The sequence below is a fragment of the Streptomyces caatingaensis genome (assembly GCF_001187435.1).
GTDB classification, from domain to species: Bacteria; Actinomycetota; Actinomycetes; order Streptomycetales; family Streptomycetaceae; genus Streptomyces; species Streptomyces caatingaensis.
Genome location: NZ_LFXA01000008.1, coordinates 56,312 through 112,390, shown reverse-complemented (window position 1 = coordinate 112,390; position 56,079 = coordinate 56,312). Strand labels below are relative to the sequence as shown.

General features: G+C 72.6%; 50 protein-coding genes and 1 tRNA gene (1 of these 51 running past the window's edge). 34 read left to right on the top strand and 17 right to left on the bottom strand.

What is annotated here, in order from left to right:
* The 8 genes from AC230_RS13200 to AC230_RS13165 all read left to right on the top strand — a co-directional run.
* Positions 1 to 40, top strand: partial view of a sodium-translocating pyrophosphatase gene (locus AC230_RS13200; protein ID WP_049716375.1) — the 3' portion only. It extends 2,354 nt beyond the left edge of the window; 40 of the gene's 2,394 nt are visible here — the last part of the coding sequence; the start codon falls outside the window, past its left edge; it ends in the stop codon at positions 38 to 40.
* A gap of 236 nt (positions 41 to 276) precedes the next feature.
* Positions 277 to 840: a hypothetical protein gene (locus AC230_RS13195; protein WP_049716374.1), complete on the top strand. Its 564-nt coding sequence runs from the start codon at positions 277 to 279 to the stop codon at positions 838 to 840.
* A gap of 67 nt (positions 841 to 907) precedes the next feature.
* Complete coding sequence (locus AC230_RS13190; protein ID WP_049716373.1) at positions 908 to 2,434, top strand: DUF7059 domain-containing protein; 1,527 nt, start codon at positions 908 to 910, stop codon at positions 2,432 to 2,434.
* A 319-nt stretch (positions 2,435 to 2,753) separates the two neighbouring features.
* Positions 2,754 to 5,582: a type I DNA topoisomerase gene (gene topA, locus AC230_RS13185; protein ID WP_049716372.1), complete on the top strand. Its 2,829-nt coding sequence runs from the start codon at positions 2,754 to 2,756 to the stop codon at positions 5,580 to 5,582.
* 197 nt (positions 5,583 to 5,779) lie between these two features.
* Positions 5,780 to 9,358: a dTMP kinase gene (tmk, locus tag AC230_RS13180; RefSeq protein ID WP_049716371.1), complete on the top strand. Its 3,579-nt coding sequence runs from the start codon at positions 5,780 to 5,782 to the stop codon at positions 9,356 to 9,358.
* 116 nt (positions 9,359 to 9,474) lie between these two features.
* Positions 9,475 to 10,695 carry a DNA polymerase III subunit delta' gene (locus AC230_RS13175; RefSeq protein WP_049716370.1) on the top strand — a complete coding sequence of 407 codons (1,221 nt, stop codon included), beginning with the start codon at positions 9,475 to 9,477 and terminating at the stop codon, positions 10,693 to 10,695.
* A gap of 338 nt (positions 10,696 to 11,033) precedes the next feature.
* Positions 11,034 to 12,647, top strand: a complete 1,614-nt coding sequence (locus AC230_RS13170) for an alpha/beta hydrolase (RefSeq protein WP_049716369.1) — start codon at positions 11,034 to 11,036, stop codon at positions 12,645 to 12,647.
* A gap of 105 nt (positions 12,648 to 12,752) precedes the next feature.
* A tRNA-Thr gene (locus AC230_RS13165) sits at positions 12,753 to 12,826 on the top strand.
* A gap of 414 nt (positions 12,827 to 13,240) precedes the next feature.
* Here the strand turns inward: AC230_RS13165 and AC230_RS13160 are convergent.
* The 6 genes from AC230_RS13160 to AC230_RS13135 all read right to left on the bottom strand — a co-directional run bounded on the left by AC230_RS13160 (position 13,241) and on the right by AC230_RS13135 (position 18,190).
* Positions 13,241 to 13,675, bottom strand: coding sequence for a hypothetical protein (locus AC230_RS13160; RefSeq protein ID WP_049716368.1), 435 nt, complete (start codon positions 13,673 to 13,675; stop codon positions 13,241 to 13,243).
* A gap of 204 nt (positions 13,676 to 13,879) precedes the next feature.
* Positions 13,880 to 14,668 carry an ABC transporter permease gene (locus tag AC230_RS13155; protein ID WP_049716367.1) on the bottom strand — a complete coding sequence of 263 codons (789 nt, stop codon included), beginning with the start codon at positions 14,666 to 14,668 and terminating at the stop codon, positions 13,880 to 13,882.
* Complete coding sequence (locus AC230_RS13150) at positions 14,665 to 15,663, bottom strand: ATP-binding cassette domain-containing protein (protein WP_241833210.1); 999 nt, start codon at positions 15,661 to 15,663, stop codon at positions 14,665 to 14,667. Before AC230_RS13150 ends, AC230_RS13155 begins: the two co-directional genes overlap by 4 nt.
* A 67-nt stretch (positions 15,664 to 15,730) precedes the next feature.
* Positions 15,731 to 16,579 (bottom strand): DUF4097 family beta strand repeat-containing protein, encoded by an 849-nt coding sequence (locus tag AC230_RS13145; protein WP_049716365.1) that lies wholly within the window; start codon positions 16,577 to 16,579, stop codon positions 15,731 to 15,733.
* Between the two features lie 98 nt (positions 16,580 to 16,677).
* Positions 16,678 to 17,244: a toxin-antitoxin system HicB family antitoxin gene (locus AC230_RS13140; RefSeq protein WP_049716364.1), complete on the bottom strand. Its 567-nt coding sequence runs from the start codon at positions 17,242 to 17,244 to the stop codon at positions 16,678 to 16,680.
* A 586-nt stretch (positions 17,245 to 17,830) separates the two neighbouring features.
* Positions 17,831 to 18,190 (bottom strand): peptidase inhibitor family I36 protein, encoded by a 360-nt coding sequence (locus AC230_RS13135; protein ID WP_241833209.1) that lies wholly within the window; start codon positions 18,188 to 18,190, stop codon positions 17,831 to 17,833.
* Positions 18,191 to 18,363: 173 nt separating this feature from the next.
* Between AC230_RS13135 and AC230_RS13130 the strand changes: the two genes are divergently transcribed.
* Positions 18,364 to 19,164: an alpha/beta fold hydrolase gene (locus AC230_RS13130; RefSeq protein WP_049716362.1), complete on the top strand. Its 801-nt coding sequence runs from the start codon at positions 18,364 to 18,366 to the stop codon at positions 19,162 to 19,164.
* Positions 19,165 to 19,498: 334 nt separating this feature from the next.
* On the opposite strand, the gene AC230_RS13120 is transcribed toward AC230_RS13130, so the two are convergent.
* The 3 genes from AC230_RS13120 to AC230_RS13115 all read right to left on the bottom strand — a co-directional run bounded on the left by AC230_RS13120 (position 19,499) and on the right by AC230_RS13115 (position 20,942).
* Positions 19,499 to 19,861 (bottom strand): hypothetical protein, encoded by a 363-nt coding sequence (locus AC230_RS13120; RefSeq protein ID WP_157868566.1) that lies wholly within the window; start codon positions 19,859 to 19,861, stop codon positions 19,499 to 19,501.
* A 98-nt stretch (positions 19,862 to 19,959) separates the two neighbouring features.
* Complete coding sequence (locus tag AC230_RS31045) at positions 19,960 to 20,139, bottom strand: DUF397 domain-containing protein (RefSeq protein ID WP_078871211.1); 180 nt, start codon at positions 20,137 to 20,139, stop codon at positions 19,960 to 19,962.
* Positions 20,136 to 20,942: a helix-turn-helix domain-containing protein gene (locus AC230_RS13115; protein ID WP_049716359.1), complete on the bottom strand. Its 807-nt coding sequence runs from the start codon at positions 20,940 to 20,942 to the stop codon at positions 20,136 to 20,138. Before AC230_RS13115 ends, AC230_RS31045 begins: the two co-directional genes overlap by 4 nt.
* A 104-nt stretch (positions 20,943 to 21,046) precedes the next feature.
* Between AC230_RS13115 and AC230_RS32540 the strand changes: the two genes are divergently transcribed.
* From AC230_RS32540 to AC230_RS13080, 8 genes are all read left to right on the top strand, one after another.
* A complete protein-coding gene (locus AC230_RS32540; protein WP_157868565.1) occupies positions 21,047 to 21,217 on the top strand; it encodes a hypothetical protein in 171 nt (56 codons plus the stop codon).
* Complete coding sequence (locus tag AC230_RS34675) at positions 21,214 to 21,393, top strand: DUF6255 family natural product biosynthesis protein (protein WP_049716358.1); 180 nt, start codon at positions 21,214 to 21,216, stop codon at positions 21,391 to 21,393. The genes AC230_RS32540 and AC230_RS34675 overlap by 4 nt, the downstream gene beginning before the upstream one ends.
* Positions 21,394 to 21,462: 69 nt before the next feature.
* Entirely contained in the window at positions 21,463 to 21,735 is a 273-nt protein-coding gene (locus AC230_RS13105) for a DUF1876 domain-containing protein (RefSeq protein WP_049716357.1), read from the top strand.
* Positions 21,736 to 21,847: 112 nt separating this feature from the next.
* Positions 21,848 to 22,495 carry a TetR/AcrR family transcriptional regulator gene (locus tag AC230_RS13100; RefSeq protein ID WP_049716356.1) on the top strand — a complete coding sequence of 216 codons (648 nt, stop codon included), beginning with the start codon at positions 21,848 to 21,850 and terminating at the stop codon, positions 22,493 to 22,495.
* 50 nt (positions 22,496 to 22,545) lie between these two features.
* The gene (locus AC230_RS13095; RefSeq protein ID WP_338399796.1) at positions 22,546 to 23,709 is read left to right on the top strand and encodes an acyltransferase family protein; all 1,164 of its coding nucleotides are present in this window, start codon (positions 22,546 to 22,548) and stop codon (positions 23,707 to 23,709) included.
* A gap of 1,117 nt (positions 23,710 to 24,826) precedes the next feature.
* Positions 24,827 to 25,102: a DUF1876 domain-containing protein gene (locus AC230_RS13090; RefSeq protein WP_049716355.1), complete on the top strand. Its 276-nt coding sequence runs from the start codon at positions 24,827 to 24,829 to the stop codon at positions 25,100 to 25,102.
* Positions 25,103 to 25,537: 435 nt separating this feature from the next.
* Complete coding sequence (locus AC230_RS13085) at positions 25,538 to 26,746, top strand: cytochrome P450 (protein WP_049716354.1); 1,209 nt, start codon at positions 25,538 to 25,540, stop codon at positions 26,744 to 26,746.
* Positions 26,747 to 26,770: 24 nt separating this feature from the next.
* A complete protein-coding gene (locus tag AC230_RS13080) occupies positions 26,771 to 27,892 on the top strand; it encodes a type III polyketide synthase (RefSeq protein ID WP_049716353.1) in 1,122 nt (373 codons plus the stop codon).
* A 64-nt stretch (positions 27,893 to 27,956) separates the two neighbouring features.
* Here AC230_RS13080 and AC230_RS13075 read toward each other — a convergent pair whose 3' ends face one another.
* Positions 27,957 to 28,442, bottom strand: a complete 486-nt coding sequence (locus tag AC230_RS13075; protein ID WP_049716389.1) for a carboxymuconolactone decarboxylase family protein — start codon at positions 28,440 to 28,442, stop codon at positions 27,957 to 27,959.
* Positions 28,443 to 28,599: 157 nt separating this feature from the next.
* On the opposite strand from AC230_RS13075, the gene AC230_RS13070 reads away from it, so the two are divergent.
* The gene (locus tag AC230_RS13070) at positions 28,600 to 29,565 is read left to right on the top strand and encodes an RNA polymerase sigma-70 factor (protein WP_078871214.1); all 966 of its coding nucleotides are present in this window, start codon (positions 28,600 to 28,602) and stop codon (positions 29,563 to 29,565) included.
* A 51-nt stretch (positions 29,566 to 29,616) separates the two neighbouring features.
* On the opposite strand, the gene AC230_RS13065 is transcribed toward AC230_RS13070, so the two are convergent.
* Both AC230_RS13065 and AC230_RS13060 read right to left on the bottom strand, forming a co-directional pair.
* Complete coding sequence (locus AC230_RS13065; protein WP_049716352.1) at positions 29,617 to 30,072, bottom strand: tellurite resistance TerB family protein; 456 nt, start codon at positions 30,070 to 30,072, stop codon at positions 29,617 to 29,619.
* Positions 30,073 to 30,235: 163 nt separating this feature from the next.
* Positions 30,236 to 31,273: a rod shape-determining protein gene (locus AC230_RS13060; RefSeq protein WP_049716351.1), complete on the bottom strand. Its 1,038-nt coding sequence runs from the start codon at positions 31,271 to 31,273 to the stop codon at positions 30,236 to 30,238.
* Positions 31,274 to 32,588: 1,315 nt separating this feature from the next.
* Between AC230_RS13060 and AC230_RS13055 the strand changes: the two genes are divergently transcribed.
* From AC230_RS13055 to AC230_RS13045, 3 genes are all read left to right on the top strand, one after another.
* Positions 32,589 to 34,145 (top strand): FAD-dependent monooxygenase, encoded by a 1,557-nt coding sequence (locus AC230_RS13055; RefSeq protein ID WP_078871210.1) that lies wholly within the window; start codon positions 32,589 to 32,591, stop codon positions 34,143 to 34,145.
* 11 nt (positions 34,146 to 34,156) lie between these two features.
* Positions 34,157 to 35,035: an NAD(P)-dependent oxidoreductase gene (locus AC230_RS13050; RefSeq protein ID WP_049716349.1), complete on the top strand. Its 879-nt coding sequence runs from the start codon at positions 34,157 to 34,159 to the stop codon at positions 35,033 to 35,035.
* Positions 35,036 to 35,159: 124 nt separating this feature from the next.
* Positions 35,160 to 35,399 carry a DUF397 domain-containing protein gene (locus AC230_RS13045; RefSeq protein ID WP_078871209.1) on the top strand — a complete coding sequence of 80 codons (240 nt, stop codon included), beginning with the start codon at positions 35,160 to 35,162 and terminating at the stop codon, positions 35,397 to 35,399.
* A 47-nt stretch (positions 35,400 to 35,446) separates the two neighbouring features.
* Here AC230_RS13045 and AC230_RS13040 read toward each other — a convergent pair whose 3' ends face one another.
* Positions 35,447 to 35,935 (bottom strand): ATP-binding protein, encoded by a 489-nt coding sequence (locus AC230_RS13040; RefSeq protein WP_049716347.1) that lies wholly within the window; start codon positions 35,933 to 35,935, stop codon positions 35,447 to 35,449.
* Positions 35,936 to 36,250: 315 nt separating this feature from the next.
* On the opposite strand from AC230_RS13040, the gene AC230_RS13035 reads away from it, so the two are divergent.
* The 4 genes from AC230_RS13035 (at position 36,251) to AC230_RS13020 (ending at position 39,929) form a co-directional block, all read left to right on the top strand.
* Positions 36,251 to 37,114 carry a helix-turn-helix domain-containing protein gene (locus AC230_RS13035; protein WP_049716346.1) on the top strand — a complete coding sequence of 288 codons (864 nt, stop codon included), beginning with the start codon at positions 36,251 to 36,253 and terminating at the stop codon, positions 37,112 to 37,114.
* An 82-nt stretch (positions 37,115 to 37,196) separates the two neighbouring features.
* A complete protein-coding gene (locus tag AC230_RS13030; protein WP_049716345.1) occupies positions 37,197 to 38,663 on the top strand; it encodes an aldehyde dehydrogenase family protein in 1,467 nt (488 codons plus the stop codon).
* 107 nt (positions 38,664 to 38,770) lie between these two features.
* Positions 38,771 to 39,298: a DinB family protein gene (locus AC230_RS13025; RefSeq protein ID WP_049716344.1), complete on the top strand. Its 528-nt coding sequence runs from the start codon at positions 38,771 to 38,773 to the stop codon at positions 39,296 to 39,298.
* Positions 39,299 to 39,332: 34 nt separating this feature from the next.
* Complete coding sequence (locus AC230_RS13020; RefSeq protein WP_049716343.1) at positions 39,333 to 39,929, top strand: PadR family transcriptional regulator; 597 nt, start codon at positions 39,333 to 39,335, stop codon at positions 39,927 to 39,929.
* Between the two features lie 13 nt (positions 39,930 to 39,942).
* Here the strand turns inward: AC230_RS13020 and gad are convergent, their stop codons facing one another.
* Both gad and AC230_RS13010 read right to left on the bottom strand, forming a co-directional pair.
* Entirely contained in the window at positions 39,943 to 41,268 is a 1,326-nt protein-coding gene (gene gad / locus AC230_RS13015; RefSeq protein ID WP_078871213.1) for a glutamate decarboxylase, read from the bottom strand.
* A gap of 184 nt (positions 41,269 to 41,452) precedes the next feature.
* Positions 41,453 to 41,821 (bottom strand): YbjQ family protein, encoded by a 369-nt coding sequence (locus tag AC230_RS13010; RefSeq protein ID WP_049716342.1) that lies wholly within the window; start codon positions 41,819 to 41,821, stop codon positions 41,453 to 41,455.
* A gap of 246 nt (positions 41,822 to 42,067) precedes the next feature.
* On the opposite strand from AC230_RS13010, the gene AC230_RS13005 reads away from it, so the two are divergent.
* Positions 42,068 to 42,892 carry a DedA family protein gene (locus AC230_RS13005; protein ID WP_049716341.1) on the top strand — a complete coding sequence of 275 codons (825 nt, stop codon included), beginning with the start codon at positions 42,068 to 42,070 and terminating at the stop codon, positions 42,890 to 42,892.
* A gap of 120 nt (positions 42,893 to 43,012) precedes the next feature.
* Complete coding sequence (locus tag AC230_RS13000; protein WP_049716340.1) at positions 43,013 to 44,680, top strand: threonine/serine exporter family protein; 1,668 nt, start codon at positions 43,013 to 43,015, stop codon at positions 44,678 to 44,680.
* Positions 44,681 to 44,716: 36 nt separating this feature from the next.
* Here the strand turns inward: AC230_RS13000 and AC230_RS12995 are convergent, their stop codons facing one another.
* Positions 44,717 to 45,214, bottom strand: coding sequence for an inorganic diphosphatase (locus AC230_RS12995; protein ID WP_049716339.1), 498 nt, complete (start codon positions 45,212 to 45,214; stop codon positions 44,717 to 44,719).
* Between the two features lie 86 nt (positions 45,215 to 45,300).
* On the opposite strand from AC230_RS12995, the gene dacB reads away from it, so the two are divergent.
* From dacB to folE, 6 genes are all read left to right on the top strand, one after another.
* Positions 45,301 to 46,740 (top strand): D-alanyl-D-alanine carboxypeptidase/D-alanyl-D-alanine endopeptidase, encoded by a 1,440-nt coding sequence (gene dacB, locus AC230_RS12990; protein ID WP_053161152.1) that lies wholly within the window; start codon positions 45,301 to 45,303, stop codon positions 46,738 to 46,740.
* 99 nt (positions 46,741 to 46,839) lie between these two features.
* Positions 46,840 to 47,970 (top strand): zinc-dependent metalloprotease, encoded by a 1,131-nt coding sequence (locus AC230_RS12985; protein WP_049716337.1) that lies wholly within the window; start codon positions 46,840 to 46,842, stop codon positions 47,968 to 47,970.
* A gap of 197 nt (positions 47,971 to 48,167) precedes the next feature.
* Positions 48,168 to 49,196, top strand: a complete 1,029-nt coding sequence (gene tilS, locus AC230_RS12980; protein ID WP_049716336.1) for a tRNA lysidine(34) synthetase TilS — start codon at positions 48,168 to 48,170, stop codon at positions 49,194 to 49,196.
* Between the two features lie 118 nt (positions 49,197 to 49,314).
* Positions 49,315 to 49,854 carry a hypoxanthine phosphoribosyltransferase gene (hpt, locus tag AC230_RS12975; RefSeq protein WP_004940393.1) on the top strand — a complete coding sequence of 180 codons (540 nt, stop codon included), beginning with the start codon at positions 49,315 to 49,317 and terminating at the stop codon, positions 49,852 to 49,854.
* Between the two features lie 281 nt (positions 49,855 to 50,135).
* Positions 50,136 to 52,136 (top strand): ATP-dependent zinc metalloprotease FtsH, encoded by a 2,001-nt coding sequence (gene ftsH / locus AC230_RS12970; protein ID WP_049716335.1) that lies wholly within the window; start codon positions 50,136 to 50,138, stop codon positions 52,134 to 52,136.
* A gap of 130 nt (positions 52,137 to 52,266) precedes the next feature.
* The gene (gene folE, locus AC230_RS12965) at positions 52,267 to 52,875 is read left to right on the top strand and encodes a GTP cyclohydrolase I FolE (protein WP_049716334.1); all 609 of its coding nucleotides are present in this window, start codon (positions 52,267 to 52,269) and stop codon (positions 52,873 to 52,875) included.
* Positions 52,876 to 52,888: 13 nt separating this feature from the next.
* Here folE and AC230_RS12960 read toward each other — a convergent pair whose 3' ends face one another.
* Positions 52,889 to 54,001: an alpha/beta hydrolase gene (locus AC230_RS12960; protein WP_049716333.1), complete on the bottom strand. Its 1,113-nt coding sequence runs from the start codon at positions 53,999 to 54,001 to the stop codon at positions 52,889 to 52,891.
* Positions 54,002 to 54,172: 171 nt separating this feature from the next.
* Between AC230_RS12960 and AC230_RS12955 the strand changes: the two genes are divergently transcribed.
* Complete coding sequence (locus AC230_RS12955; RefSeq protein ID WP_198535509.1) at positions 54,173 to 56,023, top strand: phosphatidylglycerol lysyltransferase domain-containing protein; 1,851 nt, start codon at positions 54,173 to 54,175, stop codon at positions 56,021 to 56,023.
* Positions 56,024 to 56,079: the final 56 nt, after the last annotated feature.

Below are 56,079 nucleotides of genomic sequence, written 5' to 3'. Positions count from 1 at the left end.
GCGGTCGCCGGAGTCGGCCGATCCGGCGGTGGTGTCCTGAAGGTGCGCTCCGGGAACGGGTGGACGGCGGATCGCGCGCCGTCCGCCCGTTCTGTCGTCCCCGTGCCGTCGGCGGCCTTTGCCGGGGAGCCGCCGCGGGGTTCCCGGCGCGGTGAACACCACATCGAGATTGGGTCACATGGCGACATAAAGGGGCATATGGGATGCTCGGCTCGCGGGCCGTACCGGCGGGACGTGTAAGTTCCGGGGCCGAGAGCCATGGAAGGGGCCGATCCGGTGAACAAGAAGCTTGTGACCGCACTGTCCGGCGGTGCGGCGCTCGTCCTCGCCCTGACGGGCTGCGGCGGCGGTGGCGAGGACAACGGCAAGAAGCGCGACACGTGGGCCAAGAACCTCTGCGATCAGCTCCAGCCCCAGGTGAAGAAGACCAAGGACGCCTTCGCCAGCACCGTCGCCGTGCAGGGCGAGGAGGACTCCAAGAAGGTCCAGCGGACCGACTCGACGGCCTTCGAGACCATCTCCGCCGGATACAAGTCGCTCGCGTCGACCGTGCAGAATGCGGGTGTCCCGCCCGTCGAGGACGGCAAGACGATCCAGGACAACGCCGTCAAGGCGCTCAACGAGCTGTCCACGGCCTTCGCCGACCTCAAGAAGCAGGTGGACAACCTCAACACCTCGGACAAGGCCAAGTTCTCCGACGGGCTCAGGGACTTGGCCAAGCGGCTCGACGGACTCAAGGGCAAGGGCGACGACGCCATCAACAAGCTCCAGTCCGGGGAGCTGGGCAAGGCGATGATGAAGCAGGAGAGCTGCAAGAAGGGCGTCGAGTCCCCGAAGTGACCACTCGCGGCCGTCGTCCGCGACGGCCGCCGCGCCGATTGTCAGTGGCGCCCCCGACAATGGTCGTGTGAGTACGCTCCCTTCCGCCGACGCCCCGTCGCGCACCGCCCGGCTGCGCGACGCCCTGCTCGCCGCCGCCTTCACGGCCGACGGTCTGCTCGACCTGCTCGGCGCCCCCGCCTACGCCGCGCTCGCCCGCGGCGAGACGGTCCCGGCGCTGCGCGCGACCCGCGGGGACGGCCCGCTGGAGACGCTGGTCCGGCTCTTCCTCCTCCAGCGCCCCGTCCCCCGCGTCCGGGCGGCCGCCGCGCTGCCCCTCGACGACTGCCTCGCCGACGGCTGGCTCACCGCCGGCGGCGACGAGGTGCGCGCCACGGTGGACATACGCCCCTACGGCGGCCCGGACGGCGAGGACTGGTGGATCGTCTCCGACCTCGGCTGCGCGGTCGGCGGAGCCGGGGGCATCGCCGGCGGCGGCGCGGGCCCGGCCGGGACGGACCGCTCCGGGCTCGTCCTCGGCGTCGGCGGCGCCTCCACCACGCTCGCCGGCCTCACCGTCCGCACGCCCGTGGGCAGCGCCCTCGACCTCGGCACCGGCTCCGGCATCCAGGCGCTGCACGCCGCCCGGCACGCCCGCCGCGTCACCGCGACCGATGTGAACCCGCGCGCCCTGCGCCTGGCCCGGCTCACGCTCGCGCTGTCCGGCGCGCCCGAGGCCGATCTGCGCCAGGGGTCGCTGTTCGAGCCCGTCGCCGACGAGACGTTCGACCTGATCGTCTCGAATCCGCCGTTCGTCATCTCCCCGGGCGCCCGGCTCACCTACCGCGACGGCGGCATGGGCGGGGACGACCTGTGCCGCACGCTGGTGGGGCAGGCCGCCGCCCGGCTCAACGACGGCGGCTACTGCCAGCTCCTGGCCAACTGGCAGCACGTCGAGGGGGAGGACTGGCGCGAGCGGCTGACCTCCTGGGTGCCGGCCGGCTGCGACGCCTGGATCGTCCAGCGCGAGGTGCAGGACGTGGCCCAGTACGCCGAGCTGTGGCTGCGCGACGCGGGCGACCACCGCGCGGGTCCCGAAGAGTACGCGGCCCGCTACGACGCCTGGCTGGCCGAGTTCGAGGCCCGGCGCACGAAGGGCATCGGATTTGGCTGGATCACGCTGGTCAAATCGGGCGCCGGCCGGCCGTCCGTGATCGCCGAGGAGTGGCCGCACCCGGTGGAGCAGCCGCTCGGCCCCGCCGTCCGCGAGCACTTCGAGCGGCAGGAGTTCCTGCGGACGCACGACGACGCGGCGCTGCTCGAGGCCCGCTTCCGGCTCGCCCCCGAGGTCGTCCAGGAGCAGGTCGGACTGCCCGGCGCGGAGGACCCGGAGCACGTGGTCCTGCGGCAGAACCGGGGCATGCGGCGGGCCACCAAGGTGGACACGGTGGGCGCCGGATTCGCCGGCGTCTGTGACGGGACTCTCCCCGCGGGCCGCATCCTCGACGCCATCGCCCAGCTCGTCGGGGAGGATCCGGTGCTGCTGCGCGACCGCACCCCCGAGGCGATCCGGCTCCTGGTCGAGCAGGGCTTCCTGATCCCGGAGGCCGATTGACCGGAACGCGAGGGTCGACCTGAACACGCGGGCCGGGGCCGGTGCGGCGGCCTCCGGTTGTTGTCCGGCACACGGGACGGTGATGTTGATCGCCTCGTGAGGCGTGTCCCGTATCGTCCGGATACCGTCGCCCCAGGGGAGCGGGCGGCGTGTTCCTCCCAGCGGTGTGACGGTCCGGGCGGCAGACAGGACGCTTGTCGGGTTACCGTTCGAGTGGCGTTGCGGGCTTTCCCCGTTTGACACGGGGGCGGGATGTACCGTCACACTCCGCAGCGTCACCGCAACTCCCATGCCGATTGCGACCGGAAGAAGAGCGAAGTTGTCCCCGACCAGCGAGACCGCACAGGGCGGCCGCCGACTCGTCATCGTCGAGTCGCCTGCCAAGGCGAAGACGATCAAGGGCTACCTCGGCCCCGGATACGTCGTCGAGGCGAGCGTCGGGCACATCCGTGACCTGCCGAACGGGGCCGCCGAGGTCCCGGCGAAGTACAAGGGCGAGCCCTGGGCCCGCCTCGGTGTGAACGTGGACGCCGACTTCCAGCCCGTCTACGTCGTCAACGCCGACAAGAAGGAGCAGGTCAAGAAGCTCAAGGGGCTGCTGGCCGAGTCCGACGAGCTCTTCCTGGCCACCGATGAGGACCGCGAGGGCGAGGCCATCGCCTGGCACCTCCAGGAGGTCCTCAAGCCCAAGGTCCCCGTCCGCCGGATGGTCTTCCACGAGATCACCAAGGACGCGATCCAGGCCGCCGTCGCCAACCCGCGCGAGCTCAACAAGAAGCTGGTCGACGCCCAGGAGACCCGGCGCATCCTCGACCGTCTCTACGGCTACGAGGTCTCCCCGGTCCTGTGGAAGAAGGTCATGCCCCGCCTGTCCGCCGGACGGGTGCAGTCCGTGGCGACGCGGCTGGTCGTCGAGCGCGAGCGCGAGCGCATGGCCTTCCGCTCCGCCGAGTACTGGGACCTCACCGGCACCTTCGGCACCGGCCGCGGCGGGGACACGTCCGACCCCGCGTCCTTCACCGCCCGGCTGACCTCGGTCGACGGCCGCCGCGTGGCCCAGGGCCGCGACTTCGGGTCCAACGGGCGGCTCAAGGACGCCGCCCAGGTGCTGCACCTGGACGAGGCGAGCGCCCGCGCCCTGGCCGCCGCCCTGGAGCAGACCTCCTTCGCCGTCCGCTCGGTCGAGTCGAAGCCGTACCGCCGCTCCCCGTACGCCCCGTTCCGCACCACCACCCTCCAGCAGGAGGCGTCGCGGAAGCTGGGCTTCGGTGCGAAGGCGACCATGCAGGTGGCCCAGAAGCTGTACGAGAACGGCTTCATCACCTATATGCGTACGGACTCCACGACGCTCTCCGACACCGCGGTGAGCGCGGCCCGGGCGCAGGTCACCCAGCTCTACGGTGCCGACTACCTGCCGGAGAAGCCGCGCACCTACGCGGGCAAGGTCAAGAACGCCCAGGAGGCGCACGAGGCCATCCGTCCTTCGGGTGATCGTTTCCGCACCCCGGCGGAGACCGGGCTGACGGGCGACCAGTTCCGCCTCTACGAGCTGATCTGGAAGCGGACCGTCGCCTCCCAGATGAAGGACGCCGTCGGCAACTCGGTCACCGTCCGCATCGCGGGCAGAGCGGGCGACGGCCGTGAGGCCGAGTTCAGCGCGTCCGGCAAGACGATCACCTTCCACGGCTTCATGAAGGCCTACGTCGAGGGCGCGGACGACCCCAACGCCGAGCTCGACGACCGCGAGCGCCGGCTGCCGCAGGTCGCCGAGGGCGACGCGCTGACGGCCGAGGAGATCACCGCCGACGGCCACGCCACCAAGCCCCCGGCCCGCTACACCGAGGCGTCGCTGGTCAAGGAGCTGGAGGAGCGCGAGATCGGCCGTCCGTCGACCTACGCGTCGATCATCGGCACCATCCTCGACCGCGGCTACGTCTTCAAGAAGGGCACCGCGCTCGTCCCCTCCTTCCTGAGCTTCGCCGTGGTCAACCTGCTGGAGAAGCACTTCGGCCGGCTCGTCGACTACGACTTCACCGCCGCCATGGAGGAGGACCTCGACCGCATCGCCCGCGGCGAGGCCCAGGCCGTGCCGTGGCTGCGCCGCTTCTACTTCGGCGAGGGCCCCGAGGGCTCCGGCAAGGCGGCCGAGGCCGGCAACGGCGACGGCGACCACCTCGGCGGTCTCAAGGAGCTGGTGACCGACCTGGGCGCGATCGACGCCCGGGAGATCTCCTCGTTCCCGGTCGGCGAGGGCATCGTGCTGCGCGTCGGCCGCTACGGCCCGTACGTCGAGCGCGGCGAGAAGGACTCCGAGGGCCACCAGCGCGCGGACGTCCCCGCCGACCTCGCCCCCGACGAGCTCACCGTCGCGTACGCCGAGGAGCTCTTCGCCAAGCCGAGCGGCGAGTACGCGCTGGGCACCGACCCGGCCACCGGCCACGAGATCGTCGCCAAGGACGGCCGCTACGGCCCGTACGTCACCGAGGTGCTGCCCGAGGGCACCCCGAAGACCGGCAAGAACGCGGTCAAGCCGCGGACGGCGTCGCTCTTCAAGTCCATGTCGCTCGACACGGTCACCCTCGAGGACGCGCTGAAGCTGATGTCGCTGCCGCGCGTCGTCGGCACCGACCCCGAGGGCGTCGAGATCACCGCGCAGAACGGCCGCTACGGGCCGTACCTCAAGAAGGGCACCGACTCGCGCTCCCTGGAGAGCGAGGACCAGATCTTCGACATCACGCTGGAGGAGGCCCTCGCGATCTACGCGCAGCCCAAGCAGCGCGGCCGGGCCGCGGCCAAGCCGCCGCTGAAGGAGCTGGGCACCGACCCGGTCAGCGAGCGCCCGGTCGTCGTCAAGGACGGCCGCTTCGGTCCGTACGTCACCGACGGCGAGACCAACGCGACGCTGCGCCGCGACGACGACGTCGAGACGATCACGCCGGAGCGCGGTTACGAGCTGCTGGCGGAGAAGCGCGCCAAGGGCCCGGCCAAGAAGACCGCGAAGAAGGCGGCCAAGAAGGCCCCGGCGAAGAAGACCGCCGCGAAGAAGACGGCCGCCAAGAAGACCACGGCGGCCAAGACCACCACCGCGAAGAAGACGGCGGCGAAGAAGACCACCGCCAAGAAGGCCGCGGCCGCCAAGGCGGAGTGAGCCGCGCGCTCGTGAAGCCGCGCGTTCGTGAAAGCGAGCCGCACGCCCCGTCGGTGTGAGCCGCATGCTCGGCGAGCGGGCGGCGGGCCGGGATTCCGGTGCCGCCGCCCGGCCGTTTCCCGGCCGTCCGCCCGGGTCCTTCGAGCGCCTGTTCGTCGTGGAGGCCCGTATTCAGGCGCTCCGGATAGGCTGGCAGGATGACGCGAGCCGAGCATCCAACACCGGTCACCTCCCCCTCCGGGGCACTGGCCGCGGACTCCCGTGAGCGCGCCGTCCGTGCCCTGCTCCGCATCCCGTCGCTGAAGCGGCTCTGGAGCGCCCAGGCCGCGGGAGGGGTCGGCGACGCCCTCGGCGTGCTGGTCCTCGTGCTCCTGGCCTTCCAGGCGGCCGTGGCCGCGGGCTCCTTCGGCGGCGGCTACCGCGGTGCCGCCCTGGCCGTCGCCGCCGTCATCGGCGCGCGGCTGCTCGCCACGGCGCTGCTCGGCGCCGCCCTGCTGGGCCCGCTCTCCTCGGTGCTCGCCCCCGCCGGCCCGCTGGACCGCCGCTGGACCATGGTCGGCGCCGACGCCGTCCGCGCTGTCCTGCTGGCCGTCGCGCCGGTGTGGATCGACTTCACCGAGCGCAACTCCCTGGTCCTGCTGCTGGTCACCGCCTTCCTCCTCGGCGCCGCCGAGCGCGTGTGGGGCGTGGCCAAGGACGGCGTCGCGCCCTCGCTGCTGCCCGGCGCGCCCCCCGAGCCGGACCCCGTCCGGCCCGGCCCCGACCACCGGGACGCGCTGCGCCGGCTCTCGCTGCGCACCTCCTTCGTCGCGCTGCCCGTGGCGGCGGCCGCGCTGATCGCCATCACGCTCGTCAGCAATCTGCTGGGCTCCGGGATCGACTGGTTCCACCTGCACCAGGCCGCCCTCGGCTCGTACCTCGCGGCCGCGCTGTTCAACGCGTCCGGCGTGATCGTCCACTTCCTGCCGCTGCCCGGCGCGCAGGCCCCCGTCCCGCGCTCCCCGCTGGAGGGACTGCGCCGGCCCAAGGGCGCGCAGGGGCCCGACAAGGGCCGTACCGGCGGCATCCCCGTCTTCGTCCTGGCCTGCGCCGCGGTCGCCGGGGCCATCGCCGCGGCGGTGGGCGTCGCGGTGCTCCAGGCGTACGACCTGGGCGGCGGTCCGGTGGCCTTCGGCCTGCTGGTGCTCGCGCTCACCGGCGGCCCCGTCGCCGGCATCCGCGCCGCGGCGAGGATCCTGCCCGGCTTCTCCCGCCGCCGGCTGCTCGCCCTCGGGCTGGGGGTCACCGGGCTGGCGCTGCTGGTGGCCGGGCTCGTGCCGGATCCCACGACCGGGCTGCTGCTCGTCCTGCTGGCGGGCGTCTCGGCGGGCGTCGTCGCCAACACCGGCCACACGCTTCTCGACCAGGAGACGGAGGAGGGCGCGCGGGAGCGTACGACGGCGCATCTGCACGCGGTCGTGCGCGTCACGGTGGCGCTGGGCGCGGTCGTCGCGCCCGTCCTGGCCGCCCTCATCGGCCCGCACCGGGCCGAGAGCGGCAGTTTCGTCTTCGCGCACGGTGGCGCGGCGTTCACGCTGATGCTCATCGGCGCGCTGCTGCTGCCGGTGGGCGCGCTGGTGCTCGGCCGCACCGACGACCGGCACGGCGTGCCCTTCCACCGCGACCTGCTGGACGCCGTCCGCGACGGCGACCCCGCCCAGGCGCCGGCGCGCAGCGGCTTCTTCATCGCCTTCGAGGGCGGGGACGGCGCCGGCAAGTCGACCCAGGTCCAGGCCATCGCCGAGTGGATCCGCGCCAAGGGCCACGAGGTCGTCGTCACCCGCGAGCCCGGCGCGACGCCGATCGGCAAGCGGCTCCGCGCGATCCTGCTGGACGTCGCGTCGGCCGGTCTGTCGGACCGGGCGGAGGCCCTGCTGTACGCGGCCGACCGGGCCGAACACGTCAACGCCGTCGTGCGGCCCGCCCTGGAGCGCGGCGCCGTCGTCATCTCCGACCGTTACATCGACTCGTCCGTCGCCTACCAGGGTGCCGGCCGGGACCTGTCGCCGACCGAGATCGCCCGCATCAACCGCTGGGCGACCGAGGGGCTCGTCCCCCACCTGACCGTGCTGCTGGACGTCTCGCCGGAGACCGCGCGCGAGCGCTTCACCGAGGCGCCGGACCGGCTGGAGTCCGAGCCGGCCGAGTTCCACCAGCGTGTGCGCAGCGGCTTCCTGGCGCTGGCGGCCGCCGATCCCGCGCGCTACCTCGTGGTCGACGCCGGCCAGGAGCCGGACGAGGTCACGACCGTCGTCCGCCACCGGCTCGACCAGGACCTCCCGCTGTCCGCGGCCGAGGAGAAGGCCCTCGCGGAGGCCCGCCGGGCCGCCGAGGAGGAGGCCCGGCGCCGGGCCGAGGAGGAGGCGGCGCGCAAGGCCGAGGAGGAGCGGCTGGAGCGGGAGCGCCGGGAGCAGCTCGCCCGGCTGCGGGCCGAGGAGGAGGAGCGCAAGCGCCGCGAGGCCGAGGAGGCGGCGCGCCGGGAGGCCGAGCGCCAGGCCGAGGAGGCGCGGGTCCGGGCCGAGGAGACCCGTCGGCTCGCGGAGGAGGAGCGCAGGCGCCGCGAGGCGGAGGAGCGGGTCCGCGCCGAGGAGCAGGAGCGGCTGCGCGAGCAGGCCGCCGAGGAGGCGCGGCTGCGCGCGGAGGCCGAGGAGCGGCGCCGCGAGAAGCAGCGCGCGGCGGAGGAGGCCCTCCTGGCGGCGGAGGCGGCGCGGACCGCTGCGGAGGCGGCGCGGGAGGCCGGTGAGGCGGGTGAGACCGGGGTTGCCGCGGAGGCAGCCGCTCCGGATCTTTCCGAGCGTGGGCCTCTTTCCGAGCGTAGGTCTCTTTCCGGGAGTGGTTCTCTTTCCGAGCGCGGGTCCGCCGGGTCGGACCGTTCCGGGCCCGGGGCCGGGCCCGGAACGCAGCCGTCCAGGGGGACGCCGGACGAGGTGCCCACCGTCGAGCAGGCGTCCGTGCGCGGCGAGGCCGAGCGGACGGAGCGGCTCCAGGCCCCGTCCGTGCACCGGCCCGATCCCCGCGAGACCGTGCGGATGCGGGACGCGGACGAGACGCTGACCGTCGAGTCGCCGATGGTGCACCGCGCCGACCCCCACGAGGCGGATGCCGCCCGTGGCCGGGACGACTCCGGCGACACGACGGCGGTGCTGCCGCTGGGGTCGGCGGACGAGACCGAGGTGCTGCCGCCCGTCACCGACGGCGGGCGCGGCGAGGACGCGACGGCCGTGCTGCCGCCGGTTCCGCCGGTTCCGCCGGTGTCGCCGGGCAAGCCCGCCAAGCCGACCAAGCCCGCCAAGTCGACCAAGCCGGCCCGGCCCGCCGCGCCGTCCGCCGGTTCGGCGCCGCAGCGGGTCACCTGGGGGGTGGGCGAAGGCGGCGCGGGCTCCGGAGGTACCGGGGGCGCCGCGGGTGCGAAGCCCGCTCCGGCGCGCCGTGAGGACCCGGTGGACCGGGTCCCGGACTGGCTCTTCCGGCCGGAGGACCAGGACCAGGAGCAGGAGAAGCAGAGGCCGGCGCCCTCCCCGAAGGCACCCGCGGACGAGGCGGACAACGTCCGTACGCGTGAGATGCCACGTCCCGGCGACGGCTCCGAGGGGACGGCCGCTCCCGGCCCCCGCAAGCCGTGGCGCCGGCCCGAGTGGGCCGAGGACGCGACGCTCGCCGACGAGCTCCTGGGCCCGCGCGACGACGACGGCGGTGACACCGGCGGCGGCAAGGGGCCGCGGCGGCGCGGCAAGTGAGAGACGGCGGGGCCCTCGTCCGGGGCCCCGCCGCCCGTTCCGGACCCCGTTGTCAGTGGGGTGCCTCACAATGGGTGACCGGGGCGGACCCGGGACGATCGGCGTGGAGGACAGTCATGGCGGTGTGGGACGACCTGGTCGGGCAGGACCGGGTCACGGAGCAGCTCGCCGCTGCCGCCCGTGACGCGGACGCGCTGGTCACGGCGGCCGAGTCGGCGGACGGCCCGGTGGAGACGCCCGCCGGCTCGCGGATGACCCACGCCTGGCTGTTCACCGGCCCGCCCGGCGCGGGCCGGGCCGCGGCCGCGCGCGCCTTCGCCGCCGCGCTCCAGTGCGTCAGCCCCGACCGGGCGTACGGCGCGGGCCCCGGCTGCGGCTTCTGCGACGGCTGCCACACGGCCCTGGTCGGTACGCACGCCGACGTCGAGGTCGTCCGCACCGACCTGCTGTCCATCGGCGTCAAGGAGACCCGCGACCTCGTCCGCCGCGCCCAGATGTCGCCCGCGGGCGGCCGCTGGCAGGTGATCGTCCTGGAGGACGCGGACCGCCTCACCGAGGGCGCGGGCAACGTCCTCCTCAAGGCCGTCGAGGAGCCCGCGCCGCGGACGGTCTGGCTGCTCTGCGCGCCGTCCATCGAGGACGTGCTGCCGACGATCCGTTCCCGCTGCCGGTCCCTCACCCTGAGCACGCCGTCCGTCGCCGCCGTCGCCGACGTCCTCGTCCGCCGCGACGGCGTCGAGCCCGAGCTCGCCGCCCGGGTGGCGGCCGCCACGCAGGGCCACATAGGCAGGGCCCGCCGCCTCGCCACGGACGAGCGCGCCCGCGCCCGCCGCGCCGCCGTCCTCAAACTGCCGCTCCGCGTGGCGGACATGGGCGGCTGCCTCAAGGCCGCCCAGGAGCTGATCGACGCCGCCGCCGAGGACGCGAAGCAGGTCGCCGAGGAGATCGACGCGAAGGAGACGGAGGAGCTGCGCGCCGCCCTCGGCGCGGCGGCCGGCACCGGCGGGCGGCTCCCGCGCGGCACGGCCGGCGCGATGAAGGAGCTCCAGGACAGGCAGAAGCGCCGCTCGACGCGCACCCAGCGCGACAGCCTCGACCTGGCCCTCACCGAGCTGGCCGGCTTCTACCGCGACGTCCTCGCGATACAGCTCGGCTCCCGCGTCGGCCTGGCCAACGTCGACGCCCGGGACGCCCTGGAGCGGATCGCCTCCGGCTCGCGGCCGGAGTCGACCCTGCGCCGCATCGAGGCGATCGGCGCCTGCCGCCAGGCCCTCGACCGGAACGTTGCGCCCCTGCTCGCGGTCGAGGCGATGACGGTGGCCCTGCGGGCGGGCTGACGGATGCCGCTGCCGCCGCGGGACACGTCCGGTGCCCTGGAGGCACAGGACCGCCCGTGTAGGCACAGGACCGCCCCCATAGGCACAGCACCGCCGCGGACACCACACCCCGGGTGAATCCTCACCCTTACGAGCCGACCTGTAGGCCCGGCCCGGCGAAATCGGGTGTGCGTACAGATACGCTCCGTAGACCCGGGTCCGCTCCGCGGACCGTCCCCAGCGGTATCGGCGCGCGTCGGCGCGCCCCCTTGCCGCTTCCCGCTAGCCCTCCGCCTCCGCACGCCAGCCCGTCCGCCACCGCCCCACCCCACCTGTCTGCCACACAGAGGGACCAGCCGATGGACACCAGTCGCCTGCTCCGCACCTCCGGCACCCTGGCCGCCACGGCGGCCCTCCTCCTCTCCGCGCTCACCGCCGGCCCGGCCGCGCCGACCGCGTCGGCGTCGGCGAGACCGCAGGACGGGGACGAACCGGGCACCACCACCGTCGCCACCGGCCCCGAAGAGACCGGAGCCGGCCCCGCCGGCCCGGCCGCCGCCGGGCTCCTGCGCCCCTACTACGCGCAGAAGCTCCGCTGGCACTCCTGCACCGGCAAGGGCGCGGGCTTCGAATGCGCGTCGATGAAGGTCCCCCTCGACTACGCGTCCCCCCGCGCCGGCGACATCACCCTCGCCGTCGCGCGCAAGCGGGCCACCGGTTCCTCCGGGCACCTCGGATCGCTGCTGGTCAACCCCGGCGGCCCGGGCGGCTCGGCGATCGACTACCTGCAGAGCCACGCGGCCACGAAGTACCCCGCCGAGGTCCGGGCCCGCTACGACCTGGTCGCGGCCGACCCGCGCGGTGTGGGCCGCAGCACCCCGGTCACCTGCCTCTCCGACGGCGAGATGGACCGCTACACCCAGGCCGACCCGAACCCGCGGACGGCGGCCCAGACGCGCGGCTACGTCGCGAACCTCAAGAAGTTCTCCCAGGGCTGCGCCACCCGCGCCGGCCGGATGCTGCGGCACGTCTCGACCGTCGAGGCGGCCCGCGACATGGACGTCCTCCGCGGGCTCCTCGGCGACGGCAAGCTGCACTACGTCGGCGCGTCCTACGGCACGTTCCTCGGCGCGACCTACGCCGAGCTCTTCCCGTCCCGGGTCGGCCGGCTCGTCCTCGACGGCGCGCTCGACCCCTCGCTGAGTGCGGAGCGCATCAACCGCGAGCAGGCGGCGGGCTTCCAGACCGCCTTCACCTCGTTCGCCCGCGACTGCGCGCGGCAGGTCGAGTGTCCGCTGGGCACAACGGGCCCCGACGAGGCCGGCAAGCGGCTGCGGGCCTTCCTCGCCCGCCTCGCGGGCCACCCGCTCACCACCCATGACTCCCGCCGGCTCACCGAGGGCCTGGCGACGACCGGCGTGATCGCCGCCATGTACGACGAGGGCGCCTGGCCCGCCCTCCGCAGGGCCCTCTCGGACGCGGCCGACGGCGACGGCACGGTGCTGCTCGCCCTCTCCGACGCCTACTACGAGCGCGACGAGCACGGCGCCTACTCCAACCTCATGGCCGCCAACTCCGCGGTGAACTGCCTCGACGCCCCCGCCGCCTTCCACGGCCCGGAGGACGTCCGCCGGGCCCTGCCGGCCTTCCGCAAGGCGTCCCCCGTCCTGGGCGAGGCCCTCGCCTGGGCCTCCCTGGGCTGCGCCTACTGGCCCGTCCGCCCCACCGGTCACCCGCACCGCATCACGGCCCACGGCGCCGCCCCGATCCTCGTCGTCGGCACCACCCGCGACCCCGCCACCCCCTACCCCTGGGCCCGCTCCCTGGCCTCCCAGCTCTCCTCCGGCCGCCTCCTCACCTACGACGGCGACGGCCACACCGCCTACACCCGCGGCAGCGAGTGCGTGGACGAGGCGGTCGACTCCTACCTCCTCACCCGCACCCCACCCCCCGCCACCCGCCGCTGCTCCTGACCTCGGCACCTTCCTCGCACCCCCGTGCGAGGCCGTGGTGCGGAGCACCCTCCGAAACTGTGTAGACTGGGCGCGCTGTCGATGACAACCTTGCCTCGGCAGCGCGCCACCTTAGCTCAGTTGGCCAGAGCAACGCACTCGTAATGCGTAGGTCGCGGGTTCGAATCCCGCAGGTGGCTCCGGTGAAGCCCAGGCCATGGAACTCATGGCCTGGGCTCTTCGCGTGTCCGCATACGGGCCGGAGCGCAGCCGTCAGCGGTCGGAGGCGGGGAGGGGGAAGTCGGCCGGTGGCGAAGGGACGCCGAGCGTAGCCGGTCGACCGGTGGCGTGTTTTTTCTTTTCCGGGCCTCTTGACTCTGGGCGAATAGGGCGCAAACTGGCAATTACACCAGACAACCGGTGAGAGCCACACCCATCGGTGGAGACGTCCATCGATCCGAGTGACACCCATCTCGGCAAACTGGCTAGGCCCCCGGAAGGCACGTACCGGGAACGGAGCAGTCGGCGACGACCGAAGGCTCGCGGGACGGTACGGAGCGCCGGGGGCTGTCGTATGTCCGGGGGAGGGGCCGCCGCGGCGGGCGCGGCCCCCGTCAGCGCACCTTCACGGTGACCTGCCAGGGGACGACCACGTCCGAGCAGTTCTGGCCGGGCTTGCGCGGGGTGCAGCGCAGGTGTGAGTCGAGGGTGGTCGTTCCCGTGTCGCGGGCGTGGAACACGGCCGTGGCTTCGCCGTTCGAGGACGAGCCGACGGCGTCCCGGCGGAGGACGGCGGTGTTGGCAGCGGTGGGGGAGGTCCAGCCCCAGGTGGAGGTCGGCGTTTGCTCGCCGGTGAGGTGGACGGTGATCTCGTCGCCCTTGTGGACGGTGAAGGACTGTCTGTTGTGCTTGTTGGAGAGGTTCAGGCGCTTCGCGGCGAGGGTGGGGGCGGGGGTTGCTGTCGCCGTCGTCGTCGCGGACGTGGTCAGGGCCAGGGTGGCCGTGGCCACGGCCGTGGCGAGCAGGCGGGCTGTGTGCTTCGGCTTCATCGCTTCACCTCGTGTGCGCTCGTGTGCTTGGGAGCCGCCGGTTGTGTCACTGCCCTGGGGCGGGCGTGGCAATGCGGGGCTCGCCGGTATGGGTGACGTGGAGTGGGGTTGGGTGAGGTGGGGGGAGGGGGAGGAGCTGGGCAACGCCGAACGGGCGGCGTCCGCCGGCTTTTTGCCGAGGGGACGCCGCCCGGGGCGGGGCGGTCACTTCGGGTCGCGGTTGAACAGGGACGTGGACCAGAAGTAGCCGAGGACGCTCAGGCCCACGCACCAGGCGATCGTGATCCATCCGTTGTTGCCGATCTCGGTGCCGAGGAGGAGGCCGCGGAGGGTCTCGATGGCGGGGGTGAAGGGCTGGTACTCGGCGATGGGCCGGAACCAGCCCGGCATCGCGCCGACGGGGACGAAGGCGCTGGAGATGAGCGGCAGGAGGATCAGCGGCAACGCGTTGTTGCTGGCGGCCTCGGCGTTCGGGCTGACCATGCCCATCCCGACCGCGATCCACGTGAACGCCAGGGCGACCAGCGTCAGCAGGCCGAACGCCGCGATCCAGTCGAGCACGGTGGCGTCCGTGGACCGGAACCCGATGGCGACCGCGACGGCGCCGACCAGGACCACACTGATGATCGCCTGGAGGACGCTGCCGACGACGTGCCCGAAGAGCACCGAGCCGCGGTGGATCGCCATGGTGCGGAAGCGGGCGGTGATGCCCTCGGTCATGTCGTTGGAGACGGACACCGCGGTGCCGACCAGGGTGCCGCCGATGGTCATCAGCAGAATGCCGGGGACGACGTACGCGATGTAGTGGGAGCGGTTCGCGCCGCCGCCCATGCCCGCGCTCATCACGTCGCCGAAGACGTAGACGAAGAGCAGCAGCAACATGACGGGCGTCAGCAGGAGGTTCAGCGTCATCGACGGGTAGCGGCGCGCGTGGAGGAGGTTGCGGCGCAGCATCGTGGACGAGTCGCGGACGGCGAGGGAGAGGGAGCTCATCGGACAGCCTCCTTGGGCTGGTTCGGCCGGTCGGGGCCGGTCAGGGCGAAGAACACGTCGTCGAGGTCGGGCGTGTGGACGGTGAGTTCGTCCGCCTCGATGCCGGCGGAGTCCAGCCAGTCGAGGATGGAGCGCAGTTCGCGCTGGCTGCCGTCGCTGGGGAGTTGCAGGGCGAGCGCCTCGTCGTCCCTGGTGACCTCGCGGAGCGCGGTCGCGGCGCTCAGGTACGCGGACGGGTCGGAGAAGCGGAGGCGGACGTGTCCGCCGGGGATCTGCCGCTTCAGCTCGTCGGGAGTGCCCTCGGCGGCTATCCTGCCGCCGTTCAACACCGCGACGCGGTCGGCGAGTTCGTCGGCCTCCTCCAGGTACTGGGTGGTGAGGAGGACGGTGGTGCCGTCGGCGACGAGTTCGCGGACGATCTGCCACATGTTGTGGCGGCTGCGCGGGTCGAGGCCGGTGGTCGGCTCGTCGAGGAAGATGATCCGCGGGTTGCCGACGAGGGTCATGGCGATGTCGAGGCGGCGCTTCATGCCGCCGGAGTAGCTCTGGGCCGGCTTCTTGGCGGCCTCGGTGAGGTCGAACCGTTCCAGCAGTTCGGCGGTGACACGGCGCCCCTCACGTTTGGGCAGGTGGTGCAGGTCCGCCATGAGGAGCATGTTCTCCTCGCCGGTGATCAGGCCGTCCACCGCGGAGAACTGTCCGGTGACGCCGATCGCGGCGCGGACCCCGTCCGGGGACGTGGCGATGTCGTGGCCGGCGACCTGGGCCTGTCCGCCGTCCGCGGTGACGAGCGTCGACAGGATCTTCACGGTGGTGGTCTTGCCGGCGCCGTTCGGGCCGAGCAGGGCGAAGACGGTGCCCGCCGGGATGCGCAGGTCGATCCCGTCGAGGACGGTCTTGTCGCCGTACGCCTTGCGCAGGCCGACCGCGGAGACGGCGGCGGGCGGCTCGTGGACGCCCGAGTGGGTAGTCGTGGGCATGACAGAAGTCGGCATGGGGTTCTCCCCTTCGAGGGCTGGAACGGCATGGTGGGACGGGGTTTTCAGCGGGGCCGGTGGTGTGTCACTGCCGGGGCTTGGCGCGGAGGACGTCGATGTTGCCGTGCCGGGTGCGGGCGCGGACCGTGACCGTGTCCTCGGTCTCCTCCGGCGACTCCGACGCGGTGAGCGTGTTGCGCACCTGGCCGGACTCGGAGCTGACGTCGAGCCAGGCGGCGGTGCCCCGGCGGACGCCGACCTCGATGGTGCCGTACGCCGTCTCCAACTGCACGTTTCCGCGCGCCACTTCGCTCACGCGCAGGGTGCCGTGGGCGGTGGTCGCGGTGACCGAGTCCTCGGCGCGGGCGATGGTGATGTCGCCGTTGGCGCCGCTCACGCGGAGTTCGCCCATCGCGGTGTCGACGGTCGTGGAGCCGTGCGAGTTCTTCAGGACGGCCGGGCCGTCCAGGTGGCCCGCGCGCAGGCTGCCGGAGCTGGTCGTGATCTCGGCCGGGCCCTCGACCCGGTCCACGCTGATCGAGCCGTGCGACGCGGTCAGCTTCAGCCGGCCGGTCGTGTCGAAGCGGACGTCGCCGGTCGAGGTCTTCACCTGGACCTCGCCGAGCCGGCCCTCGCCGAGGACCTGCGTCCAGGCGCCGGTCATGTCGACCCGCGAGCCGGTGGGCAGCTCGACCGTCACGTCGACCACGCCGGTGCGGCCGAAGAGCGAGGACTTCGGGGTCCTGACGGTGAGGGCGCCGCTCGCGTACGCCACCTCCGTCTGGTCGGCCGCCTTGACGTCCAGGTCCTTCTTCGGGTCGCGGGGGCGGATGTCGACGACGGTGTCGGGGCGGTCGGTCGCGATGAAGCGGATGGAGCCGGCTTCGACGCGGGTCGTGACGGAGACGGGGGCGGGGGTGTCGAAAGAAGGCATGGCTGATCCGTCCTCTTGGTGCGGTGTGCCGGGTGGGTGGCGTTGGGGTGTTGGGGTTGGGGTGTTGGGGTGTCGTTTTTTTGGGGGGGCGCTGGGGCTCAGCGCACCCAGCCCGTGATGGTCTGGCCTACGGAGTGGGCCTTCTGGGGCGTGTGCGTCGTACGGGGGTGGGGGGTGCTGTCGACCGCGGCCGCCACGACGCGCACCAGCCAGGCGTTGACCGACAGGCCCTCGCGGGCCGCGGCCTCCTCCGCACGGGCTTTGAGGCGGGCCGGGAGGCGGAGGTTCACGCGGGCGGTGGCGCCGTCCTCGCCTTCGGCGGGGGCCGTGGCCGTGGCCGGGGGCGGGGGCAGGGCCGCGGTCGGGGCCATCGGCGGCTCGACGGGGAGCGTGGCCGCCGTTTCCGTCCGGCCGCTGTCGGCGGGCGGTGGCGTCACGACGAAGTCCGGGTCGAGACCGCGGAGCCGTACGTCGACCGAGCCCGGGGCGAGCTCGCGGGTGATCTCGTCCATCGCGGCGGAGAGCACGTTGAGCATCGTCAGGCGGGTCGCCGACTCGAGGGGAGCGGTGAGGCGCTCGGCGAGCTCGCGGGATTCCTTGCCGCCGGCCTCGGCGGCGACGGCGAGTTCTCGGCGGAGGGTGTCGACGTAGGGGGTCAGGTCCATGACGCCATCATGGCACCACGATGGCGCCATGCGCAAGGGGGTGGCGCTACTTGGCGTCGCTTGTGGCGTCAGGTGACGCCATGGGTGGCGTCGTCGGCTTTCCGGGTGGCCCCCGGTGGCTCGGCGGGGGTCGCGCTTCTGTGTCACGCTTCTGCGCCGCGCCCCTGCGCTGAGCCCCCTGCGCCGCTCTCCTGCGCCGACCCCTTGGCGCCGCGCCCCGGCGTCGAGCCCCCCGGTACCGCGCCCGCGCGCCCATCCTCAAACGCCGGACGGGCTCGATCGCGGCTCCGCCGCTCGTCCTCAAGCGCCGGACGGACTGGGGATCCGGTAGCGCCGGACGGACTGGGGATCCGGTAGCGCCGGACGGACTGGGGATCCGGTAGCGCCGGACGGGCTGGGGGTCCGGAAGTGCCGGACGGGATGGGAGCCGGCCTCCGGTGCGGCGGAGGGGGGTGGCCGCGGGCCGGACCCGCTCGGCTGGTGCGGGGCGGCCCGGTGCCGTTGTGCGGTGAGCGCTGCCGCGCCCCGGGGCGGTCGTGTGCGGCCCAACTCCGCTCACGGGCCTATGGGGCGCGGCCCGGCGCTCTCAGCAGTGACCGCCGTTCACCCCGTCGATCCTCCCGCCGAAGTCGCCTTTGTAGGAACGCCGCCAGTCCCCGTTGTGCACCGCGCGCGTCTCTTTCGGCTGCCAGTTGATGAAGCACGCCTCCGTGGAGGCGACGAACGAGCCGACGTTGTCGTGGAGTTGGGGCGGCAGGTCGCGGTAGCCGCTGGTGGCCGTCCACTCCCAGCTGGAGCCGTGGAAGTCCGTACCCGTGTAGAAGCAGACGGAGCCGCCGGGGCAGGGGGGCGGGCCGCCGGCCGGGGCGGCGGCCGCGTTCGCGGCCGGCATGAGGAGCGCCGCCAGGGACAGGGCCGCGGCGACGGACCAGGAACGCAATTTCACGCGGATTCCTCCGTGTTGCTGATGACGTGGTGCTCACCAGGACCTTTCCCCCGCCCCGGCACCCCCATGCGCTCACCGTGACCGAACGGTTGCGCACGGTGCACACGCGCGCCCTGGCCGGTTCGCGTACTCCCGTCCGCCACCGCCCGCCAACTACCCTGAACCGTCGCGCGATGCGAGGAGTCGACGTGGTTCTCCCCTTCGTCCTGCCCCACGCCCTGCACGGCACCGGGCCCCACAAGGTCATCGCCGTCCACGGCTGGCTCGCCGACCGCTCCGCCTTCGACGCCGTCGAGCCGGACGTCGACCGGGACGCGTTCCAGTACGCCGTCCCCGACCTGCGCGGCTACGGCGAAGCCCGCAACGTCGCCGGGGAGTTCACGACCGCCGAGGGCGCCGCCGACGTCCTCGCGGTGGCCGACAAGCTCGGCTGGGACCGCTTCTCCCTCGTCGGGCACTCCATGGGCGGCAGCGTCGTCCAGCGCGTCCTGGCCCTCGCGCCGCACCGCGTCCGCCGGATCGTCGGCATCACGCCCGTCCCCGCCTCCGGCCTCCCCCTCCCGCCCGAACAGTGGGAGCTCTTCACCGCCTCCGCCCACCTCCCCGCCCACCGGCGGGCCATCATCGACACCACCTCCGGCGGCCGGCGGCCCGACCGCTGGCTCGACCGCATGGTCCAGCGCTCGCTCGACCGCAGCGACCCCGCCGCCTTCCGCGCCTGGCTCCACTCCTGGTCCCACGACGACTTCCACGCCGAGATCGAGGGCTCCACCGTGTCCGCCCTCGCGGTCGTCGGGGCCCTGGACCCCGCGATCACCGCCGCCGTCACACGTGCCACCTGGCTCCGCTGGTTCCCCAACGGGCAGATACACGAGCTCGTTTCGGCCGGCCACTACCCGATGGACGAGACACCGTTGGAATTGATCCGCGTCGTGGAGGACTTCCTCCGCGCAGACGCGCAGCCTAGTGAGTGAGGGGTCGATGGGACGGGTGAAGCGGATCGTTCAGGCGTTGTTCGGGCGCAGGCCGAAGGCGCGGCCGGGGTCCGCCGGTTCCCGTTCCCCGTCCCCGGCGGCCGGCGGCGGCGCCGGTGGCGGGTACGTCGACCCCGGTGGGGACGGGGGTGGCGGGGGTGGTGACGCGACCAGTGGTCACCACGGTGGCGGTCACCACGGCGGTGGCGGTCACCATGGCGGTGGTCACCACGGGGGCGGCTACCACGGCGGTGGTCACCACGACGGTGGCGGCGGTCATCACGGCGGCGGCCACGACGGCGGCGGCTTCGACGGCGGAGGCGGCTGGTAGGCGTCAGGAGCGGCCCGTCCGCAGCCTGCGGCGGAACTCCTCACGCCCCTCCTGCAACCGGGCGCGCAGCTCCCGCACCAACTCCGCCTGCTCCACGGTCACTTCCCTCTCCTCGACCCTCACACGGCACGGCCCGCACAGGCCGCCCGGCATCTCCTCGGGGAAGTCCGCCGTGCCGCACGCCGTGCACTCCACCACGGCCACCGGACGCGGTGCGGGCCGCGCCGGCCGCGCCACCCGCTCCGGCGGGAGTGAGGAGTGCGTACGGGTCACCCACTGCGTGCCGTCCTCGTTCACCCGCTCCCTGGTGCGGCGCAGGTGGCCCGCGACGGGGCCCGTTGCCGCGACTCGATCGGAATCGGTCATGTGCGCGTTGCGCAGGCGAGTTGGGAGGGTGGGTGGGCCAAGCCGGCCACCCATTCCTTGGAAAGGCCGTTCGGATCCCGGCCCCCGAATCCCGGGTCTCAGGTGTCGGATAACGAGGTCACGAAGTCTGCCCACGTCGTCGTCCCGAAGGAGAGCCGGAGGCTCACCCCGAGCTTCGAGTCCCGGACGTGGACGACGTGCGGGCGTGGCCGCAGCTCCAGACAGTTGTTGCCTGACCCGGTGCTATAACTCGATCTGATCCACGGGGAGTTGTTCATAGTTCCTCTGCCAGCTTCCTGATGAATCGCGCAGACCCCTCCGCGCCGAGTGCTTCCATGCGGAGCCGCCCGAGGCACTGGGTGAAGCTGCTGACCGTCGCGGCGTCACTGTGCAACACCTGGGTGTTCAGGCCCTCCACGTATCCAAGTTGCTGGTGCTCCGCCGTTTCCGCCACCAGGATGGGCCCGACGAGGGCGATGGACTGCCCGGTATCGGCAGGGAGGACCTGAAGGGAGACGTTGGGGAACTCGGCGACGCGCAGAAGGTGTTCCAACTGCCCTTTCATCACGGCCGTTCCGCCGATTCCGCTCCTCAGCGCCGCTTCGTAAATGACGTAGTGGAAGAGCGAGTACGGTCGTGCGGTCAGCTTCTCCTGTCGCTTGAGCCGCTTCGCGACGCGTTCCTCGATCACGTCGCCCTCCACGGGTGGCCAGTGGCTCGTGACCAGGGCCCTGATGTACTCCTCGGTCTGGAGCAGGCCGGGGACGAAAAGCGGCTCGTAGGAGGCGATCGAAACCGCTTCCTCCTCCACGGTGAAGAACTCCTCCACGTTCGAGGCAGGTGGTTCGGGGGCGAGATAGCCCACTGCGGCCAGGAGCAGACCGTCCGCGCCGCACAACTGGTCGGCGACCTCCAGGAGACGCCGCGTAGGACGCCGACGGCCCTGCTCCATCGCCTTCACCGTCTCGACGGTGTAGTTCGCCTCCTCCGCCAGCCTCTCGCGGCTCACCCCCGCCCTGAAGCGCCAGAGCTTCACCTGGTTCCCGCAGTACCGCCAGTTCGGCGGCGCTTGCCTGGCCATCGGCCGCACCCCTCCCGGTGGGCGGGGGGACACGGGGGCGACCCGGCCCCCTCGTCCCCCGGACGTGGCTTCCGACGCTACGCGGCGCCGACCACGCTGGGACCGTGAGTAACACAATCTCCCCGCGACCGGGTGACTCCTCCTGCCTGCTCTGCGCCGCCCTCCTCGTGGAGCGGGCGGCGGCCTGGCGGCTGCGCGACTTCCGTGCCACGCAGCGGGCGATCAACGCCCTCGCCGAGCACCGGCGTCGCGATCATCCGGAGCCCGCCCGATGAAGGGCGGGTGCCCGCACCCGGACGACGCCTGGACGACGTCCAACGGCGTCGCCACGTGCGGTCGTTGCGGTACGCGCCGTGTGGTCGACTACCGGGCGCTCGGGCAGGCCGTCGGGCCGCCGGACGGGCGGGCGCCCCGGCCCGTACGCCGGCCCCGCCGCCGCGAGGTGCGGTAGCGCGTGCGGGGGCCGCGTGGCGGTGTGACCATGGAGAGTAAGTGGCCGGAGCAGGAGGAGGGCTCTCCGATGACCGCCATGAAGAGCTGGAACGTCCAGATCAGCATCAAGGAGAACGCCGACACGGTCAGTGCCGAGGCGCGGCTGAGCGGAGCCGCCTCCGGGGCGATGGTCGGCGAAGGGGTCGCGCGGCGGAACCCGTCGGACGAGAACGTCCCGGCGATCGGGGACGAACTCGCCGCCGCGCGCGCCATGTCGTCGCTGACCAATCAGCTGTTGCACCAGGCGGCGGCGGACATCGAGCAGCACACGCACAAGCCGGTGGAGCGGCTTGTGGTCTGAGCGGGGAAGTGGCGGGGCCCGGGCCGAGTGCACGGGCCCCGCGTGTGTGTGCAGTTCACCTCGGTTCACCTCGGTCTTTACAGAGCCTGGCCGCCCGACTAAGGTTTTGGCCATGCGGTCAGAAAATCAGCCGGGCGGTCGATCGGCGGCGAAGGCGGCGACGTCGGACGCGGATCGCTCGTTCATCGAGCTGGCGCGACGGGCGCAGATCATCGACGCCGCCGTCGGGACGCTCGCGGAGGAGGGGTACGCGAAGGCGTCCCTGGCGCGGATCGCGCAGCGGGCGGGGATCAGCAAGGGGGTGATCTCGTACCACTTCGCGGGGAAGGAGGAGCTGCTGGAACGGCTCGTGGAGCACGTCTACGGGCAGATGGGGGCGTTCATGGAGCCCCGGATGGCGGCGGCGCCGGAGCCCGGGGCGCGGCTGCGGGCGTACGTCGAGTCGTTGGCGGCGTATATGCGCGAGCACCGGCCGCAGTTGGCGGCGCTCGGCCAGGTCTTCCACAACATGCGCAACTCGGAGGGGAAGTTGCGCTATGGCGTGGCGACGAGCGAGGAGCTCTACGCGTTCCTGGAGGGGATCTTCAGGGAGGGGCAGGAGAGCGGGGAGTTCCGCCCGTTCGACGTGCGGGTGATGGCGGTCAGCGTGCAGGCGGGGGTGGATGCGATGTTCGAGTACTGGGACGTGCATCCCGAGCACGATCTGGAGGGCCACGCGCGGGAGTTGGCCGAGTTGTTCGCGCAGGCCGTGCGGGCGTAGTCGCGTCCGGCGCAGGGGGATTCCGAGGGGGGATGGCTATGTCGCAGGACGTGGTGCGGGGAGCGCCGGTGGGGGACGTCGCCGGAGTCGGGTCGCGGGGGGCCCGGCTGCGGTACGTCGACAACATACGGATCGTGCTGACGGTGATGGTGGTGTTGCACCACGCCGCCGTGACCTACAGCCACGTACCCGTGTGGTTCTACACGGAGCGGGCGCGGGATGCGTCGGGTGCGGTGCTGGACGGATTGATCGTCCTGGACCAGGCGTTCTTCATGGGGTTCTTCTTCCTGATCGCCGGGTATTTCACGCCGCCTTCGTACGAGCGGAAGGGACCGCGCGCCTTCGTGCGGGACCGCTGGAAGCGGCTGGGGATTCCGCTGCTGGCGTTCCTGCTGGTGCTGCGGCCGCTGGTCAATTCCGGGTCGATGGGGGAGGTCCGGGAGCGGCTGGCGGAGCAGGGTGTCGGGATGCCGTACTGGCTCTTCTACGTGGTGACGTGGGATCCGGGGCCGATGTGGTTCGTCGAGGTGCTGTTGGTCTTCTCGCTGGTGTACGTGGTGGTGCGCGGGTGGCGTTCCTCCGCCGTGGGCGGGGGGAGGCGCGGGGCGCGGCCGTTGCGGGGGCGGGCGGTCGTCGCCTTCGGGGCGGGGCTGGCCGTCGTCACGTACGGGTGGCGGGTGGGGGTGCCGGACGGGACGTACGTGCCGGTGCTGGGGTTGCCGTCGCCCAACTTCCTGCCGCAGTACGCGAGTTTCTTCGTGGTGGGGGTGCTGGCTCGGCGGCGGGGGTGGGCGTCGTCCCTCTCCCGGCGGGCCGGGTGGACGGGGGCGGTGGTCGCCGGCGTGGCGGCGGCCCTGTACGCGCCGGTGGCGCTTCTGTCGCCCTCGCGGGCGCTGGAAGGGCGGGGGACGTGGCAGTCGTTGGTGACGGCGGGGTGGGAGTCGGCGTTTGCGGTGGGTGTGGTCGTGGGGGTGGTGGTGCTGTTCCGGGAGCGCTTTGACTCGCAGGGGCGGGTGGGGGAGTTTCTGGGGCGTCATGCGTTTGCGGTGTATCTGGTGCATCCGGTGGTGTTGGTGGGGATGGGGTATGCGTTGCGGGGGGTTTCGGCGGTGGCGGTGGTGAAGTTTGGGGTTTTGGGGGTGGTGGGGGTGCCGGTGTGTTGGGGGCTGGCGTGGTTGGTGCGGAAGTTGCCGGGGGCGGGGCGGGTGTTGTGAGCCCTGCCTCAGCCCCGCCCTTTCACCGTTTACCAGGGGCTCCGCCCCTCCCCCCCGCCGCCGGCGCGCTCCGCGTGCGGCGTGCGGCGTGCGGGGGCTGCGCCCCCGTCCGGGGCCCCGCCCCCCGTGGCGGGGGCTGCGCCCCCTGCGCCCCCGTCCGGGGGGCCGCCGCCCGTGGCGGGGGCTGCCCCCCCTGCGCCGCTGCCCCGAGGCTCCGCCTCGGGCCCCGAAACGGGGCTGGCGCCGGGCCTTGAGATCGAGCTCCGCCCCGGGGCCTGAAACCGCGCTCGGCGCCGTGCCCTGAAACCGCGCTCCGCGCTGGGCTTGAGGTCGCGTTCCGCGCCGGGTCCTGAAACCGTGCCGGCGCCAGGCCTCGAAACCGCGCTCCGCGCGGTTGTCCTCAAGCGCCGGACGGGCTGGAATCAGCCCGCCCGGCGCTTGAGGATTGAGGGTGCCCCAGCGGGGTGCAGGGGCGGAGCCCCGCGCAGGGGTGCAGGGGGCGCAGCCCCCGCCCCACCGCGCGAAGCGCAGTGCCGGGCCTCTGGCCTCGCCCAGGGCTCGGCCTCGGCCCGGGCCCTGGTTCCGGCCTGGCCCGGGCCTTGGGCCTCAGCCTCTGGGCCCGGCCCCCCGGCCTTCGGGCCCCGCCTTGGGGTCTCGGGTCCCCGGGCTCTGTGGTCCCTGGGCTCTGTGGTCCCTGGGCTCTGTGGTCCCTGGGCTCTGTGGTCCCTGGGCTCTGTGGTCCCTGGGCTCTGTGGTCCCTGGGCTCTGTGGTCCCTGGGCTCTGTGGTCCCCGGGCCCTGCGGCCCCCGGCCACTGCGGCCCCCGGCCCCCGAACCCCGGCGCCCGCAGGACGCTCCCGCAGCGCGGCCCGCAGGCGCCCCCGCCTGCCGGCCCCGGGGGCGCAGCCCCCGAAGAAACGGTGAAAGGGCGGGGCGGGGAGAGAAAACCAAACCACCCAGCCACCGCCGCACCCGCACCCGCACCCGCCCCCCCCGCACCCTGCCCCCCCCGCACCCGCACCGCCGCACTCGCCCCCCCGCACCCCCATCCCCACATGCGCACCCCCCGCCCCCATGACACCGTGGTCCCCGGGGGCAGCTCGCGAGGAGGTCGCCCTATGCCCGGGAGCAAGAGTTGGACCGTTGAGGTCGTCATCGAGGAGCACGATCACACCGTCACCGCGGAGGCGCGGCTGACCGGGCGGGCGCCGGGGCCCATGGTGGGCGAGGGGACGGCGCGGTGCCACCCCGCCGACGAGAACGTGCCCGACATCGGGGACGAACTCGCCGCGTCGAGGGCGCTGAACGTCCTCGCGAGCCAGCTTCTCGACATCTCGATCAAGGACATCGAGGCCCATACGCACGAGCGCGTGCGGGGAATCGAGCAGAGCTGAAGAGCCAGCAGTGCTGAAGGCCCGGCAGAACGGGAGAAGACCTGGCAGAGCCGACGGCCGGCACGGACGAAGGGCGAGCAGGGCCGACAGCCGGGCTGAGCCCGAAGGCGCGGGGGCGGGATCCGGCCGTTCTGGGGAGGGCGGGAGGCGGGGGGAGGGTCTCGGGCGTCCTTAACCCAGGGGACATGTCCGTGCATGTCGGATGAGGGGCGCACAGTCGTACTTCGCGCTCCCCGCGTGCTCCCGCAAGGGTTCACCCTTTTGGGTGAGTGCACCTGGTGTGTTCGAAAAAATGCTGTTTCATTTACACGGGTAAGTCCACAAATCGAGTGAATCATCCGGGTATAGGTGTGGCGTGCTTGCCCCTACGGAATTGATCTGTAGATACCGGCGCGCCACCAAGGCCGTGCCCAATGGGTATGGGGAGTGCTTCGTATGACCACTGAGGAATCCGAACGGGCCTGTCCCTTCCGTCACGATGAAGCCCTGGAACCTGACCCGTTCATGGCGCGGATGCGGGCGGAGGCCCCGGTGGCCAAGATCCGCATGCCGTACGGCGAGGGCGACTGCTGGCTGGTGACGCGTTACGACGACGTACGCACGGTGACCCAGGACCGCCGCTTCAGCCGCGCCGCGCTGATCGGGAAGGACTTCCCGCGCATCACTCCGGCGCCGATCGCCCAGTCCGAGGCGATCAACCTCATGGACCCGCCGGCGCTGAGCCGGCTGCGCAGGCTGGTGACGACGGGGTTCAGCAACAAGATGGTGGAGAGCCTGCGGCCGAAGACGCAGCAGGTGGTGGACGGGCTGTTGGACGACATGGAGGAGCACGGCCCGCCGGCCGACGTCGCCCACCATCTGGCCGGGAAGCTGCCGTTGATGACGATCTGCGAGCTGCTCCAGGTCCCCGACGAGGACCGGCCGCAGCTGCGCGCCTGGGCCATGGCCATGATGTCGATGAAGCCGGACGACAAGGAGTCGGCCGCCGAGGCCAAGGCCGGCCTGCGGGCGTACTTCGCGCGGCTGACGGCGGAGCGCCGCCGCAACCCCGGTTCGGATCTGCTGAGTTCACTGGCGACGGCCCGCGTCGGCGAGGAGCAGCTCGACGAGAAGGAGCTGGCCGTGATGGGCATGCTCCTGCTGGTCACGGGCCACGACACCAGCACGTACGAGATCTGCAACATCGTCTATACGCTGCTCACCCACCCCAAGCACCTCGCCCAGCTCCGCGAGCGGCCGGAGATCATGCCGCAGGCGCTGGAGGAGCTGCTGCGCTTCATCCCCTTCCGGCAGGGCGTCGGCATCCCCCGGGTCGCCCTGGAGGACGTGGAGTTCGACGGCGTGACGATCCCCGCCGGCGACATCGTCCACGTCTCGTACCTCTGCGCCAACCGCGACGGTTCCGCGTACGAGCGGCCGGACGAGCTCGACTTCGACCGGGACGACCCCGCGCCGCACATGACCTTCGGACACGGTTCGCACCACTGCCTCGGCGCCCATCTGGCCCGGATGGAGCTCCAGACCGCGATCGGGACGCTCATCCGGCGATTCCCCGAACTGCGCCTGGCCGTACCGGCGGAGGAGGTGCAGTGGAACACCGTGTCGATCTGGCGCTATCCCCTCACCCTCCCGGTCGCCTGGTAAGTCCCGGTAAGGAGGAACGCGACCATGGCGACACTGTGCAGACCGGCCATCGCCGTCCCGGAGCACGTCATCACCCGGGAGGAGACCCTGGAGCTCGCGCGGACCCTGCACGCGAACCACCCGCAACTGGAGCTGGCGCTCCGGCTGATCGGCAATACGGGAGTGCAGACCCGGCATCTCGTCCAGCCCATCGAGGACACGCTCCAGCACCCCGGTTTCACGACCCGGAACAACATCTACGAGGCGGAGGCCAAGGCACGTGTCCCGGCGGTGATCGACCGGGCCCTGGAGAACGCGGAGTTGACCGTCCAGGACATCGACATGATCGTGTACGTCTCGTGCACGGGCTTCATGATGCCGTCGATGACCGCCTGGCTGATCAACACCATGGGATTCAGGAACGAGACGCGGCAGTTGCCCATCGCACAGCTCGGCTGCGCGGCGGGGGGCGCGGCGATCAACCGGGCCCATGACTTCTGCAGCGCCTACCCGGGGTCCAATGTGCTGATCGTGGCGTGCGAGTTCTGCTCGCTGCTGTACCAGCCGACGGATCTGGCGGTCGGAAACCTGCTGTCCAACGGGTTGTTCGGGGACGCGATCGCCTCGGCCGTGGTGCGGGGCGACGGCGGCACGGGGGTGCGGCTGGAGGCCAACGGCTCCCACCTCGTCCCGGACACGGAGGCGTGGATCTCGTACGGCGTGAAGGACACGGGCTTCCACTTCATGCTGGACAAGCGCGTCCCCGGCACGATGGCGATGCTCGCGCCCGCCATGCGCGACATGGCCGAGCCGCACGACTGGGACGTGTCCGACCTGGATTTCTACATCGTGCACGCGGGCGGCCCGCGCATCCTCGACGACCTCGGCAAATACCTGGAGCTGGAGCAGCACATGTTCCGCTACAGCAGGCAGACGCTGGTCGAGCGGGGGAACATCGCGAGTGCGGTCGTCTTCGACGCGCTGGAGAGGCTGTTCCAGGACGGGGGCGCCGAGCACGCCGCGCGCGGCGTCATCGCCGGGTTCGGGCCCGGTATCACCGCGGAGATCGCCCTGGGCACGTGGTCGGGCCGGGTGGGCGGCGGCAGCAGCAACGGCCACAAGAAGGCGTCCGCCGGCCGGAACTCTTCCGTGACACTGCCGGCCTGAGCGGACCGGGGGAGCGCGGGCCGTCACCTCCTCTCGGCGGCCCGCGCTTCTGCCCCGCCGCGGATCAGCCGAGCGCGGCCTCGAACATGCCCGGCTCGTACGAGCCGCCGCGCTGGTGGACGATCACGGCGAGCCGGTTGGCCGCGTTGACCAGGGCGACGAGGGACACCAGGGCGGCGACCTGGTCGTCGTCGTAGTGCTCGCGCACCCGGGCCCAGGTGGCGTCGGAGACGCCCTCGTGGGCGTCGGCGAGCCGGGTGCCCTCCTCGGCGAGCGCCAGCGCCGCACGCTCGGCCTCCGTGAAGACCGTGGACTCGCGCCAGGCGGCGACGAGCCCGATCCGCAGCGCGCTCTCCCCGGCGGCCGCGGCCTCCTTGACGTGGATGTCGACGCACCAGCCGCAGCCGTTGATCTGGCTGGCGCGCAGCGCGACCAGCTCCTGGACGGCGCGGGGCAGCGCCGACTGGTGGATCACCAGGCCCGCGTTGGCGAAGCGCTTGGCGAACTTGACGGCGGTCTCGTTGGCGAACAGGTTGAACCGGGTTCCCATGACGGTGTCCATGACGGTGTCCTCACTCGTGGTGGTGCGGTGTCGGACATGAGATGCCGGCCGTCCGCCGCGTGTGACGGGGCGTCCGCGTGACGTACGCCACCGGCCGCGGGTGTCACAGGGCGGCGGGGAGCGGCGTCTTGTGCGCGTGGCACTGATGAACGACACCAACGGGCGGGAGCAGCCGGTGAAGAGCGGGACGACGGGCGGGCGCGGGACGACGGGCGGGCGCGGGACGACGGGTACGGACGCCGCCACCGAAACGTTCGTCGCCCACCGGAACCTGCTGTTCACCGTCGCCTACGAGATGCTCGGCTCGGCCGCCGACGCGGAGGACGTGCTCCAGGAGACCTGGCTCCGCTGGGCCGGCGTCGACCTGGACGCGGTGCGGGACCGGCGCGCGTACCTCGTCCGGATCACCACCCGGCAGGCGCTGGGCCGGCTGCGGACGCTCGGCCGCCGCAAGGAGTCCTACGTGGGCAACTGGCTGCCCGCGCCGCTCCTGACCGCCCCGGACGTCGCCGAGGACGTCGAACTGGCCGACAGCGTCTCGATGGCGATGCTGCTGGTGATGGAGACGCTCGCGCCGACCGAGCGGGCGGTGTTCGTGCTGCGCGAGGTCTTCGACCTCGGGTACGAGGAGATCGCCGAGGCCGTCGACAAGAGCGCGGCCGCCGTCCGGCAGATCGCGCACCGGGCGCGGGCCCACGTCGCGGCGCGGCGGCCGCGCGGGGCCGTCTCGCCGGCCGAGACGCGGGACGCGCTCGACGCGTTCCGACGGGCCGTCACCACCGGTGACCTGCAAGGGCTGCTCGACATCCTCGCGCCGGACGTCGTGCTCGTCGGCGACGGCGGCGGGGTCCGGCAGGCCGTCCTGCATCCGGTCTCCGGGGCGGAGAAGGTGGGGCGGCTGCTGGCCGCCGGGCTGGGGCGGGTCGGCGCGGCGTCGATGCGGGCCGCGTACGTCAACGGGCATCCGGCGCTGGTCGTCTCGGACGGCGACGGCGGGGTCGACACCGTCGTGGCGCTGCGGTTCGACGACGGGCTGATCAGCGGGCTCTACGCGGTGCGCAATCCGGAGAAGCTGTCGCACATGGGGCGGGAGACGGTGCTGCGGCGGTGAGCCCCGGGCCGGGGACGGGCCGTCGCGGCCCGGCCCCGGCCGGCTCCCGGCTCAGAGGTCGAACTCGGCCGGGGCGATGCCCAGCGCGTAGCACGCCTCGCGGACGACGGCCTGCTCGTCCTTGTCGAAGTCGCCGTCGGCGCCGCCGATGACGATGCCGATCTGGACGACCGCGCGGGCCTCGGTTGGCTTCTTGGCGACCTTGCCGATGGTCTGCATCAGGCTCACCTTGCCGAAGTCGAAGTCGACGGCGAGCTTCTGGCAGTAGTCGGTGAAGCGGGCGTGCAGATCGTCCGCCGGGAAGTTCTGCAGGACCTCGTTGGTGGCGATCAGCGAGGCGACGCGCTGCCGTTCGGAGGCGTCGACCGAGCCGTCGGCGGCGGCGACGAGGGCGCACATCGCCATGCTCGCGTCGCGGAACGCGCCGCTCTTGAGCTCGTTCTTCTTCGCGACCAGCTGACCCTGCATCGTGGTGGCGGATTCCTTGAGCCGGTCCCAGAGCGCCATGTGCGTGTCTCTCCTTGTGGAAAACGTGCTTGCACAGGCTGAACTGCTCCGGAGTTAAAGAAGTTCCCAAGGGGGGTGTGGTCGCGTTGGGGCCGCGTTGCCGGCTCAGTGCGTCGTGCAGCGTCATTCGGCGCGTCGTTCGGCGCGTTGTTCAGCGCGTCGTTCAGCGCATCACCAGGGGGTCGATCGTCATCGGCCCCACCTTTCCCTCCATCATCATCCCCAGGCCCAGGACCGAGCAGTGCTCCGGGTTCTCCGCGATGTGCACCGTCATGCCCGTGGCGTCCTGGATCATCGTGTCCAGCCCCGGGAGCAGGGCGCTGCCGCCGGCGAGCATGAGGCCGCGGGTGCCCAGGTCCGCCACGAGGTCGGGCGGGCAGTCCCGGAGCACGCGTCCTATCGCGTCCAGGACGGCGGTCAGCGGGGTCTGGATCGCGTTGCGCACGTGAGCGGTGCTGACGAGGACCGTGCGGGACAGGCCCGTCGCGACGTCGCGGCCGCGGACCTCGGTCTCCGTGCCGCCGCCGGCCAGGCGGTCGGCCCGCAGGGCCATGTGGAGCGGGTACAGGCCCTGGGTGGGCAGCATCAACTCGTGCTCGCTGCGCAGGTGCTGGACGACCGCGTAGTCGATGGCGTCTCCGCCGACCTGGACCTTCTCGGCCGCGACGATCGCGCCGAGGGAGAGGACGGCCACCTGTGTGGACGCCGCGCCGCAGACGATGATCATCGTCGCCTCGGGGAGCTGGACGGGGAGGCCGCAGCCGACGGCCGCCGCGACGAGCGTGTCCACGAGCTCGACGCGGCGGGCGCCGAGGCCGGTCATCGTCTCGACGGCCGCCCGCTGGGCGATCGGCTCGGCGTCGTGCGGGAGGCAGACGGCGGCGCGGAGGAGGGGTTTGCGGCGCCAGGCCCTGCGGATCTTGTCGCTGATGAGGTGGCGCAGCATGCGCTGAGCCATCTCGATGTCGACGACCGTGCCGCCGGATACGGGTCTGACGACGCGGATGTGCGCGGGCGTGCGGCCCGCCATGCCCTCCGCGAGGGCGCCCACGGCGATGAGCGAGCCCGTCCTCGTGTTGACGGCGGCGATCGACGGCTCGTCCACGATGAGGCCCGTGTCCCGGGCGTAGACCCGGGTGCGGGACGCGCCGAGGTCGACGGCGATCGTGCAGCGGCTCAGCTGGGCGAGGCTGAGGGTCATCACGGTTCACTCCCCGGCGGCGGTGTGGTGACTTGCGTCCTTCGTCCTTGCGGTCATCGTGCGGTGGGGTGGGGGTGGGCGCGCGGGGGAGTGGGCCGGTTGGGCTAGTGGTTGGTGCGGTGGGTCGGTGGCCGGGGCGGCGCTCTCCGGCGTGGCGCTCTCCGGCCCGGCGCCGTCCGGCCCGGCGGCGGAGACGGGCACCCCCGTGGTCCGTCTCCGCCGGCCGGTGCGGGTGAGTCTTGCAGGGGGGTCTGACAACGGCGGTCGGCCGGGGCTTTGCCGTGCCCCTCCCCGCCCTTTCACCGTTTCCGAAGGGGCTGCGCCCCTTGGCAACCCCGCCGCGCGCCGCCCGCAGCGCCGGGCGGGCTCCGCCCCCTGCACCCCCGACCGGGGCTGCGCCCCCGGTGCCCCCTAACCGGGCTGCGCCCTGGCAACGCCGCCGCGCGGCGCCACGCTGCCCTCCGGCGGTCCGGAGCGCCGGGCGGGGGCTGCGCCCCTTGGCGGCCCTGCCTCGCGGTGCCGCGCCGCCGCGCGCCGCCCGCAGCCCCGGGCGGGGGCTCCGCCCCCTGCACCCCCGACCGGGGCTGCGCCCCTGGCAAGGGCCCGCCGCCCACAGCGCCGCGCGCGGGCTCCGCCCCCCCGCCGCACCCCGACCGGGGCTCCGCCCCCGCACCCCGGCCGGGCGCCACCCACCCACCCACCCACCTCCCCGGAACGTTGCTCCGCGCCTGCAACCGAGCAGGGCTCCGCCCTGGCCCCCGCACAGGGCGCCGGTCCCGCGCCCGTTCAGGCCGGTTCGGGGCCCGCTTCAGGCCGGTTCGGGCCGCCCGCGCCGGGCGGGTGCGAGGCCGGGGCGGCCCAGTGCCCGTCTCCGAGGCCGTAGCCCGCGCAATAGCCCCGCACCGCTTCAGGTTGCGCGCCCTGCGCACGCCCGTACGGGGCGGTGCCATGAGCCGCAGCGCTGCGTCGACGGAGCGCGTCGCTACCGTGCACGCACCGCGCACGCCCGTACGGGGCGGTGCCCCGGGGCCGCAGCGCTGCGTCGGCGAGCGCCTCGCTACGGTGCGCGCCCCCGCGCACACCGGGACAGGGCGGTGCCCCGGGCCGCAGCGCTGCGTCGGCGGCGCGACTCGCTACCGTGCGCGCGCCTGCGCGCCCCCGCGGCGTGGGGGCCGGGCCGGGGGCGGGGGCCGGGGCCGGGAGGAGGGAAAAGGGCGGGGCGGGGAGGGAGGAGGTGCGGTGATGCGCCCAACACGCGCCATTGAGGCCGAGCTTGCGCATACCCCACAATCGTCGCCAACAGGGGGAGGCGCTGATGCAGCGGGCGATCCGGGGTGTTCGGGACGTTGTCGTGGTGGGGGCGGGGCCTACCGGGATGGCGTTGGGGGTGGGGCTGCGGCGGTACGGGGTGGATGCGGTCGTGGTGGACAGGAGGGCGGGGGGCGGGCAGGAGCCGCGGGCGAGCGTGGTGTGGCAGCGGGCGCTGGAGGCATTGCGGGACCTGGGGTGCGCGGACGGGTTCGTCCGGGAGGGGCTCGCGCTCTCGCGGGGGGAGTTCCACGTCGCGGGGACACGGGTCGGGACGCAGGAGATGCACGTGGCGGACACCGCCTTTCCCGGGCCGCTGGGGATCGAGCAGGACGCCATCGAGGCGATCCTGCGGGAACGCCTGAGGCTGTGGGGGCCGGATGTGCTCTGGGGAAGGGAAGCCGTCGCGGTGCGGCTGGGGGAGGAGGGGGCCGAGGTCGATCTGAGGACGGCAGACGGGCGGACGACCACCGTCGCCTGCCGGTGGGTCGTGGGGGCGGAGGGCTCGCACAGCCTCGTCAGGAAGAGCATGGGAGCCGAATTCCGGGGGGAGCGGCGAACCAATCTCCAGAGCCTGCAGATCAACGCCGTTCCGGAGTGGAAGCACCCCTACCGGGCAGACGTCGCCCGCATCTTCATCAACCACGGCGTCACCCTCATCGCCGACCCCGTCCCCGGCGGCGCCCTCCGCCTCTTCGCCTTCTGCCCCGACCCGGATCCCGAGCGGCAAGAGCCGCCCACCACCGAGGAGATGGAGGAGCTCGTCTCCCGCGCCACCGGCGAGGAGGGCGTGCGGCTCCGGCCCACCGAGCCGCACTGGGCCAACCGCGCCCGCTTCCACGACCGCATCGCCGGCCGCTTCCGCAGCGGCCCCGCGCTGCTGCTGGGGGACAGCGCCCACCTGTGGGCCCCGATCGGCGGCCGCGGCCTCAACACCGGCCTGCTCGGCGCCCACAACCTCGCCTGGAAGCTGGCCGCCGTCCACCACGGCTGGTGCCCGGACGCGCTGCTCGACACGTACGACGCCGAACAGCGCCACACGGCGCAGTGCGTCATGCGCCACATGCGGCGCAACGTGCTCGAACTGCCGCCGGACCGGCGGACCTTGGCGGCGATACGCGTGCTCCTGCCGCACGTCCTGCGCAGCCGGCGCCTCAACCGCCGCGGCGCCGAGCTGCTCAGCGACTTCGGGAAGCACCATCGCGACAGTGAGCTGTCGGCGGGGCGCCGGCCGAAGGGCGGCGGCGGCCCCCGGCCCGGGGACCGGGTGCCGGACTGGGCCGTCGTCGGCGGGACCGGCCCGGCACGGCTGCACGAGCTGCTGTCCTACCAGCGATGGTCCCTGCTCGTGACGGGCGACGGCGGCACGGAGGACCTCCGGCGGCTCACCGCGCGCTACGCCCTCCCCCTCGCCGTCCTCCGCATCCGCACCGACGCCCTGCCGGACGGCACGCTGCTGCTCGTGCGCCCCGACGGACACGTGGGCCTGCGTGCCGGCGCGAAGGACCGGCGCGCGCTCACGGCGTACCTCGACCGGTGGGCCGTACGACTCGTCGAGCAGTAGGGGGGAACACCATGGGGACAGAGGTCAGTGTGCTCGGGCTGGGTGCGATGGGCTCGGCGCTGGCCGGCGCCTTCCTCGCGGCCGGCCACCGCACCACGGTCTGGAACCGCACGCCCGCGAAGGCGGAACCACCGGCCGCCCGGGGCGCCGAGAGGGCGGGCAGCGCCGCCGAGGCGCTGGCGGCGAGCCCGCTGGCGGTGGTCTGCGTGTCCACGTACGACGCCGTCCTGGACGTCCTGGAGCCGGCCGCCGCGGCCCTCGCGGGACGGACGGTCGTCAACCTGACCTCCGGCCCGCCGGGGGACGGGCGGCAGACGGCGGAGTGGGCCGCGCGGCACGGCGTCGCCGGCTATCTGGACGGGGTCGTGATGTCGACGCCCGCCGGCATCGGGCGGCCGGACGCCCTGCTGCTCCACGCGGGCCCGGTCTCCGTCTTCGAGGCCCACCGGCCCGTCCTGGCCGCCCTCGGCGACCCCGTGCACGTCGGGGAGGACCACGGCCTGCCCTCCGTGTACGACACGGCACTGCTGGGGCTGATGTGGGGCGCGCTCACCGGGTGGCTGCACAGCACGGCGCTGATGCGGGCGGACCCGGGCGGCGGCGGGGTGACGGCGACCGCGTTCACGGAAGTCGCCGGGCGGTGGATGAAAACCGTCGGGGCGTTCATGGACGAGGCCGCCCGGCAGGTGGATTCCGGGCGGACTCCGGGCGGGGATTTCCCGCTGGATCTCCATCTGATGACGATGGACATCCTCGTGCACGCCAGCGAGCTCCGCGGTATAGACGCCGGTTTTCCGGAACTCGTCCGGGAGTTGGTGCGAAAGGCGGTCGACGACGGCCATGGAGGCGACGGCTACGCGCGTCTGATCGGATATCTACGGAAGCGGTGAAACCGCTTCCGTAGCAGCGCAAACACCGTCAGTGCACGTGCATCTGCTCGTGCCGGAGCATGTGAACCGCCGCTATGATCCGGAGGAGTTGCACCCCCCCTCTGCGGCGTTCCGGGAGTCTCCAGTGCCACACGTCCACAACGGCATGGCTGCATCGGGCATCGACGGTGTCGTCTGGCGGAAGAGCAGACACTCCAACTCGCAGGGCTCCTGCGTGGAGTTCGCGAAGTTGCCGGGTGGCGGGGTTGCCGTTCGCAACTCCCGCCACCCGGATGGCCCCGCTCTCATTTACACCCCCGCGGAGATCGAGGCCATGCTGTTGGGGGTCAAGGACGGTGAATTCGACTACCTCGTGGCGGAGTGATCTCCGCCGCTCCGTGGCCACCCCGTCGCGGGGCGGCCTCCGTGGCGTCACTCACGCGGCAGCCGGAACAGCGCCCACACCACCTTCCCGTGCAACGCGCCCACCAGGGGGTGCCAGCCCCAGGCGTCGCTGAAGTTCTCCACGAGGAGCAGCCCGCGGCCGTGCTCGTCGCCGGCGCCCGCCTCGCCGGCCACGGGGCTCTCCTCGCTCGGGTCGCGCACCGCGCACACCAGCCGGGTCGTCCACCGCATCAGGTGGAGGCGTATGGGCGGCTCGTATCCCCCGCCCGGCGGGTCCGCCGGGGCGGCGTAGCGCATGGCGTTGGTCACCAGCTCGGAGACGACCAGCGCCACATCGTCGAAAACGCGCTGAATTCCCCACTGGTTCAAGGTGATCCGCGTGAAGCGACGGGCGGTGCGGACGGCCTCGAAGCGCGGTGGCAGGGGGCAGGAGGCGGAGTTCGACACCGCGGAGGAGTCCGTACGGGGCAGCCCCCGCCAGACGGGGGAGAGCACGGTCGATCCTTCGGTACCCATCCGAGGCACTCCTGCAATCGTGGACGTGACGTGCACGTGCGCGCTCCATGGTTCCCAATGCGCAGGGCGGATGCAAGGGCAGATGCACGTGCACGTGGAGGATTTGGGGGCGCAGAAGGGGATTGGGGAGCAATTCTTCCTACGCCCCCTTCAGTAGTGCTCCCCGTCCTGGCCGATATCCGTGACCGCCCGTGCACTCAACGGAGCGCAAAGATGGCAGACTTCGGCGCCGGGGGCCGCGGGGGTCGCCCCCGGAAGGGTTGATCGACACGGCGGACAGACAGGCCGGACCAGACCGGAAGGAAGGTCGCAGAGATGACCACGAACGAGTCGAGCGGTTCCGTGGTGCGGCGCATACTCCTGGGGTCGCAGCTGAGGAAGCTGCGGGAGTCCAGGGGCATCACGCGGGAAGCGGCCGGTTACTCGATCCGTGCGTCCGAGTCGAAGATCAGCCGGATGGAGCTCGGCAGGGTGAGCTTCAAGACGCGCGACGTCGAGGACCTGCTGACGCTCTACGGCATCACGCGCGAGTCCGAGCGGGCGGCCCTGCTGGGGCTCGCCAAGGAGGCCAACGTGGCCGGCTGGTGGCACAGTTACGGCGACGTGCTGCCCAGCTGGTTCCAGACCTACGTGGGCCTGGAGGGGGCCGCGTCGCACATCGGGATCTACGAGGTGCAGTTCGTGCACGGCCTGCTCCAGACCGAGGGCTACGCGCACGCGGTCGTCGTCCGCGGCCAGCCCCGGGCGGACGCCGACGAGATCGAGCGCCGCGTCTCGCTGCGCATGGAGCGGCAGAAGCTGCTGTTCTCCGAGCGCGCCCCGCACTTCCACGCCGTCCTCGACGAGGCCGCGCTGCACCGTCCGTACGGCGACGCCACGGTGATGCGCGGGCAGCTCCAGCACCTCGTCGACATCTCCGAGCAGCCGAACGTCACGCTCCAGGTGATGCCGTTCCGGCACGGCGGCCACGCGGGCGAGAGCGGCGCGTTCACCGTCCTGCGCTTCCCCGAGTCCGATCTTCCGGACGTGGTGTACCTGGAGCAGCTCACCGGCGCCCTCTACCTCGACAAGGCGGACGAAGTCGCCCAGTACGAAGGGGTGATGGGCCGGCTGCGGGCCGACAGTCTTTCGCCGTCCCGGACGCGCGACCTGATCGGGCGCATGCTCCAACTCCTCTGATACATCAGTACGATGACGGGCACTCAGTACGTCTGAACCCGCGTGCGCCCATGGGCCGCGCTCCGGCAGACAGGGATGGCGAATGTCCTACTCCTCCGCGTTCACGGATCTCGCGCAGCAGTACATCGACGGCCGATGGCGGTCCGGTACGGGCTCATGGGACATCGTCGACTTCAACCCGTACGACGGGGAGAAGCTCGCGTCGATCACCGTGGCGGGCGTGGCCGAGATCGACGAGGCGTACCGCGCCGCCGAGCGGGCCCAGCGGTCGTGGGCCGAGACCAATCCGTACACCCGCCGGCTCGTCTTCGAACGGGCGCTGCGGATCGTGGACGAGCACGAGGCCGAGCTGGCCTCGCTGATCATGGCGGAGTGCGGGGGGACCGCCGTCAAGGCGGCGTTCGAACTGAGCCTGGTGCGGGAGTTCCTGCGCGAGGCCGTGCAGCTCGCGCTGCGCGCGGAGGGGCGCATCCTGCCCTCGCCGGACGACACCAAGGAGAACCGGCTCTACCGCGTGCCCGTCGGGGTCGTCGGCGTGGTCAGCCCGTTCAACTTCCCGTTCCTGCTGTCGGTGAAGTCGGTGGCGCCCGCGGTCGCGCTGGGCAACGCGGTGGTGCTCAAGCCGCACCAGAACACCCCGGTGTGCGGCGGCGGCCTCGTGGCCAAGGTCTTCGAGGACGCGGGGCTGCCGCCCGGGGTGCTGAACGTCGTCGTCACCGACATCGCCGAGATCGGCGACGCGCTCATCGAGCACCCCGTCCCCAAGGTCCTCTCCTTCACCGGTTCCGACAAGGTCGGCCGGCACGTCGCGACCGTCGGCGCCTCGCACTTCAAGAGGGTCATCCTCGAACTCGGCGGCAACAGCGCCCTGATCGTCCTGGACGACGCGGACGTCGACTACGCCGTGGACGCGGCGGTGTTCAGCCGCTTCGTCCACCAGGGCCAGGTGTGCATGGCCGCCAACCGGATCCTCGTGGACCGGTCCGTGGAACGGGAGTTCACCGAGAAGTTCGTGGCCAAGGTGAAGTCGCTCAAGACCGGGGATCCCGGCGACCCCGCGACCCACATCGGCCCGCTCATCAACTCCGGTCAGGCCGAGGCGATCACGTCCCTCGTGGAACAGACCGTGCAGGGCGGCGCCACCGCGCTCGTGCGCGGCCGGACCACCGGCACGCTGGTCGAGCCGTCCGTCCTGACCGGGCTGGCGGAGGACGCCCCGATACTCGGGCAGGAGATCTTCGGGCCGGTCGCCCTGATCATCCCGTTCGACGGCGAGGAGGAGGCGCTGCGGCTCGCCAACGCCACGCCGTACGGGCTGAGCGGCGCCGTCCACACCGGGGACGTCGAGCGGGGCGTCCGCTTCGCCAAGCGCGTGGACACCGGGATGATCCACGTCAACGACGGCACCGTGCACGACGAGGCGATCGTGCCGTTCGGCGGCGAGAAGCACTCGGGGGTGGGGCGGCTGAACGGGGACGCGATGGTGGAGGCGTTCACCACGACGAAGTGGATCTCGATCCAGCACGGGCGGAGCAGATTCCCGTTCTGAGCCCGCGCCCCGCCCGGCCGTCGCCGTTTATTTAGGACGCGTACTGTCCCAGTGGGGTCCTACTGTTGATCCGTCAGCACGTGACGACGGAGAGGCGGCGGGACCCCATGCCCACCCTTGTGATCGAGAACAACACCGGCGACGAGCTCGGCACCCTGCTCGCCTTCCTGGAGGCCCAGCGCGGCGGCGTCCGCCGGGCCCTGCACGGGCTGACCGAGGAGCAGGCGGCGTCCCGGCCGAGCGCCAGCGAGATGTCCCTCGCCGGGCTGCTCGGGCATGTGATCGACGTCGAGCGCGGCTGGGTGCAGCGCGCGCAGGGCCACGACCTCCCCCGGGAGGAGGCGATCGCGCGCTTCGAGAAGGCGTGGCACCCCGAGGAGACCGTGCCCGCCCTCCTCGCCCGCTGGGACGAGGTCGCGGCCGAGACCGAGCGGTACGTGCGCTCGGTGCCGATCGAGCAGGTCTTCGCCCTGCCGCCGGCCCCCTGGTTCCCCAAGGACACCCGCGTGTCCACGCGCTGGCTGCTGCTCCACCTCATCGAGGAGATCGCCCGGCACGCGGGCCACGCCGACATCATCCGCGAGACGATCGACGGGAAGACGGCCTTCGAGCTGGTGGAGGACGCCGGCGCCTAGGCTGGGGCCGAGGTTCGAACGGCGAGGGAGGACGATGTCCGCGATCCGGCTGCTGGTGCTGGGCGCGGTGCGCCAGCACGGGCGCGCCCACGGCTACCAGGTGCGCAACGACCTGGAGTTCTGGGGCGCGGCGCGGTGGTCCAACGCCAAGCCCGGATCGATCTACCACGCGCTGAAGGCCATGGCCGGGCAGGGGCTGCTGGTCGCCCACGACACCGCGCCCAGCGAGGCGGGCGGGCCGCCGCGCACGGAGTACGAGCTGACGGCGGAGGGCGAGGCCGAGTTCCTGCGGCTGCTGCGCGACGCGCTCGCCGTCCCCGTCCAGCGCCTCGACCTGCTGACGGCGGCCGTCGGCTTCCTCGTCGACCTGCCGCGGGACGAGGCCGTCGCGCTGCTGCGGCGGCGGGTGCGGGCGCTGGAGGAGTGGCGCGAGGAGATCGGCCGCGAGTGGACGCCCGGCGCCGGGGAGGACTGGGGGCACATCGGGGAGATCTCCGGCGTCTGGCTCAACCGGGCCGAGGCGGAGGAGCGTTGGGCCCGCGGGCTGATCGAGCGGCTGGAGGGCGGGGCGTACGTGATGGCGGACGAGGGGGATCCGTGGGAGGGGCTGAACCCTTCCGCCCCGGGCTGACCCCCCGTCGCGCTCAGTGGTGGAACGCCGTCGCGACCTCCTCCGGACGGCCCAGCGGGCACGTCTGCCGGCGCAGCTCCGGCAGCAGGGCGTTCAGGTCCTCCAGGAACAGGTCGGCCAGGTCCATCGAGAACCCGTTCCGGCACACGATCCGCAGGACCGACAGGTCCTCCCGGTTGGGCGGGAAGCTGTACGCGGGGACGAGCCAGCCGCGCTCCCGCAGCCGGCGCGACACGTCGAAGACGTCGAACTCCTTCACGTCGTCCGCCGTCGTGAAGGCGAACACCGGCAGCTCGTCGCCGCGCGTCAGCAGCCGGAAGCCGCCGAGCGCGCCGATGCGTCCGGCCAGGGAGCGCGCCACGTCGCGGGCCGTCCGCTGCACCACGCGGTAGCCCTCGCGGCCCAGCCGCAGGAACGTGTAGTACTGGGCGGCCACTTGGGCGCCCGGGCGCGAGAAGTTGAGCGCGAAGGTCGGCATGTCGCCGCCGAGGTAGTTCACCCGGAACACCAACTCCTCGGGGAGCGCGGCCGGGTCGCGCCACAGCGCCCAGCCGACGCCCGGGTAGACCAGCCCGTACTTGTGGCCCGAGGTGTTGATGGACGCCACCCGCGGCAGCCGGAAGTCCCAGACCAGCTCCTCGTCGAGGAAGGGCGCGACCATCGCCCCGGAGGCGCCGTCCACGTGGACCGGCACGTCCAGCCCCGTCCGCTCCTGGAGCGCGTCCAGCGCGGCGCAGACCTCGGCCACCGGCTCGTACGACCCGTCGAAGGTCGAGCCCAGGACGGTGACGACGCCGATCGTGTTCTCGTCGCAGAGCTCCGCGGCGGCGGTGGGGTCGAGGTGGAACCGCTCGCCCTCCATGGGCACTTGGCGCGCCTCCACCTCCCAGAAGGTGCAGAACTTCTCCCAGCAGACCTGGACGTTGGTCCCCATCACGAGGTTGGGGCGGGCGTCGCGGGAGGGGTAGCGGTCCTTGTTCGCGCGCGCCCAGCGGCGCTTGAGCGCCATGCCGGCGAGCATGCACGCCTCGCTCGATCCGGTGGTCGAGCAGCCGATCGTGCCGGCCGGGTCCGGGGCGTTCCACAGGTCGGCGAGCATCGCCACGCAGCGCCGCTCCAGCTCGGCCGTGCGCGGGTACTCGTCCTTGTCGATCATGTTCTTGTCCCGGCACTCCGTCATCAGGGTGGTGGCCTGGGGCTCCATCCAGGTGGTGACGAAGGTGGCCAGGTTGAGCCGGGAGTTCCCGTCCAGCATCAGCTCGTCGTGGACGTACTGGTAGGCGGCATGGGGCGGCATGGGGCGGTCGGGGAGGCGGTGCCGCGGGGGCTCGACCGTCATGTCCGAGGCGGGGTCGGCTTCGCCGTAGAAGGGGTTCACGGCGTGGCCGGGGGCCGGGGGCGGGGGTGCGATCCCTTGTGGAGTGGCATGGGGGACGGGTACCACGGGCCGGGCGGCGCCACGCGGGGGGACGCGCCCCGGACCTCCCCCGGTGGGTCCGGGGCGAACGTCCCGCCGGCAGCCGTCAGGCCAGCGGCGCGATCACCACCGCCGTGCCGTAGGCGCAGACCTCCGTGCCGACGTCCGCCGCCTCCGTGACGTCGAAGCGGAACATCAGGACCGCGTTCGCGCCCCGCGCCCGCGCCTGCTCGACCAGGCGCTCCATGGCCTGGTTACGGGTCTGGACGAGGGTCTTCGTCAGCCCCTTGAGTTCGCCGCCGATCAGCGACTTCAGCCCCGCGCCGATCTGGCTGCCGACGTGGCGGGAGCGCACCGTGAGGCCGAAGACCTCGCCGATGACGCGCTCGACCCGGTACCCGGGTACGTCGTTCGTCGTGACCACGAGCACGTCGGACTGCTCGTGCTGTCCGCCGCCCCACTCATCGATGCCCATCAGGACCGCCTTCGTTCGTTCCGCGTTCGGTTTTCCCGCATTCTTGCGTTCGGTCTCCGGGACGCGCGGGCGGGACACGGGGTTGCCCGCCGCGCGTCCCCGGCCCCCGGTCCAGGGCCCCCGCGGCCCGCGGAACCAGGGGCCCCCGCGATGACGTTGATAGCTTGGGAAGGCACGTCCCCTTCTCCCCGCCTGTGCCCGGGCCTCGCACGAGCCTGCGCCCCCGACCCAGGAGCCTGATCACCCGTGACCCCCGTCACCCACCTCGCGCTCGGCCCGCAGTGGCTGGACGCGGACTACCTGATCGGCCAGTTCGGCCTGCTCGGCGTGCTGGCCATCGTCTTCGCCGAGTCGGGACTGCTGATCGGGTTCTTCCTGCCGGGCGACTCCCTGCTGTTCACCACGGGCCTCCTGGTGACCACGGGCAAGCTGGACGACTACCCGCTGTGGGTGGTCGTCCTCCTCGTCGTGCTCGCGGCGATCCTCGGCGACCAGGCGGGCTACCTCTTCGGGCGCAAGGTCGGACCGGCGCTCTTCCGGCGCCCGGACTCCCGGCTCTTCAAGCAGGAGAACGTCGAGAAGGCCCACGAGTTCTTCGAGAAGTACGGGCCGAAGTCGCTGGTCCTGGCCCGGTTCGTACCGATCATCCGCACCTTCACGCCGATCATCGCCGGCGTGAGCCGGATGAACTACCGGTCCTTCCTGATCTTCAACATCGTCGGCGGCACCCTCTGGGGCGCCGGGGTGACGCTGCTGGGCGCCGTGCTCGGCAAGGTCGACTTCGTCCGTACGAACATCGAGGCCATGCTCGTGGCGATCGTGCTCGTCTCGGTCGTGCCGATCGTGATCGAGTTCCTGCGGGCCCGCTCGAAGGCGAGGAAGGAGGGGGCGGCGAGCACTCCGGACGGCGTGCCCAGCGGGCCGCAGCCGCCGCGCGAGTACCACGAGGTCCCGCCGCACTACCAGGACGTGCAGCCGTACCCGCTGCGGCAGCCCGACGGGCAGCCGGCGGGGACGGCGCCGCAGGCCCCGCAGCAGCGCCCGCAGCGCGGCCGGCACGCGCGGCGCTGAGGCCGCTCCGGCAGGTCACTTCCGGATCACGGTCCACTCGCATCCCTCGGCCCCCACTGGGCACCCGTACTCCTGATCGGGCATGGTTGACCTGCACAGGAGCGTGGAGGAGAGCGCGGAGTGGGTGATCGGCAGCGGGACGGCGGCCCGTCGGAGCCCGGTGAGGACCGCAAACCGCAGAGCGACGAGGCGCGCAGCGCGTTCACGCCACCCCTCGGCGTACCGCTCCCGCCCGCGCCCGAGGACGACCATCCCACCTCGGAGTTCGCCGTGCCCGAGGGGGTCGCCGGGCCCGAGGACCGGCGGCCGGAGGGCTCGGCCTTCACCCCGCCGTCCGGCTCGACGACCCAGGGCATCGCCTTCTCGGAGCTCACCCCGCCGTTCGGCGTCCCCAAGGTCAGCCTGCTCAAGGACGCGCCCTGGCAGGACCGGATGCGCACGATGGTGCGGATGCCGGTCGGCGAGCGGCCGGTGCCGGAGCGTCCGGCCAAGGGCGAGGAGGCGGGCCCGGCCGTCCCGCGCGTCCTCGACCTCGTCCTGCGCATCGGCGAGCTGCTGCTCGCGGGCGGCGAGGGCGCCGAGGACGTCGAGGCGGCGATGTACGGCGTCGCGCACGCCTACGGGCTGGGGCGCTGCGAGCCGAACGTCACGTTCACCCTGCTGTCGGTCAGCTACCAGCCGTCCCTCGTGGACGACCCGGTCACCGCCAGCCGTACCGTGCGCCGCCGCGGCACCGACTACACCCGGCTCTCGGCCGTCTTCCGGCTCGTCCACGACATCACCTCGCAGGGCCTGACCCTGGAGGAGGCCTACCGCCGGCTCGCGGAGATCCGCCGCAACCGGCACCCGTATCCGGGCTGGGCGCTGACCCTGGCCGCCGGGCTGCTCGCGGGCGCGGCGAGCATGCTGGTCGGCGGCGGGGCCGTGGTCTTCCTGGCGGCCGCGGCCGGCGCGATGCTCGGCGACCGGCTGGCGTGGCTGGCGTCGGGGCGCGGACTGCCGGAGTTCTACCAGTTCGTGGTGGCGGCGATGCCGTCGGCCGCGATCGGGGTGGCGCTCAGCGCCATGAGCGACGTGGTGCACGTCCAGGCGTCCGCGGTGATCACCGGTGGGCTGTTCGCCCTGATCCCCGGACGGGCCCTGGTCGCGGGCGTGCAGGACGGCCTGACCGGCTTCTACATCACCGCCTCGGCCCGTCTGCTGGAGGTCGGCTACCTGATCGTCGGCATCGTCAGCGGCGTGCTGATCGTGCTGTACGGCGGCGTACGGGTCGGCGGGGCCACGCTCAACCCGGAGGCGGCGCTGCACCGCGTGGAGCGGCCGGTGGTGCAGATCGCGGCGGCCATGCTGCTGGCCTTCGCCTTCGCCGTGCTGCTCCAGCAGGAACGTCACACCGTGCTGTTCGCGACGCTCAACGGCGGGGTCGCGTGGGTGGTCTACGGGGCGCTCGCCGACACCGGGGGGCTCGACCCGGTGCCCGCCACGGCCATCGCGGCCGGGCTCGTCGGCCTCTTCGGCCAGCTGCTCTCGCGCTATCAGTACACGTCGGCGCTGCCGTACGTGACGGCGGCGATCGGGCCGCTGCTGCCCGGCAGCGCGGTCTACTTCGCGCTGCTGAACTTCGCCAAGAACGAGATGAACACCGGGATGGCCAGCCTCACCAGGGCGGCGACCCTGGCGCTGGCCATCGCGATCGGCGTCAACCTCGGGTCCGAGGCGGCACGGATGTTCCTGGGCGCGCCGGGCGGACTGGCCCGGCGCGCGGCGAAGCGGACGCGCGGCTTCTAGCTTCCGCGCGCCCGCCCGCTCAGCGGGTCACCGGGCTCAGTGGTGCGAGCCGCCCGCGGCCTCGAGGCGCTTGTACGAGGCCTCGATCTCGGCCTCGGCCTCGGCGCGGCCGACCCACTCGGCGCCCTCGACGGACTTGCCCGGCTCCAGGTCCTTGTAGACCTCGAAGAAGTGCTGGATCTCCAGGCGGTCGAACTCCGACACGTGGTGGATGTCGCGCAGGTGCTCGACGCGCGGGTCGTTGGCCGGGACGCAGAGCAGCTTGTCGTCGCCGCCCGCTTCGTCGGTCATGCGGAACATGCCGACGGCGCGGCACTTGATGAGGCAGCCCGGGAAGGTGGGCTCGTCCAGGATGACGAGCGCGTCCAGCGGGTCGCCGTCCTCGCCGAGGGTGTTCTCGACGAAGCCGTAGTCGGCGGGGTAGCTGGTGGAGGTGAAGAGACGGCGGTCCAGACGGATGCGACCGGTCTCGTGGTCCACCTCGTACTTGTTCCGCGAACCCTTCGGAATCTCGATGGTGACGTCGAACTCCACGAGTGGCTCCTTCATGATCAACACATACGTCTGGTGATTAAGTGTCCCCCACGCAGGTGTGTGGTGGCGAAAGGGGCTGGTCCGTAATGCCCGCTGGCGGACGGTGGCAGACCGTGCGGTGGCGCGAGGTGCCGTTGACGCGGCGCCGGACCGCCCGGTTCGTGGCGGTCTCGGCCGTGGCGGGCCTGGTCGTCGCCGCGGGCGCGGTGTCCGCCGCCGGCCCCTGGGACGGCGGACAGCGTAAGGCCGAACGCGTCCGGGCCGCAGCCGCCGACCGGGCGCATTCCGCCCGGACCGCCCCGGCGCGGCCCCCGGCGGGGCCGGTGCTCGCCGGGCCCGTGACCGGCGGCCGCGCGCCCACCGCGGACGCGGTGGCCGAGGCGCTGGAGCCGCTGCTCAAGGACCCCGCGCTGGGCCCGCACGTCTCCGCGTCCGTCGTGGACGCCGCCCGGGGCGAGCGGCTGTTCGGCGCCGACGAGGGCGCGGCCCTCACCCCGGCCTCGACGATCAAGCTCGCCACCTCCGCGGCGGCGCTGGCCGCGCTCGGCGGAGACCACCGGATCGAGACCTCGGTGCTGCTCACGGACGACGGGATCGTGCTCGTCGGCGGGGGCGACCCGACGCTCACCGCGCGTCCGGCGGCGTCCGGCGAACGCTTCGCCAGCCTGCCCGCGCTGGCCGACGCGACCGTGCGGGCGCTCGCCGCGCGCGGCACGGCCCGCACGCGGCTGACGTACGACGTCTCGCGGTACGCCGGGCCCGTACAGCACCCGATCGGGCCCAACGACAACCTCGCGCCCGTCACCCCCCTGATGGTCGACGAGGGGCGCCTCGACGACTCCGACCACGGGCCCGCGCCGCGGTCCGCCGATCCGGCCGGGGACGCGGCCCGGGCCTTCGCGGGGCTGCTGGGGGAGCGGGGCGTACGGGTGGACGGCGAGCCGGTGGAGGGGCGTGCGCCGGCCTCGGCGCGCCGGCTCGCGGCCGTCTCGTCCGCGCCCCTGTCCGAGCTGGTCGAGCGGGCGCTGACCAACAGCGACAACGACATCGCCGAGGCGCTCGCCCGGCAGACCGCCCTGGCCGACGGGCGGCCCGCGGGCTTCGACGGCGCGGCGCGGGCGGTGGCCGCTCGGCTGGCCCGGCTCGGCCTCCCGGCCGACGGCGTGCGGATCGCCGACGGCAGCGGCCTCGACCGCTCCGACCGCGTCTCCGCCGACCTGCTGGCCCGCCTCCTCTCGCTCGCCTCCTCCGCCCGCGCCCCCGAACTCCGTCCGGTCGTCACCGGGCTGCCGGTGGCCGGGTTCAGCGGGACGCTGCGGGGGCGCTACGCGGACGCCGCGGAGGGACGGGGGCTGGTGCGGGCCAAGACGGGCACGCTGACGGGGGTCAACACGCTCGCGGGCACGGTCGTCGCCGCCGGCGGGCGGCTGCTCGCCTTCGCGTTCATGGCGGACGGGACGGCGGATCCGGAGGCGGCGCAGCGGGCGCTGGACCGGCTGGCGGCCGGGGTCGCCTCGGTGCGGTGAGCCGCCCCGCGCGGCGGCCCGCCGAAACCGTGGGAGGGAGGGACCGGGGCCGGAAACCCACGCCTGTGCCACCGCCCCCGCAGCACGTACCGTGAAGCCATGACGAGCATCGGTGGTGCGGAGATGGTCGACTGGAAGCTCGCGGTGGCGACGGCGACGCGGCTCGTGCGGCCGGGCCCGGAGGTCGGCCGCGACGAGGCCCGCGACGTCGTCGCCGAACTGCGACGGCACGCCAGGGCGTCCGAGGAGCACGTCAGGTCCTTCACCAGGATGTCCCCGCCGGGCGGCCCCGCCGGCGACACCCCGGTCCTCGTCGTGGACCGCGCCGGCTGGATCAGGGCGAACGTCGCCGGGTTCCGTGCCGTGCTCGGCCCGCTGCTGGAGAAGATGCAGGACCGCCGCGGCAACCTGCCCGGCGGCGCCGTGCTGGGCGCGGTCGGCGGCAAGGTGACCGGCGTGGAGCTGGGGATGCTGCTGTCGTTCCTGGCGTCCCGGGTACTGGGCCAGTACGAGACCTTCGCCCCGCCCACCCGGGAGCTGCCCGGCGCCGAGGGCGGCGGCCGGCTCCTGCTGGTGGCCCCGAACATCGTCCACGTCGAGCGCGAACTCGACGTCGCCCCGCACGACTTCCGGCTGTGGGTGTGCCTGCACGAGGAGACGCACCGCACGCAGTTCACCGCCGTCCCCTGGCTGCGCGACCACATCGAGGGCGAGGTCCGGACGTTCCTCGCCGAGACCGAGGTCGACCCGGCCACCCTGCTGGAGCGGCTGCGGGAGGCGCTGCAGACGCTGGCCGGCGGCCGGCCGCCGGAGGACGAGGAGGAGCGCGGCGGCCGCAGCATCGTCGACCTCGTCCAGACCCCGGCCCAGCGGGAGATCCTCGGCCGGCTGACGGCCGTGATGTCCCTCCTGGAGGGCCACGCCGACTACGTGATGGACGGCGTGGGCCCGCGGGTCGTCCCGACGGTCGCCGAGATCCGCGAGAAGTTCCAGCAGCGGCGGGCCACCGGCGCGGGCCGGCTGGACGCGGCGCTGCGGAAACTGCTGGGTCTCGACGCCAAGCTGCGGCAGTACCGTGACGGTGAACGGTTCGTGCGCGCTGTTGTCGACGAGGTCGGCATGGAGGGCTTCAATAGGGTCTGGACCTCGCCGAACACCCTCCCGACGAAGACCGAGATCGCCAAACCCGCGGACTGGGTCGCCCGGGTGCACGGTCGCTCCGACGGGTGACCCCGCAGCGCCCCGTGACGGATGAACGCTCCCGTAATCACCCGTCCGAGGGACCGTGTGCCAGGGGTGGGCGTGCGATGCTCGGGTAAAGGCTCGTCTCTGTCACCATCTACGCACACAGCGTGACGGGGGCGGTCCGCACGTCCCCGCACCCCCCTTCCCGTTGGCTCCTCGCTGGAACGATTGGACACTCGGACATGGGTCCACACCCCGCGGTCGCCGCGATACGCCTGGCGGTCCGCCGCGTACTCCACGACGTCCTCACCCCCGCTCCCCCCGCCGACCCCTCCGCCGGCTCCCACGGCGGCCCCCGCTCGCCGCTCGTGCTGGCCGCCTGTTCCGGCGGCGCCGACTCCATGGCGCTCGCCTCCGCCCTCGCCTTCGAGGCCCCCCGCCTCGGCGTCCGCGCCGGCGGCGTCACCGTCGACCACGGCCTCCAGGAGGGCTCCGACCTCCGCGCCGCCGAAGTGGCGGTCCGCCTCCGCGCCCTCGGGCTCGACCCCGTCGAGGCGCTCCAGGTGACCGTCGGCCGGGAGGGCGGTCCCGAGGCCGCCGCCCGCGACGCCCGCTACGCCGCCCTCGACGAGGCCGCCGAGCGGCTCGGCGCCGCCGCCGTCCTCCTCGGGCACACCCGCGACGACCAGGCCGAGACGGTGCTCCTCGGGCTGGCCCGCGGCTCCGGCACCCGTTCCCTGTCCGGCATGGCCGTCGCCTCCGGCGTCGGCGGCCGCTACCGCAGGCCGTTCCTGGGGCTCGACCGGCAGACCGCCCGCAAGGCCTGCATGGTCCAGTCGCTGCCCGTCTGGGACGACCCGCACAACGCCGACCCCGCCTACACCCGCTCCCGCGTCCGCCACGAGGCCCTGCCCGTCCTGGAGAAGGCCCTGGGCAAGGGCGTCGTCGAGGCGCTGGCCCGCACCGCCCAGCTCTCCCGCGACGACGCCGACGCCCTCGACTCCTGGGCCGTGGCCGTCGAGCCGTCCGTCCGGGACGACAGCGGCGCCCTGGAGGTCGCCAAGCTCTACGCGCTGCCCGCCGCGGTGCGCCGCCGGGTGCTGCGCCGCGCGGCCATCGAGGCCGGTTCCCCGGCCGGTTCGCTCTTCGCCCGGCACATCGAGGAGGTCGACCGGCTGATCACCGGCTGGCGGGGGCAGCGGGCCATCAACCTCCCCGGGCGCGTCGCGGTCCGGCGGCATGGTGGCAGACTGGTCCTCCGGCAGGGCTGATTCGAACGGCCGTGAACGATCACGGTCCGGGCCCGGCCGGTCCGGACCGGGCGGCAGGAAGCCCGGAGGCCGGACGATCCTCCATCGAACGAGAGTGGCGCGGGTGGACGACAAGGACATGGGCACCGACCTCAAGTCGGTGCTCATCACCAAGGAAGAGATCGACGCGAAGCTGGCCGAGCTGGCCGCGAAGATCGACGCGGAGTACGCGGGCAAGGACCTGCTCATCGTCGGCGTCCTCAAGGGCGCCGTGATGGTGATGGCGGACCTGGCGCGCGCGCTGTCCAACCCCGTCACCATGGACTGGATGGCCGTGTCCTCCTACGGCGCGGGCACCCAGTCCTCCGGCGTGGTCCGCATCCTGAAGGACCTCGACACCGACATCAAGGGCAAGCACGTCCTGATCGTCGAGGACATCATCGACTCCGGCCTGACGCTCTCCTGGCTGCTGTCGAACCTCGGCTCCCGCGAGCCGGCGTCGCTCAACGTCGTCACCCTGCTGCGCAAGCCGGAGGCGGCCAAGGTGGCCATCGACGTGAAGTGGGTCGGCTTCGACATCCCGAACGAGTTCGTCGTGGGGTACGGTCTCGACTTCGCGGAGAAGTACCGCAACCTGCCCTTCGTGGGCACCCTCGCGCCGCACGTCTACGGCGGCTGAGACTCCCCTGACCTGGGGGGACGGTCCCCACACCGGTCATCGAGGCCGCCGGGAACCCCGCACGGTTTTCCGCCGTTGGAGGAGGGGAAGACGGATTTGTTGACCGTCTGCGGCGTCGTCGGGTGACAATGCTGGGGTACCGTCCGAAGGTCAGTCTTTTCAAGCAGTTCTGAGTCACGTACTGCAAGGTCGAGCAGAACACCGTACGCACAGGCACCCCCGTCCAGGGGGCACCGTGCCTCACTGTGGCAGGAGGGACGGGGCGCTTGCGCCCCGTATGGATGGACGTGAAGCGCTACTTCCGTGGGCCGGTCATGTGGATCGTGCTGGCCGTCCTCGCCGTGGTCGTGTTGATGCAGGTCGTCGGCTCGTCCGGCGGCTACAAGTCGGTGGACACCTCTCAGGTCGTCGCGGCGATCCGCGACCACAAGGTGAAGTCGGCCGAGCTGACGACGGGCGACGAGAACAAGATCAAGATCGAGCTCAAGCCCGGCGAGAAGGTCAAGGGCAGCAGCAAGGTCCAGGCGAACTACATCGGCGACCAGGGCGTGCAGCTGTCCAAGATGCTGCAGGACGAGGTCGACCAGAAGAACAAGGACGTCCTGCCCGAGGGCTACAACGTCGCGACGTCCAAGCAGAACCCCTTCATCGGGGTGCTGCTCTCCCTGCTGCCGTTCGTGCTCATCGTCGTGGTCTTCCTGTTCCTGATGAACCAGATGCAGGGCGGCGGCTCCCGGGTGATGAACTTCGGGAAGTCCAAGGCCAAGCTGATCACCAAGGACACCCCGAAGACCACCTTCGCCGACGTGGCCGGCTCTGACGAGGCCGTCGAGGAGCTCCAGGAGATCAAGGAGTTCCTCCAGGAGCCGGCGAAGTTCCAGGCGGTCGGCGCCAAGATCCCCAAGGGTGTGCTGCTCTACGGTCCGCCCGGCACCGGCAAGACGCTGCTCGCGCGCGCCGTCGCGGGCGAGGCCGGCGTCCCGTTCTACTCGATCTCCGGCTCCGACTTCGTCGAGATGTTCGTCGGTGTGGGCGCCTCCCGGGTCCGTGACCTGTTCGAGCAGGCCAAGGCCAACGCGCCGGCCATCGTCTTCGTCGACGAGATCGACGCCGTCGGCCGGCACCGCGGCGCGGGCCTCGGCGGCGGCCACGACGAGCGCGAGCAGACGCTCAACCAGCTCCTCGTCGAGATGGACGGCTTCGACGTCAAGGGCGGCGTCATCCTGATCGCCGCCACCAACCGGCCCGACATCCTCGACCCGGCGCTGCTGCGCCCGGGCCGCTTCGACCGGCAGATCGCCGTCGACCGCCCCGACATGCAGGGCCGTCTGGAGATCCTCAAGGTCCACCAGAAGGGCAAGCCGGTCGCCCCGGACGTCGACCTCGCGGCCGTCGCCCGCCGTACGCCGGGCTTCACGGGCGCCGACCTGTCGAACGTGCTGAACGAGGCCGCCCTGCTGACGGCCCGCAGCGACCGCAAGCTGATCGACAACCACATGCTGGACGAGGCGATCGACCGCGTGGTGGCCGGCCCGCAGAAGCGGACCCGGATCATGTCGGACAAGGAGAAGAAGATCACCGCGTACCACGAGGGCGGACACGCCCTGGTCGCGGCGGCCTCCCCGAACTCCGACCCGGTCCACAAGATCACGATCCTGTCCCGCGGCCGCGCCCTCGGCTACACGATGGTCCTCCCCGACGAGGACAAGTACTCGACCACGCGCAACGAGATGCTCGACCAGCTCGCCTACATGCTGGGCGGCCGCGCGGCCGAGGAGCTCGTCTTCCACGACCCGACCACGGGCGCCGCGAACGACATCGAGAAGGCCACCGCCACGGCCCGCGCGATGGTCACCCAGTACGGCATGACCGAGCGCCTCGGCGCGATCAAGTTCGGCTCCGACAACTCCGAGCCGTTCCTCGGCCGTGAGATGTCGCACCAGCGCGACTACTCGGAAGAGGTCGCGGCGCTGGTCGACGAAGAGGTCAAGAAGCTCATCGAGACCGCGCACAACGAGGCGTGGGAGATCCTCGTCGAGAACCGCGACATCCTCGACAACCTCGTCCTGGCTCTCCTGGAGAAGGAGACGCTGAACAAGGAGGAGATCGCCGAGATCTTCAAGCACGTCGTGAAGCGCCCGGCCCGCCCGGCCTGGACCGGCTCCTCGCGCCGTACGCCCTCCAGCCGCCCGCCGGTGCTCTCCCCCAAGGAGCTCGCCCCGAGCAACGGCGTGACCGCCGTGGACTCGGTGGAGCTCCCGGAGGACGTCCGCCCCGAGTAACGGTGGTCACGTGGCCCGGAATGGATGCCGCGTCACCCAGGTTCTAGCCTGGGGGGCGCGGCATCGCGCATGTGTACGCGCGTGAGGCCGCCGGCACAGCGCGTACGCACGAGAGAACGAGGGCAACTCCATGATCGATCCGGTCACCCTGGACGGCGAGCGTTCCATCGGGGAATTCGACGAGAAGCGGGCCGTCAACGCCGTTCGCGAGCTGCTGATCGCGGTCGGCGAGGACCCGGACCGGGAGGGTCTGCGGGAGACCCCGGCGCGGGTGGCCCGCGCGTACAAGGAGATATTCGCCGGGCTCTGGCAGGAGCCGGAGGACGTGCTGACCACGACCTTCGACCTGGGGCACGACGAGATGGTGCTGGTCCGCGACATCGAGGTCTACAGCACCTGTGAGCACCACCTGGTGCCGTTCCACGGGGTCGCGCACATCGGCTACATCCCGGCCACCAGCGGGAAGATCACCGGGCTGTCGAAGCTGGCCCGGCTGGTGGACGTCTACGCCCGCCGGCCGCAGGTGCAGGAGCGGCTCACGACGCAGATCGCGGACTCCATGACGGAGATCCTGGAGGCCCGGGGCGTCGTCGTGGTGATCGAGTGCGAGCACATGTGCATGTCCATGCGCGGCATCCGCAAGCCCGGGGCGAAGACGATCACCTCCGCGGTGCGGGGCCAGCTGCGTGACCCCGCGTCCCGCGCGGAGGCGATGAGCCTGATCATGTCCGGCCGCTGAGGCGGCCCGGGGGTCAGGCGCTGAGGCGGCCGCCGATCCACTGGAGCGTGCCGGGGATCTCGCGCCGCCAGGTGTTGAAGTTGTGGCCGCCGCTCTCCAGGATCATCGAGGAGACGCGGGTCGGGTGCTTGGCGGCGAGGTCGATGAACCTCATCGTGTCCTTGTAGTTGTGCTCGCCCTGCTTGCTGCTGGTGACCAGCATCGAGATCTTGGGCAGCGGCTTGTGCTTCAGCCGCCACATCAGGTCGTTCTCCTGCTCCAGCTTCTTGCTGCCGCCGAAGAGGGAGCCGGTCGTCGGGTCCTGCGGGGCCTTGTAGTAGCCGGAGAGGGCGGCCACCGCGCCGTACGCGTTCGGGTGGCGCATGCCGAGCTTGAGCGCGCAGTAGCCGCCGGTCGAGTCGCCGATCATGCCCCAGTTCCGGGCCTCGGTGCCGATCCGGTACTGCTGCGAGAGCGCCTTGCGGAGGTCCTTGACGAAGAAGGTCTCGGTCTGGGGGCCGCCGGGTATGTCCATGCACTCGGTGTCCCGGGGCGGGGCGACGGTCGGCCGCATCATCACGAGGATGGTCGGCTGCATCTTCTTCTCTTTGGCCAGCTTGTGCGCGGTCTGCGGGTAGTGCAGGCCCTTGATCAGCGCCTCGGCGGTGCCCGGGTAGCCGGTCAGGACGACGGAGGCGGGAAAGGTGCGCTTGGCGTACTCCGGCTGGAAGTACTCCGGCGGCAGATAGACGAAGGCCGGGCTGGCGATCTTCGACTGCGGGCCCTGGATGTTGACCTTCTCGATCTGCCCCGCCACGCGCGGCACCGAGGCCCGCGGCACGTTCACCTGCTGGACGCCGACCACCTGGACCTGCTTCCGGCCCGCGCTGTGGTCCACGACCACGCCCTGGTCCTGCTCCTGGCCGAAGAGGTCGGCCCAGGAGGCGTAGAAGCCGAACGAGTAGTTCGCGTAGAGGCCGATGGCGGCGAACAGGGACAGCTGGGTGACGATCAGCATGCCGACCCGGCCGAGGACCGGGCCCACGCCCTTCTTGCCGAGGCGCGGCCAGAGCCACACGGTCAGTGCGAAGAGCACTACCGCGAGCACTGCGGCCAGCAGGAGAACCGTCTTGCTGGTGAGACCCATGAGGTGCTTTCTGCCGAGCGACCCGGCGCCCGGATCGCGGAATGGTTACTTCTTTCCGGGCCCGGCCCCGGCGGAACCTCAGCCCCGAAACCGTCGTCCTACAGGGCGCACATTGTCCGGAGCGGTACGGCCAGATGCCGTATGCCCACTCGACATGGACGACGGGAAGAGATGTCTGTCAGGGAAGATGGCAAAAAGTCCGATGGGGTTCCTTCGGGTTCGAAGTGGCTGTCGGTGCTTGCACGCATGGCCAAGGGCCCGCGGCCCGAGCGTGTGCCCTCCGTCGTCGGCACGGTGGCCGCGGTCATCGGCCTGATGGACATCGCGGCCGGGGTCTTCCCCCGGTTCCGCTTCAGCCGCATCCACGCCCTCGCCGAGGTGCTGCCCGGCGCCGTGACCCAGCTCGCCGCCGCCGCGTCGATCGTCGTCGGCATCCTGCTGCTCATGCTCGCCCACGGCCTCAAGCGTGCCAAGTCGCTCGCCTGGTGGGCCGCGGTGATCGTGCTGCCGGTCGGCGCCGCCGCACACCTCGTCTACCGGCACTCGATCGCCGGCGCGGTCTTCTCGCTGCTGCTCTTCGCCTACCTGGTGCGCCACCGCAACGCCTTCACCGCGCTGCCGGACCCGCGCAGCCGCTGGAAGGCGCTGGCCAACTTCATCGTGATGAGCTGCGCCAGCTTCGGCCTCGGCTGGGTCATCGTCGGCTCCCACCCGGACCAGATGGTCGGCGACCCGCCGGTCCTGGAGCAGGCCGAGCACGTCCTGTGGGGCCTCTTCGGCTTCGAGGGCTCCGTCCGCTACACCGGCGGCGTCGACTACATCGTGGGCTACTCGCTCGGCGCCCTCGGCCTGCTGACCCTGGCCACCACCGCGTTCCTCGCCTTCCGGCCCGCCTACCCCGCGGCCGTCCTCACCGAGGAGGACGAGGACCGGCTGCGCGAGCTGCTCGCCAAGCACGGCGAGCGCGACTCGCTGGGCCACTTCGCGCTGCGCCGCGACAAGAGCGTCGTCTTCTCGCCCTCCGGCAAGGCGGCCGTCTCCTACCGCGTCGTCTCCGGCGTCATGCTCGCCAGCGGCGACCCCATCGGTGACGTCGAGGCCTGGCCGGGCGCCATCGAGAAGTTCATGGAGCTGGCCAAGCGCCACTCCTGGACCCCCGCCGTCAACGGCTGCAGCGAGACCGGCGGCGAGGTCTGGACCCGCGAGACCGGCCTGGACGCCCTGGAGATGGGCGACGAGGCCATCGTCGAGGTCGCGGACTTCAGCCTCAGCGGCCGCTCCATGCGCAACGTCCGCCAGATGGTCAAGCGCATCGAGCGCAACGGCTACACCACCAAGGTCCGCCGCGTCGGCGACCTCACCCCCGAGGAGCTGGAGGTCGTCCAGAAGGCGGCCAACGCCTGGCGGGACACCGAGGAGGAGCGCGGCTTCTCCATGGCCCTGGGCCGCATCGGCGACCCCAAGGACCTGGACGCGATCATCGCCACCGCCCACAAGGAGCCGGAGGAGGGCGAGGACCTGCCCTTCGGCGACCTGCGCGCCATGCAGCACTACGTGCCGTGGGGCAAGGACGGCAGCTCCCTGGAGCTCATGCGCCGCGACCGCAGCGCCGACCCGGGCATGAACGAGCTGCTGATCGTCGCCTTCCTCCAGGCCGCGCCCGAGCTGAAGATCAAGCGCATGTCGCTGAACTTCGCGTTCTTCCGCTCCGCCCTGGAGCGCGGCGGCAAGCTCGGCGCCGGCCCGGTGGTCCGGATCCAGCGCGCGGTGCTGCTGTTCCTGTCGCGCTGGTTCCAGATCGAGTCGCTCTACAAGTTCAACGAGAAGTTCCGGCCCCGCTGGGAGCCGCGCTTCATCGTCTTCCCTAACAGTCGCGACCTGCCGCGCATCGGCTTCGCGATGATGCAGGCCGAGGGCTTCCTGGAGCTGCCGCGGCTGCTGCGCCGCCGCCCGGCGCCGCCGCGGACGGACGACATGGAGAACGAGCGGGTGGAGCAGGCGGAGGTCACGCGCGCCGCGTGACCCCCTGAGCCGTGGGCGGGCCCCCGCCGGACTCGGTCCGGCGGGGGCCCGTCGCG

What these genes read in the sequence shown, in the direction of transcription:
- folE (WP_049716334.1), top strand. Translation starts at nt 52,267, where the DNA reads ATGATCGATCCGGTCACCCTGGACGGCGAGCGTTCCATCGGGGAATTC.
- AC230_RS12960 (WP_049716333.1), bottom strand. Translation starts at nt 54,001, where the DNA reads ATGGGTCTCACCAGCAAGACGGTTCTCCTGCTGGCCGCAGTGCTCGCG.
- AC230_RS34675 (WP_049716358.1), top strand. Translation starts at nt 21,214, where the DNA reads ATGAAGGGCGGGTGCCCGCACCCGGACGACGCCTGGACGACGTCCAAC.
- AC230_RS12955 (WP_198535509.1), top strand. Translation starts at nt 54,173, where the DNA reads ATGTCTGTCAGGGAAGATGGCAAAAAGTCCGATGGGGTTCCTTCGGGT.
- AC230_RS13050 (WP_049716349.1), top strand. Translation starts at nt 34,157, where the DNA reads ATGGGGACAGAGGTCAGTGTGCTCGGGCTGGGTGCGATGGGCTCGGCG.
- AC230_RS13140 (WP_049716364.1), bottom strand. Translation starts at nt 17,244, where the DNA reads ATGGACCTGACCCCCTACGTCGACACCCTCCGCCGAGAACTCGCCGTC.
- AC230_RS12985 (WP_049716337.1), top strand. Translation starts at nt 46,840, where the DNA reads ATGACGAGCATCGGTGGTGCGGAGATGGTCGACTGGAAGCTCGCGGTG.
- AC230_RS13085 (WP_049716354.1), top strand. Translation starts at nt 25,538, where the DNA reads ATGACCACTGAGGAATCCGAACGGGCCTGTCCCTTCCGTCACGATGAA.
- ftsH (WP_049716335.1), top strand. Translation starts at nt 50,136, where the DNA reads ATGGACGTGAAGCGCTACTTCCGTGGGCCGGTCATGTGGATCGTGCTG.
- AC230_RS13130 (WP_049716362.1), top strand. Translation starts at nt 18,364, where the DNA reads ATGCGAGGAGTCGACGTGGTTCTCCCCTTCGTCCTGCCCCACGCCCTG.
- AC230_RS13150 (WP_241833210.1), bottom strand. Translation starts at nt 15,663, where the DNA reads ATGCCGACTTCTGTCATGCCCACGACTACCCACTCGGGCGTCCACGAG.
- tilS (WP_049716336.1), top strand. Translation starts at nt 48,168, where the DNA reads ATGGGTCCACACCCCGCGGTCGCCGCGATACGCCTGGCGGTCCGCCGC.
- AC230_RS13175 (WP_049716370.1), top strand. Translation starts at nt 9,475, where the DNA reads ATGGCGGTGTGGGACGACCTGGTCGGGCAGGACCGGGTCACGGAGCAG.
- AC230_RS13040 (WP_049716347.1), bottom strand. Translation starts at nt 35,935, where the DNA reads ATGGGTACCGAAGGATCGACCGTGCTCTCCCCCGTCTGGCGGGGGCTG.
- AC230_RS13065 (WP_049716352.1), bottom strand. Translation starts at nt 30,072, where the DNA reads ATGGCGCTCTGGGACCGGCTCAAGGAATCCGCCACCACGATGCAGGGT.
- AC230_RS13100 (WP_049716356.1), top strand. Translation starts at nt 21,848, where the DNA reads ATGCGGTCAGAAAATCAGCCGGGCGGTCGATCGGCGGCGAAGGCGGCG.
- AC230_RS13010 (WP_049716342.1), bottom strand. Translation starts at nt 41,821, where the DNA reads ATGGGCATCGATGAGTGGGGCGGCGGACAGCACGAGCAGTCCGACGTG.
- AC230_RS13035 (WP_049716346.1), top strand. Translation starts at nt 36,251, where the DNA reads ATGACCACGAACGAGTCGAGCGGTTCCGTGGTGCGGCGCATACTCCTG.
- AC230_RS13170 (WP_049716369.1), top strand. Translation starts at nt 11,034, where the DNA reads ATGGACACCAGTCGCCTGCTCCGCACCTCCGGCACCCTGGCCGCCACG.
- AC230_RS13080 (WP_049716353.1), top strand. Translation starts at nt 26,771, where the DNA reads ATGGCGACACTGTGCAGACCGGCCATCGCCGTCCCGGAGCACGTCATC.
- AC230_RS13075 (WP_049716389.1), bottom strand. Translation starts at nt 28,442, where the DNA reads ATGGGAACCCGGTTCAACCTGTTCGCCAACGAGACCGCCGTCAAGTTC.
- tmk (WP_049716371.1), top strand. Translation starts at nt 5,780, where the DNA reads ATGACGCGAGCCGAGCATCCAACACCGGTCACCTCCCCCTCCGGGGCA.
- gad (WP_078871213.1), bottom strand. Translation starts at nt 41,268, where the DNA reads ATGACGGTCGAGCCCCCGCGGCACCGCCTCCCCGACCGCCCCATGCCG.
- hpt (WP_004940393.1), top strand. Translation starts at nt 49,315, where the DNA reads ATGGGCACCGACCTCAAGTCGGTGCTCATCACCAAGGAAGAGATCGAC.
- AC230_RS13120 (WP_157868566.1), bottom strand. Translation starts at nt 19,861, where the DNA reads ATGACCGATTCCGATCGAGTCGCGGCAACGGGCCCCGTCGCGGGCCAC.
- AC230_RS13025 (WP_049716344.1), top strand. Translation starts at nt 38,771, where the DNA reads ATGCCCACCCTTGTGATCGAGAACAACACCGGCGACGAGCTCGGCACC.
- AC230_RS13155 (WP_049716367.1), bottom strand. Translation starts at nt 14,668, where the DNA reads ATGAGCTCCCTCTCCCTCGCCGTCCGCGACTCGTCCACGATGCTGCGC.
- AC230_RS13160 (WP_049716368.1), bottom strand. Translation starts at nt 13,675, where the DNA reads ATGAAGCCGAAGCACACAGCCCGCCTGCTCGCCACGGCCGTGGCCACG.
- AC230_RS31045 (WP_078871211.1), bottom strand. Translation starts at nt 20,139, where the DNA reads ATGAACAACTCCCCGTGGATCAGATCGAGTTATAGCACCGGGTCAGGC.
- AC230_RS13070 (WP_078871214.1), top strand. Translation starts at nt 28,600, where the DNA reads ATGAACGACACCAACGGGCGGGAGCAGCCGGTGAAGAGCGGGACGACG.
- AC230_RS13145 (WP_049716365.1), bottom strand. Translation starts at nt 16,579, where the DNA reads ATGCCTTCTTTCGACACCCCCGCCCCCGTCTCCGTCACGACCCGCGTC.
- AC230_RS13115 (WP_049716359.1), bottom strand. Translation starts at nt 20,942, where the DNA reads ATGGCCAGGCAAGCGCCGCCGAACTGGCGGTACTGCGGGAACCAGGTG.
- AC230_RS13060 (WP_049716351.1), bottom strand. Translation starts at nt 31,273, where the DNA reads ATGACCCTCAGCCTCGCCCAGCTGAGCCGCTGCACGATCGCCGTCGAC.
- AC230_RS13020 (WP_049716343.1), top strand. Translation starts at nt 39,333, where the DNA reads ATGTCCGCGATCCGGCTGCTGGTGCTGGGCGCGGTGCGCCAGCACGGG.
- AC230_RS13090 (WP_049716355.1), top strand. Translation starts at nt 24,827, where the DNA reads ATGCCCGGGAGCAAGAGTTGGACCGTTGAGGTCGTCATCGAGGAGCAC.
- AC230_RS13030 (WP_049716345.1), top strand. Translation starts at nt 37,197, where the DNA reads ATGTCCTACTCCTCCGCGTTCACGGATCTCGCGCAGCAGTACATCGAC.
- AC230_RS13055 (WP_078871210.1), top strand. Translation starts at nt 32,589, where the DNA reads ATGCAGCGGGCGATCCGGGGTGTTCGGGACGTTGTCGTGGTGGGGGCG.
- dacB (WP_053161152.1), top strand. Translation starts at nt 45,301, where the DNA reads ATGCCCGCTGGCGGACGGTGGCAGACCGTGCGGTGGCGCGAGGTGCCG.
- AC230_RS13105 (WP_049716357.1), top strand. Translation starts at nt 21,463, where the DNA reads ATGACCGCCATGAAGAGCTGGAACGTCCAGATCAGCATCAAGGAGAAC.